The sequence below is a fragment of the Allohoeflea poritis genome, from assembly GCF_027889715.1.
Classification (GTDB): Bacteria; Pseudomonadota; Alphaproteobacteria; order Rhizobiales; family Rhizobiaceae; genus Hoeflea_A; species Hoeflea_A poritis.
In genome coordinates this window covers 226,312-277,445 of the sequence record NZ_JAPJZH010000007.1, presented here as the reverse complement: position 1 = coordinate 277,445, position 51,134 = coordinate 226,312, and the positions used below count along the sequence as shown (strand labels likewise).

45 protein-coding genes and 1 tRNA gene (1 of these 46 running past the window's edge) are annotated in these 51,134 nt (G+C 61.9%); 23 read left to right on the top strand and 23 right to left on the bottom strand.

What is annotated here, in order from left to right; translation table 11 throughout:
• Positions 1-648: 648 nt before the first annotated feature.
• Entirely contained in the window at positions 649-2,205 is a 1,557-nt protein-coding gene (locus OOZ53_RS13635; RefSeq protein ID WP_271090145.1) for a vWA domain-containing protein, read from the bottom strand.
• A 172-nt stretch (positions 2,206-2,377) separates the two neighbouring features.
• Between OOZ53_RS13635 and rtcR the strand changes: the two genes are divergently transcribed.
• Together rtcR and OOZ53_RS13625 are read left to right on the top strand one after the other, a co-directional pair.
• Positions 2,378-3,958, top strand: a complete 1,581-nt coding sequence (rtcR, locus tag OOZ53_RS13630; protein ID WP_271090144.1) for an RNA repair transcriptional activator RtcR — start codon at positions 2,378-2,380, stop codon at positions 3,956-3,958.
• A 236-nt stretch (positions 3,959-4,194) separates the two neighbouring features.
• Positions 4,195-4,506 (top strand): hypothetical protein, encoded by a 312-nt coding sequence (locus tag OOZ53_RS13625; RefSeq protein ID WP_271090143.1) that lies wholly within the window; start codon positions 4,195-4,197, stop codon positions 4,504-4,506.
• A 123-nt stretch (positions 4,507-4,629) separates the two neighbouring features.
• Here OOZ53_RS13625 and OOZ53_RS13620 read toward each other — a convergent pair.
• Together OOZ53_RS13620 and OOZ53_RS13615 are read right to left on the bottom strand one after the other, a co-directional pair.
• A tRNA-Ala gene (locus tag OOZ53_RS13620) sits at positions 4,630-4,705 on the bottom strand.
• A gap of 121 nt (positions 4,706-4,826) precedes the next feature.
• Positions 4,827-5,225, bottom strand: a complete 399-nt coding sequence (locus OOZ53_RS13615; protein WP_271090142.1) for a TIGR02300 family protein — start codon at positions 5,223-5,225, stop codon at positions 4,827-4,829.
• Positions 5,226-5,579: 354 nt separating this feature from the next.
• On the opposite strand from OOZ53_RS13615, the gene aroA reads away from it, so the two are divergent.
• From aroA to rpsA, 3 genes are all read left to right on the top strand, one after another.
• Positions 5,580-6,947 (top strand): 3-phosphoshikimate 1-carboxyvinyltransferase, encoded by a 1,368-nt coding sequence (aroA, locus tag OOZ53_RS13610; RefSeq protein WP_271090154.1) that lies wholly within the window; start codon positions 5,580-5,582, stop codon positions 6,945-6,947.
• Entirely contained in the window at positions 6,947-7,594 is a 648-nt protein-coding gene (cmk, locus tag OOZ53_RS13605; RefSeq protein ID WP_271090141.1) for a (d)CMP kinase, read from the top strand. The genes aroA and cmk overlap by 1 nt, the downstream gene beginning before the upstream one ends.
• A gap of 141 nt (positions 7,595-7,735) precedes the next feature.
• Positions 7,736-9,442 carry a 30S ribosomal protein S1 gene (gene rpsA / locus OOZ53_RS13600; RefSeq protein WP_271090140.1) on the top strand — a complete coding sequence of 569 codons (1,707 nt, stop codon included), beginning with the start codon at positions 7,736-7,738 and terminating at the stop codon, positions 9,440-9,442.
• Between the two features lie 375 nt (positions 9,443-9,817).
• On the opposite strand, the gene OOZ53_RS13595 is transcribed toward rpsA, so the two are convergent.
• Positions 9,818-10,660: a LysR family transcriptional regulator gene (locus tag OOZ53_RS13595; RefSeq protein WP_271090139.1), complete on the bottom strand. Its 843-nt coding sequence runs from the start codon at positions 10,658-10,660 to the stop codon at positions 9,818-9,820.
• A gap of 92 nt (positions 10,661-10,752) precedes the next feature.
• Between OOZ53_RS13595 and OOZ53_RS13590 the strand changes: the two genes are divergently transcribed.
• The 3 genes from OOZ53_RS13590 to OOZ53_RS13580 all read left to right on the top strand — a co-directional run bounded on the left by OOZ53_RS13590 (position 10,753) and on the right by OOZ53_RS13580 (position 13,955).
• Entirely contained in the window at positions 10,753-11,772 is a 1,020-nt protein-coding gene (locus tag OOZ53_RS13590; protein ID WP_271090138.1) for a permease, read from the top strand.
• Positions 11,773-11,863: 91 nt separating this feature from the next.
• A complete protein-coding gene (locus OOZ53_RS13585; protein ID WP_271090137.1) occupies positions 11,864-12,196 on the top strand; it encodes a DUF6665 family protein in 333 nt (110 codons plus the stop codon).
• Between the two features lie 121 nt (positions 12,197-12,317).
• Positions 12,318-13,955, top strand: coding sequence for a tetratricopeptide repeat protein (locus OOZ53_RS13580; RefSeq protein ID WP_271090136.1), 1,638 nt, complete (start codon positions 12,318-12,320; stop codon positions 13,953-13,955).
• Between the two features lie 3 nt (positions 13,956-13,958).
• Here OOZ53_RS13580 and OOZ53_RS13575 read toward each other — a convergent pair whose 3' ends face one another.
• Both OOZ53_RS13575 and aspT read right to left on the bottom strand, forming a co-directional pair.
• A complete protein-coding gene (locus OOZ53_RS13575; protein WP_271090135.1) occupies positions 13,959-15,554 on the bottom strand; it encodes a bifunctional aspartate transaminase/aspartate 4-decarboxylase in 1,596 nt (531 codons plus the stop codon).
• Between the two features lie 17 nt (positions 15,555-15,571).
• Positions 15,572-17,284 (bottom strand): aspartate-alanine antiporter, encoded by a 1,713-nt coding sequence (gene aspT / locus OOZ53_RS13570; RefSeq protein WP_271090134.1) that lies wholly within the window; start codon positions 17,282-17,284, stop codon positions 15,572-15,574.
• Positions 17,285-17,565: 281 nt separating this feature from the next.
• On the opposite strand from aspT, the gene OOZ53_RS13565 reads away from it, so the two are divergent.
• The 4 genes from OOZ53_RS13565 (at position 17,566) to OOZ53_RS13550 (ending at position 21,579) form a co-directional block, all read left to right on the top strand.
• Positions 17,566-18,804 (top strand): YcaO-like family protein, encoded by a 1,239-nt coding sequence (locus tag OOZ53_RS13565; RefSeq protein ID WP_271090133.1) that lies wholly within the window; start codon positions 17,566-17,568, stop codon positions 18,802-18,804.
• Positions 18,801-19,604 (top strand): TfuA-like protein, encoded by an 804-nt coding sequence (locus OOZ53_RS13560; RefSeq protein ID WP_271090132.1) that lies wholly within the window; start codon positions 18,801-18,803, stop codon positions 19,602-19,604. Before OOZ53_RS13565 ends, OOZ53_RS13560 begins: the two co-directional genes overlap by 4 nt.
• Before the next feature lie 31 nt (positions 19,605-19,635).
• Positions 19,636-20,901, top strand: coding sequence for a gluzincin family metallopeptidase (locus OOZ53_RS13555; RefSeq protein WP_271090131.1), 1,266 nt, complete (start codon positions 19,636-19,638; stop codon positions 20,899-20,901).
• A gap of 96 nt (positions 20,902-20,997) precedes the next feature.
• Positions 20,998-21,579, top strand: coding sequence for a hypothetical protein (locus OOZ53_RS13550; protein WP_271090130.1), 582 nt, complete (start codon positions 20,998-21,000; stop codon positions 21,577-21,579).
• Positions 21,580-21,590: 11 nt separating this feature from the next.
• Here the strand turns inward: OOZ53_RS13550 and OOZ53_RS13545 are convergent, their stop codons facing one another.
• Both OOZ53_RS13545 and OOZ53_RS13540 read right to left on the bottom strand, forming a co-directional pair.
• Positions 21,591-23,366 (bottom strand): adenylate/guanylate cyclase domain-containing protein, encoded by a 1,776-nt coding sequence (locus tag OOZ53_RS13545; protein ID WP_271090129.1) that lies wholly within the window; start codon positions 23,364-23,366, stop codon positions 21,591-21,593.
• A gap of 13 nt (positions 23,367-23,379) precedes the next feature.
• Positions 23,380-23,994 carry a GNAT family N-acetyltransferase gene (locus OOZ53_RS13540; protein WP_271090128.1) on the bottom strand — a complete coding sequence of 205 codons (615 nt, stop codon included), beginning with the start codon at positions 23,992-23,994 and terminating at the stop codon, positions 23,380-23,382.
• A gap of 241 nt (positions 23,995-24,235) precedes the next feature.
• Here OOZ53_RS13540 and OOZ53_RS13535 point away from each other — a divergent pair, with 241 nt between their 5' ends.
• On the top strand, positions 24,236-25,567 hold the full coding sequence (locus tag OOZ53_RS13535) for an adenylate/guanylate cyclase domain-containing protein (protein WP_271090127.1): 1,332 nt from the start codon (positions 24,236-24,238) through the stop codon (positions 25,565-25,567).
• 48 nt (positions 25,568-25,615) lie between these two features.
• On the opposite strand, the gene OOZ53_RS13530 is transcribed toward OOZ53_RS13535, so the two are convergent.
• The 5 genes from OOZ53_RS13530 to OOZ53_RS13510 are packed head-to-tail and all read right to left on the bottom strand — an operon-like array spanning position 25,616 to position 31,171.
• Positions 25,616-27,502 (bottom strand): alpha/beta fold hydrolase, encoded by a 1,887-nt coding sequence (locus OOZ53_RS13530; protein ID WP_271090126.1) that lies wholly within the window; start codon positions 27,500-27,502, stop codon positions 25,616-25,618.
• Between the two features lie 4 nt (positions 27,503-27,506).
• Positions 27,507-28,394: a branched-chain amino acid ABC transporter permease gene (locus OOZ53_RS13525; protein ID WP_271090125.1), complete on the bottom strand. Its 888-nt coding sequence runs from the start codon at positions 28,392-28,394 to the stop codon at positions 27,507-27,509.
• Positions 28,394-29,179: an ABC transporter ATP-binding protein gene (locus OOZ53_RS13520; RefSeq protein ID WP_271090124.1), complete on the bottom strand. Its 786-nt coding sequence runs from the start codon at positions 29,177-29,179 to the stop codon at positions 28,394-28,396. Before OOZ53_RS13520 ends, OOZ53_RS13525 begins: the two co-directional genes overlap by 1 nt.
• Positions 29,176-29,904 (bottom strand): ABC transporter ATP-binding protein, encoded by a 729-nt coding sequence (locus tag OOZ53_RS13515; protein ID WP_271090123.1) that lies wholly within the window; start codon positions 29,902-29,904, stop codon positions 29,176-29,178. Before OOZ53_RS13515 ends, OOZ53_RS13520 begins: the two co-directional genes overlap by 4 nt.
• A 34-nt stretch (positions 29,905-29,938) precedes the next feature.
• On the bottom strand, positions 29,939-31,171 hold the full coding sequence (locus OOZ53_RS13510; RefSeq protein ID WP_271090122.1) for an ABC transporter substrate-binding protein: 1,233 nt from the start codon (positions 31,169-31,171) through the stop codon (positions 29,939-29,941).
• A 202-nt stretch (positions 31,172-31,373) separates the two neighbouring features.
• Here OOZ53_RS13510 and OOZ53_RS13505 point away from each other — a divergent pair, with 202 nt between their 5' ends.
• Positions 31,374-32,093, top strand: coding sequence for a helix-turn-helix transcriptional regulator (locus OOZ53_RS13505; protein WP_271090121.1), 720 nt, complete (start codon positions 31,374-31,376; stop codon positions 32,091-32,093).
• 129 nt (positions 32,094-32,222) lie between these two features.
• Positions 32,223-33,053: a class I SAM-dependent methyltransferase gene (locus OOZ53_RS13500; protein WP_271090120.1), complete on the top strand. Its 831-nt coding sequence runs from the start codon at positions 32,223-32,225 to the stop codon at positions 33,051-33,053.
• Positions 33,054-33,062: 9 nt separating this feature from the next.
• Here the strand turns inward: OOZ53_RS13500 and OOZ53_RS13495 are convergent, their stop codons facing one another.
• Both OOZ53_RS13495 and OOZ53_RS13490 read right to left on the bottom strand, forming a co-directional pair.
• Positions 33,063-34,238: an adenylate/guanylate cyclase domain-containing protein gene (locus OOZ53_RS13495; RefSeq protein WP_271090119.1), complete on the bottom strand. Its 1,176-nt coding sequence runs from the start codon at positions 34,236-34,238 to the stop codon at positions 33,063-33,065.
• Positions 34,239-34,334: 96 nt separating this feature from the next.
• Positions 34,335-34,955, bottom strand: a complete 621-nt coding sequence (locus tag OOZ53_RS13490) for a ribonuclease D (protein ID WP_271090118.1) — start codon at positions 34,953-34,955, stop codon at positions 34,335-34,337.
• Between the two features lie 222 nt (positions 34,956-35,177).
• Here OOZ53_RS13490 and OOZ53_RS13485 point away from each other — a divergent pair, with 222 nt between their 5' ends.
• Entirely contained in the window at positions 35,178-36,710 is a 1,533-nt protein-coding gene (locus OOZ53_RS13485) for a YifB family Mg chelatase-like AAA ATPase (protein ID WP_271090117.1), read from the top strand.
• 281 nt (positions 36,711-36,991) lie between these two features.
• Positions 36,992-38,041, top strand: coding sequence for an MFS transporter (locus OOZ53_RS13480; RefSeq protein WP_271090116.1), 1,050 nt, complete (start codon positions 36,992-36,994; stop codon positions 38,039-38,041).
• A 50-nt stretch (positions 38,042-38,091) separates the two neighbouring features.
• Here the strand turns inward: OOZ53_RS13480 and OOZ53_RS13475 are convergent, their stop codons facing one another.
• The 3 genes from OOZ53_RS13475 to dut all read right to left on the bottom strand — a co-directional run bounded on the left by OOZ53_RS13475 (position 38,092) and on the right by dut (position 40,219).
• Positions 38,092-38,349 carry a YjhX family toxin gene (locus OOZ53_RS13475; RefSeq protein WP_271090115.1) on the bottom strand — a complete coding sequence of 86 codons (258 nt, stop codon included), beginning with the start codon at positions 38,347-38,349 and terminating at the stop codon, positions 38,092-38,094.
• A 217-nt stretch (positions 38,350-38,566) separates the two neighbouring features.
• A complete protein-coding gene (gene cysK / locus OOZ53_RS13470) occupies positions 38,567-39,541 on the bottom strand; it encodes a cysteine synthase A (protein ID WP_271090114.1) in 975 nt (324 codons plus the stop codon).
• Positions 39,542-39,739: 198 nt separating this feature from the next.
• Positions 39,740-40,219: a dUTP diphosphatase gene (gene dut / locus OOZ53_RS13465; protein ID WP_271090113.1), complete on the bottom strand. Its 480-nt coding sequence runs from the start codon at positions 40,217-40,219 to the stop codon at positions 39,740-39,742.
• Positions 40,220-40,312: 93 nt separating this feature from the next.
• On the opposite strand from dut, the gene OOZ53_RS13460 reads away from it, so the two are divergent.
• Together OOZ53_RS13460 and OOZ53_RS13455 are read left to right on the top strand one after the other, a co-directional pair.
• Entirely contained in the window at positions 40,313-41,902 is a 1,590-nt protein-coding gene (locus tag OOZ53_RS13460; RefSeq protein WP_271090112.1) for a peptide chain release factor 3, read from the top strand.
• 19 nt (positions 41,903-41,921) lie between these two features.
• Positions 41,922-43,010, top strand: coding sequence for a DUF2855 family protein (locus OOZ53_RS13455; RefSeq protein ID WP_271090111.1), 1,089 nt, complete (start codon positions 41,922-41,924; stop codon positions 43,008-43,010).
• On the opposite strand, the gene OOZ53_RS13450 is transcribed toward OOZ53_RS13455, so the two are convergent.
• Complete coding sequence (locus OOZ53_RS13450; protein ID WP_271090110.1) at positions 43,000-43,905, bottom strand: pirin family protein; 906 nt, start codon at positions 43,903-43,905, stop codon at positions 43,000-43,002. The genes OOZ53_RS13455 and OOZ53_RS13450 overlap by 11 nt on opposite strands.
• A 108-nt stretch (positions 43,906-44,013) precedes the next feature.
• The gene (locus OOZ53_RS13445) at positions 44,014-44,484 is read right to left on the bottom strand and encodes an Lrp/AsnC family transcriptional regulator (RefSeq protein ID WP_271090109.1); all 471 of its coding nucleotides are present in this window, start codon (positions 44,482-44,484) and stop codon (positions 44,014-44,016) included.
• A gap of 114 nt (positions 44,485-44,598) precedes the next feature.
• On the opposite strand from OOZ53_RS13445, the gene OOZ53_RS13440 reads away from it, so the two are divergent.
• Positions 44,599-44,814: a DUF6356 family protein gene (locus tag OOZ53_RS13440; protein ID WP_271090108.1), complete on the top strand. Its 216-nt coding sequence runs from the start codon at positions 44,599-44,601 to the stop codon at positions 44,812-44,814.
• A 34-nt stretch (positions 44,815-44,848) separates the two neighbouring features.
• Positions 44,849-45,655: a class II glutamine amidotransferase gene (locus OOZ53_RS13435; RefSeq protein WP_271090107.1), complete on the top strand. Its 807-nt coding sequence runs from the start codon at positions 44,849-44,851 to the stop codon at positions 45,653-45,655.
• Here OOZ53_RS13435 and coaBC read toward each other — a convergent pair.
• Genes coaBC through ubiE form a run of 3 tightly spaced genes read right to left on the bottom strand, consistent with a single transcriptional unit; the run spans position 45,637 to position 49,454 of the window.
• A complete protein-coding gene (coaBC, locus tag OOZ53_RS13430; RefSeq protein ID WP_271090106.1) occupies positions 45,637-47,031 on the bottom strand; it encodes a bifunctional phosphopantothenoylcysteine decarboxylase/phosphopantothenate--cysteine ligase CoaBC in 1,395 nt (464 codons plus the stop codon). The two genes, OOZ53_RS13435 and coaBC, sit on opposite strands and share 19 nt — an antisense overlap.
• A 50-nt stretch (positions 47,032-47,081) precedes the next feature.
• On the bottom strand, positions 47,082-48,653 hold the full coding sequence (gene ubiB, locus OOZ53_RS13425; RefSeq protein ID WP_271090105.1) for a 2-polyprenylphenol 6-hydroxylase: 1,572 nt from the start codon (positions 48,651-48,653) through the stop codon (positions 47,082-47,084).
• A 24-nt stretch (positions 48,654-48,677) separates the two neighbouring features.
• The gene (gene ubiE, locus OOZ53_RS13420) at positions 48,678-49,454 is read right to left on the bottom strand and encodes a bifunctional demethylmenaquinone methyltransferase/2-methoxy-6-polyprenyl-1,4-benzoquinol methylase UbiE (RefSeq protein WP_271090103.1); all 777 of its coding nucleotides are present in this window, start codon (positions 49,452-49,454) and stop codon (positions 48,678-48,680) included.
• A 142-nt stretch (positions 49,455-49,596) separates the two neighbouring features.
• On the opposite strand from ubiE, the gene mutM reads away from it, so the two are divergent.
• Positions 49,597-50,487: a bifunctional DNA-formamidopyrimidine glycosylase/DNA-(apurinic or apyrimidinic site) lyase gene (mutM, locus tag OOZ53_RS13415; RefSeq protein WP_271090102.1), complete on the top strand. Its 891-nt coding sequence runs from the start codon at positions 49,597-49,599 to the stop codon at positions 50,485-50,487.
• 38 nt (positions 50,488-50,525) lie between these two features.
• Positions 50,526-51,134, top strand: partial view of an enoyl-CoA hydratase gene (locus OOZ53_RS13410; RefSeq protein WP_271090100.1) — the 5' portion only. 165 nt of this gene lie beyond the right edge of the window; 609 of the gene's 774 nt are visible here — the first part of the coding sequence; its start codon is at positions 50,526-50,528; its stop codon lies off the right edge, out of view.

Genomic DNA, 51,134 nt, shown 5'->3' with positions numbered 1-51,134 from the left:
AATCGACAACCCGTTCGGCACGAGGTTGTAACCCATGTCTCCGGTACAAACCGTTACCTATGTCTCCGGGTCGGACATGCATCAATGTGGTTGCAGCGACGGGACTCGAACCCGCGACCTGGCGATTAGAAGTCGATGTAGTTCTGCCGGCATTCGCCCTGAATTCCTTCATTTCAGTCCCGGCGACAAGGTGTGGATGAAACAAATAGGCCGGTGCTCTGGGCTGTTTGAGCTACACGGTGACTTCACCGCGATGTGGTGCCACCCACATAACCTCCGGCGTTGGATGTAGTTCCGTCCGCATTCGCCAGGTAATTATTCCCCTCAATCCGGCGACAAGGGGTGAAGAAACAACCGGGAGTCCCGCCTCAGGGATGAAGAACATCCCCGCCTGAAGGCGCCTGCAAGGAGGGGAGTCGAACCCTCTCGGAGCATCCCTGGTCTGGTGCAATGTAGTTCCTTCTGCATTCGCCGGGTTTCATTCCTCTCAGTTTTGGTCTGGTTACAAGGACAGATGAAACCTCTCCTCGAACCCCGGTCTGTTCCGTCAACGCCAGGAGCGGGTCGAGAGCTGTTGCTCCATCGGCATTCACCAGTTCAATTCCGGTTCGGTTGGAAGCGGGGTGCTGCCCGCTTCCATTCTTTGCTTTACAGTTCGATCCCTTCGATCTCTCCGACCCACTGATCCGGACCAAGCCGGTCTTCAGCGAAGGCGGCGATCTGATCGAAGACCGCATCGGAAAACCCGCCGATGTTCAGAACATTCTCACGGGACTTCACTTGGGTCGTGCCGTAGGGCGCGATGTCGATACAGACCAGTTTTGCCTTCGGGTTGCGGACCGTCAGCTTTTCCCAGTTCCGCATCATTGGCGTTCCGGCGGACCTGCGGTCCGTATCGGCCCAGGACTGGTTATCCGAAACGAAGACGATCAGATCCGGTGCCTGGTTGCGGGCGATCAGCCATTCCAGCGGAGCCAAACAGTTGGTTCCGCCACCGGCCAGATCGGCCAGCCGCCGCGCATTGGTCAGGATCGTGTCGCGCGCTTCGAGCGTCACGTCTCGAACCCCGAACTCGAACGGCAGGACCAGGGTTCCGCGGTTGCGCCGCAGGAACGCTGCCGACACAAGTGCCGCAACATCCACGAACCTCGTCGCTGTCGTGGCACCCGGGCGGTAGCCGGTGACCGGCGAGGTCATGGAGCCGGAAACGTCCGGGCACACGACAACCTGTCCGCTGATCTTCGGCACGTTGGTGACGGCGACTTCCATCGCGTCGTGCAACGCATTCCGAATTTCCACCGGCATATCCCCTGAGAGGGACTGGTATGTCGTCATCAGCTGGTACGGGAATACCCGTGCCTTCCTGATGCGTTCCCGGTCGCCCAGGGTCGCCGCAACCTCTTCCGTCACGCCTTTGACCCCAAAGGCGCCACGGCGCAGAAAGGTGTTGAGGTTCATGCGGACCATCTGCCAGCTTCCGCTGCGGGCGATCTGCGCCCAGTGCTCCGCGGTCAGCGGCAAATGCGTCAGCATCTGGAACGGCACGTCCGGCAGGGGTCCATCGCCCCTGTCCTGATACGCGACATAGTCCTGAACCGCCTCCGGCAGCTTGTCGAGATCGCACGGCTTGCCGATCATCCAGGCGAACAGGGCTTCTCGCCTCGCGTCGCCGGGCTTCGGATGAACCATCTTGATCACATCCGCCAGAGACGGATTGCTGCCGATGGACGCCTGCAGCAACTGTCTGTCGGAGGCGCTGTTCAGCCAGCCTGCGACCAGAGCCTTGGGGCGCGAGCCGAGCGACTTGCGTCCCGTCTGCCCGGACCGCATGATCTGAACGAAATTGCGCAGCATCTTGCCGTTCGTCACAACCCGCGGAAAGGCAACCGACAGGATCTGCGGATCCCGCGATGCCAGGACCGCCAGCAACAGGGCCGGCATATCCTTCATGTGGCCTCTTTGCCGGGCGTGGATCGCAGCCTTTGCCAGATACTCCGGCTCGACCTTGTTCGCGACGTCCAGGACCGCGTCCAGCTCGACCTCGGCATCCTGATAAAACAGGTCGCCGATCGTGCCGGTCATGGCCAGTTGTGCAAGTTTCTGCCGGTCCTCATAAGCGTAGGCCGGAGCCCCTTCCTTGTTGACTGCGTCGGTCTTCGGGAGCATCCGGCCTCGCATGGACGCAAACACGGATTTGTTCGCCATTTCTCTCTTCCTTCTTCGATACAGCTGCATTGTGAGAGAAAGGCGCTTCCGCTTAAATCAAAAAAGGAAAATAAGTTAAGTATCTGTAATTATGAGATTATTTCAATTTTCAATTTTTGCGGGAGAAAATAAACTATTCAAAATTATAGGAAAATATACTAACAGATAGGACATGAAGAAAAATGTAGTCCTCGGTTTTCTCGGCACCCAGCTTGACGCGGGAAAAAGGAGACGTTGGCGACCGACGGTCGCGCTCACCAGGCATGAGGATTTTCCGGTCGAGCGTCTTGAACTGATCTTTGACCGGAAGTTCTCGCGGCTCGCTCACGCGATCAAGCGTGAGATCGAAGACAGCCGGTCGACAACGGAAGTTCTGTTGCAGCAGATCGATCTCAGCGATCCGTGGGATTTCCAGGAAGTCTACGGGGCACTTTTTGATTTTGCCCGCGCTTATGGCTTTGACGAGGAGCGTGAGGAGTATCATGTTCATCTGACCACTGGCACGCATGTGGGGCAGATCTGCTGGTTCCTGCTTACAGAAAGCAGGCATATTCCGGCGCGACTGCTGCAGACGTCGCCGCCAAGGACCGAAGAGGACGGGATCGATGGTCAGATCAACATCGTTGATCTCGATCTTTCGAAATACAACGCCCTGCAGCAGCGCTTCGACCTGGTGGCGGATGAATACAATGCGCTTCTGAAATCGGGAATAGAAACCCGCAATGAGGCGTTCAACACCTTGATCGAACGGATAGAACTTGTCGCCACCTCAAGCGATGCGCCGCTCCTGTTGCTCGGTGCGACCGGGACCGGAAAATCGGAGCTGGCCGAGCGCATTTATGAGCTGAAGCTTCAGCGTCGCCGGGTGAAGGGCCGGTTCGTCCATGTCAACTGCTCCACACTCAAGGGTGAACGGGCCATGTCGACACTGTTCGGTCACCGGCGCGGTGGTATTTCCGGCATATCCAGCGATCGGCGCGGCCTGCTGAGGGAAGCAGATGGCGGAATCCTGTTTCTTGATGAGATTGATGAACTCGGACTGGACGAACAGGCGATGATCCTGCATGCGATCGAAACGGGCAAGTTCTTTCCGCTCGGATCGGATCACGAGATAACAAGCAGGTTCCAGTTGATTGCCGGTGCAAATCGAAATTTGGGATTGCTCGTCTCCGAGGGACAGTTTCGCGCGGACCTGTTTGCGCGGCTCAATCTCTGGACGTTTGAGTTGCCGTCATTGCGCGAACGCCGCGAGGATATCGAGCCGAACATCGAATTCGAACTTCGGCGCGCCGAGAAAACACTCGGTGACCGTGTCGGATTCAATGTCGATGCGCTGCAGCGCTACATCCGCTTTGCGACTGATCCCGCAACACTATGGCCCGGAAATTTTCGTGATTTGGGCGCATCATTGCAAAGATTGTGCACTCTTGCGCCACGCGCCCGCATAACGTTGCCCATGGTTGATCAGGAGATCGATTTCCTCAAACGTCAATGGGCAAGTGCGACGCGTGATGAGGACGATCGGCTTGTGCGCCGGTTCCTTGGTGAAAAGGCGGACGAGATCGACCCGTTCGATGCGGTGCAACTGGCCTTCGTGATCAGGACCTGTCAGACCAGCAGGACGCTGAGCGAAGCGGGACGAACACTCTATTCCGCATCCCGTGCCGCCAAATCCAGCCGCAACGACGCTGACAGGCTGCGCAAGTATCTCGAGAAATTCGGCCTGTCCTGGAGCGTCCTGTCGGAGGCTTGAGTGTTGGACCAGGATTGATTTTGCGGGTGGTCTTCGAAACTCGAACGGTCCTCCCGGTCCTTGGACGGAGGGGCCGCACTCTCTTTTTGGGCCCGTCATTCCTATTTTGAAAGCACCTGTGTCGCCCGATGTCTGGTTCCGTTCCTGCAACGCGCCGGAAACAATGGAAACACCGTCGGCTCCTGACAGACAATGAACTGAAACAAGCCGTCGCCACTTTGACGAGGCAACTGAAAATGGCGGCATTCATGGCCGTCACGTCGATCAAAGGAGCGACTGTTATGAAAACGCATTGTCTCAAACTTGCTTTGTCCGCGGCGATTGCCGCGTCCGTGTTTGCCGGCAGCGCCGGGTACGCACATGCCTCCTATTGTGAGTATCGTGCTTCTGACACGAAGCGGATCGTGGCAAGGGGCGGGGCCAACGCCCGCAAGATGAGCACGGCATGCAAGCGTGCCCGCCGCGAGTGCAACAGGCGGCTTGACCGTGAAACGCGCAAGGGCAAGGTCGGCCGCGGAGCCGTGTGCCGCAGAGTCCAGTTCGGCTGACAAAGCCGCCAACAAGGGATATTGACTGGCGTGCCTGGCGGGGCATGGGACATGCTCCGCCGCCCGCACACTTCGCGTTCTAGAGCGAGTCTGGCCAGTCCATCCATGAGATATATGGGAATTTGGTGGAGCCAAGGGGAGTCGAACCCCTGACCTCTTGCATGCCATGCAAGCGCTCTCCCAACTGAGCTATGGCCCCAACAGGTGCGGCTTTCTAATGCCGCTGGTCGCGGAGATCAAGATGAAAATGTATCCGCGCGCCTGAAATTTCGCTGATGCTTGAAACCCGGCCGCTCCGGCCGGGCGGAAACAGTGAGCGGTCAGCTTTCCTCTTCGTCGTCGGAAACCGCGATAATGCCGCTGACGTCGTCGTCGTCCTCGTCGTCGGTTTCGAGGAAAGTGTTGTCGTCATCGTCGCCGAGATCGACGTCGTCGTCGTCCGAATCGATATCCGGAATGGCTTCGCCGGTATCGGATGCCTCCTCGTCGGCATCTTCCAGGGAAACAATCTCGACGTCTGCGCTTTCCTTTTCCACTTCGGTGTTCTCGGCCTGAACATCCGCTTTCTCCGTTTCCGGTTCCGGTTCGCCACCCTCGAAGTATGTCAGCGGATAAGTTTGTCCGGTATAGGGCGAAGTGATCGGATCGCGATTAAGATCGTAGAATTTGCGGCCCGTTTCGGGACAGACGCGTTTGGTTCCGAGTTCAGGCTTTGACACTTTGCTGGCCTCTTGGTCTTTCAGGTCGCCGCTCCGGGATTGTCGCCGGAGCCGATTCATCGTCCGCCATGCTGCAACGTTCAGATCGGCGGTGTTCCGCGTTCAGCCCATCAAATCCGCCGGCCGCCGATAGCAGGTCGCCCTGGCGCCGTTGCGCAGCGTCGCCGGTTTTTGATGTGCCGGACCCCATACCCATCTTGGCAGCGTCTGTCAAAGCCTAACTTGCGAAAATCGGCATGCCGGCGGGCGCCGGAGGATGACGGCGATTTTTCCTTGTGCTAGACGGTGCGCGAAACACTGGAAAAGCCCGCCGGCGGTCCGTTTCGGACGCAGGCTCTCAAGGACAGCAAATCGATGACCCATGGCGCTTCGCTGACACCCGCGGTCGCGCACAAATCCGAAAATCTGACCGGCACCGTGCGCATACCCGGTGACAAGTCGATCTCGCACCGTTCCTTCATGCTCGGCGGTCTGGCCAGCGGACGCACCCGCATCAGGGGCCTGCTTGAGGGCGAGGACGTGCTGGCCACCGGCCGTGCCATGCAGGCCATGGGCGCGCACATCGTCAAGGAGGACGACACCTGGATCATCGACGGGCTGGGCAACGGCCTTTTGCTGGAGCCGGAGGCGCCGCTCGATTTCGGCAATGCCGGCACGGGCGTGCGCCTGACGATGGGCCTTGTCGGCACCTATGCGTTCGAAGCAACCTTCATCGGCGATGCATCGCTGTCGCGGCGGCCGATGGGCCGGGTGCTCGATCCGCTGCGCCTGATGGGCGTGCAGGTCAAGGCCGAGGCCGGAGACCGCCTGCCGGTCACCCTGCGTGGCCCCGACCTTGCCATTCCAATCAGCTACCGCGTGCCGATGGCTTCGGCGCAGGTCAAGTCCGCCGTGCTTCTGGCCGGGCTCAACACGCCGGGCACGACAACGGTGATCGAGCCGGTCATGACCCGCGACCACACGGAAAAAATGCTTGCCGGCTTCGGCGCCGAACTTTCCGTCGAGACGGACGCAGGCGGCGTGCGCACGATCATGCTTTCAGGCCAGGGCAAGCTGGCCGGTCAGGATATCGACGTGCCGGGCGATCCGTCCTCCACGGCCTTTCCTCTGGTCGCCGCACTGCTGGTGCCGGGATCGCGGGTGACCATCGAGAATGTGCTGATGAACCCGACGCGCACCGGTCTCATCACCACGCTGCTCGAAATGGGCGCCGACATCAAGATCGTCAATCAGCGGGGCGCCGGCGGAGAGGATGTCGCCGATCTCGTCGTCAGCGCCTCCGAGCTCAAGGGTATGACGGTGCCGCCGGAGCGCGCGCCGTCGATGATCGATGAATATCCGGTTCTCGCCATCGCCGCATCCTTTGCCGAGGGCGAGACCGTCATGGAGGGCCTTGAGGAACTGCGCGTCAAGGAGTCCGACCGCCTTGCCGCCGTGGCGGAAGGATTGCGCCGCAACGGCGTCGATTGCGATGAGGGCAAGACCTCTCTGCGGGTGCGCGGTGTCCCGGGCGGCCGCGGCCTCGGCGCCGTCGCCGAAGACGCTGTCGTCGAGACCCATCTCGATCACCGTATCGCCATGGCGTTTCTGGTTATGGGGCTGGCGGCGGAGAAACCCGTCACGGTCGACGATAGTACCATCATCGCAACGAGTTTTCCGGAGTTCATGGACATGATGACCGGTCTCGGTGCGATCATCGAGCGCGGCCGGAAGGCCGCCTGATGGCCGGCTTTACCGTCGCCATTGACGGGCCGGCCGCGTCCGGCAAGGGCACGCTGGCGCGCCATATCGCCGAAAGCTACGGCTTTCACCATCTCGATACGGGCCTGACCTACCGAGCGGTCGCCAGGGCGTTGCTCGATGCCGGTGTGCCGCTGGATGACGAGAGGCAGGCCGCCGCGATTGCATCACAACTCGATTTCGGCGGGCTCGACCGCGCCACACTGTCGGCGCATGGTATCGGCGAGGCGGCATCGCGTGTCGCGGTCATGCCGCAAGTGCGTGCCGCGCTGGTCAAGGCGCAACAGCGCTTTGCGGCCCGCCCGCCCGGTACCGTGCTGGATGGTCGCGACATCGGCACGGTCGTGTGCCCGCAGGCGCCGGTGAAGCTCTTTGTCACCGCCACGCCGGAAGTGCGCGCGCGCCGTCGGTACGATGAGATCAGCGCCGCCGGAAACGGGCTTTCCTACGACGCGGTTCTGGCGGATCTGAAGAAGCGCGACGCCCGCGACAGCGCCCGCACCGACTCGCCCCTGCGCCCGGCTGAAGATGCCCACTTGCTAGATACGAGCGAAATGGATATAGAAGCGGCGTTCCGCGCCGCCAAACGGTTGATCGATGCCGCCTATGCGCCCGGAGCAAGCAGCTAACCACCGCTTTTGATGCGGCCTCGCGCCGAACGGGCAGTCGAAAGGATTGCCGGCCAGCATCACAAGTGATTGCAACACCAACCGTCGGCGCATCCAGTCCGGCCGTCGAGGCACTCCGGTCCGGACCGTTCAGGAGTATATATGTCTGCACAAACGTCTACGGAGGACTTTGCGTCCCTCCTCGAGGAATCTTTTGCCACCCAGGATCTCGCCGAAGGCTATGTCGCCAAGGGCATCATCACGGCCATTGAAAAGGACGTCGCCATTGTCGATGTCGGCCTGAAGGTCGAAGGCCGCGTGCCGCTGAAGGAATTCGGCGCCAAGTCGAAGGACGGCTCGCTGAAGCCGGGCGACGAGGTCGAGGTCTATGTCGAGCGCATCGAGAACGCTCTCGGCGAAGCGGTCCTTTCGCGCGAAAAAGCGCGCCGCGAGGAAAGCTGGGTCCGCCTCGAAGCCAAGTTCGAGGCCAATGAGCGCGTCGAAGGCATCATCTTCAACCAGGTCAAGGGCGGCTTCACCGTCGATCTCGACGGTGCAGTGGCCTTCCTGCCGCGCTCGCAGGTCGATATCCGCCCGATCCGCGATGTCACCCCGCTGATGCACAATCCGCAGCCCTTCGAAATCCTCAAGATGGACAAGCGCCGCGGCAATATTGTCGTCTCGCGCCGCACCGTGCTTGAGGAAAGCCGCGCCGAACAGCGTTCCGAGATCGTCCAGAACCTCGAAGAAGGTCAGGTGGTCGAGGGCGTCGTCAAGAACATCACCGACTACGGTGCGTTCGTCGACCTCGGCGGCATCGACGGCCTTTTGCACGTCACCGACATGGCATGGCGCCGCGTCAACCACCCGACCGAGATCCTGTCGATCGGCCAGACCGTCAAGGTCCAGATCATCCGCATCAACCAGGAAACCCACCGCATCTCGCTCGGCATGAAGCAGCTCGAAGCCGATCCGTGGGACGGCATCGGCGTGAAATATCCGGAAGGCAAGAAGATCAAGGGCACGGTCACGAACATCACCGACTACGGTGCGTTCGTCGAGCTGGAGCCGGGCATCGAAGGCCTGATCCACATCTCGGAAATGTCCTGGACCAAGAAGAACGTTCATCCGGGCAAGATCCTGTCGACCAGCCAGGAAGTCGAAGTCGTCGTCCTGGAAGTCGATCCGAGCAAGCGCCGAATCTCGCTTGGCCTCAAGCAGACGCTCGACAATCCGTGGGAAGTCTTCGCACAGAGCCACGCTGTCGGCACCGAGGTCGAAGGCGAAGTCAAGAACAAGACCGAGTTCGGCCTGTTCATTGGCCTGGAAGGCGATGTCGACGGCATGGTCCACCTGTCGGATCTCGACTGGAACCGTCCCGGCGAGCAGGTCATCGAGGAGTTCAACAAGGGCGATATGGTCAAAGCCGTCGTTCTGGATGTTGATGTCGAAAAGGAGCGTATCTCGCTCGGCATCAAGCAGCTTGGCAAGGACGCGCTCGGCGAAGCCGCCGCTTCGGGCGAGCTGCGCAAGAACGCCGTCGTTTCCGCCGAAGTCACCGGCATCACCGATGGCGGCATCGAGGTCAAGCTGGTGGACCACCCCGATGTCTCTGCCTTCATCCGCCGCTCCGACCTGTCGCGCGACCGCGACGAGCAGCGCCCCGAGCGATTCTCGGTCGGCCAGACCATCGATGCGCGGGTCACCAACTTCTCCAAGAAGGACCGCAAGATCAGCCTGTCGATCAAGGCGCTGGAAATTGCCGAAGAAAAGGAAGCCGTTGCGCAGTTCGGATCGTCCGACAGCGGTGCATCGCTCGGCGACATCCTGGGCGCGGCCCTGAAAAAGCAGAACGGCGACGAAAAGTAAGCCGGTCTGTCTTACAGATAATGGCCCGCGGCGGAAACGCCGCGGGTTTTCTTGTCACTGGAATTAGAGCGTGTCTGGCTTAGATTGAAACATTTGACCGCGGCGATTTTGGTCTCTGGCTAGGCGGATTGCGCGCCGTGGTGCAAACCCACCACAAGCGCGGGCCAACGACGCCAGGGGTCAAAATCGCCCGGCCCGATCATCTCTGAATTTCAACACGATAGGCCTTGCCAGGGTGGGGAAAATCGGTCCATCGGACGTCGTTGCGCCGCTTGCCCGATGCGTTGCATCGCGCTGCGCGACGCGCCTAGCCGACTGGACCGATTTTCCACCATCAAATGCTTCAATCTAAGCCAGGCACGCTCTAGCCCGCCGTCAGGCGGCAAAGGCGTTCTGGATGACTGCCGTCATGGCGCGGCAGATGTCCATGTCGGCGACGCGGCCATATTCGATCACCAGATTCGAGGGCGGAATGACGCCGAGGCCCGTGACGGGCTCCAGCCGTGCGCCCATTGCCGATGCGCCGACGACGCCGGCTGCAATGCCGGCCTCCAGGGCGGCCACGATGCCCGTCGTGCTTTCGCTTGAATAGACAATTCTGTATGCGCGGCCGGCGATTTCGAGCGACCGCAGCGCGGCATCCCGCCACCAGCAGTCTCGGTCGTAGAGCGCGATGGGCAGTGGATCGCCCGGATCGGGCTGGAGCGCGCTTGAGGCCGCCCATTGAAGCTTCTCTTCTCGCAGGAGCGTCATTTCCGGAAGAACCGTTGCGACCTCATGCACCGCGATGTCGAGGGCCCCTGTCGCCAGGGACTTCGAAAAGCCGGCTGAAAGCGCGCAATGAACCGATAATTCCACATTTGGATGGCGCTGGGAAAAGTCCGCGATGATCCGGGACAGCACATCCCGGCTGTGATCGTCCGGGATACCGATCCGCAAGCTGCCCTTCAGGCCGTCGTCCCGCAATTGGGCAAGAGTCCCGTCAAGCAGCCGCACGGCCTGCCGTGCCGCCGGCTCAAGCGTCTCGCCGACGGGCGTCAGGCGGATGCCGCGCCCGTGCCGTTCGAAAACCGGCGCGCCGATCAGGTCCTCGAGTTTGCGGATCTGTATGCTGGCGGCGGATTGCGAGCGATAGATGCGCGCCGCGCCGCCGACAAAACTGCCGGCGTCGGCGATCGCCAGGAATGTGCGCAGAAGGTCGGTGTCGAGTGCTTGCATCTATCAAAATCTTCAATAGCTGATGTTCAATATATTCGTTTTTCAAAACCCTGACCAGTCGCCATAATCGAACCGGACAATCGGAGATCGAAATGTCGGACTTGGCCACTGGACACAGACCCAATGTCTCCCGGAACGTGTTCCTGGCACTGGCCGCCGTGGCGCTTGCCGCGGCGGCGCTTTTCTGGCCGGTTGCCGCCCTGAATACCGGTCGGTTCGTTGCCGAAAGCCTGATCGACGTGGCCCCGCTCATCGTGCCGGGCATTGTGATTGCGGCCTGGGTTACGGCGAGCGGTGCCGGGGACCGGGTTGCCGGCCTCTTCGGCCGGCGCATGCTGCCGGCCATCTTCGCCGCCTCGGCGATCGGAGCGGTAACACCGGTCTGTGGCGTTACGGTGCTGCCGCTGATGGCGGGCCTGCTTGCCGCCGGTGTGCCGCTGGCACCGGTCATGGCGTTCTGGCTGTCATCGCCGGTGACGGATCCCGCCATGCTGGCAGCGACCGCTGCAACGCTGGGCGTGAGCTTTGCGATCGGCAAGACCGTGGCAGCCTTCGGACTGGGCATCCTCGGCGGATCCGCGACATGGCTCCTCGCGCGGCGCCCATGGATCATGCACCCGTTGCGCAACAATGCCTTCGTCGGTCAGCTCGGCGCGGGATGCAGCAATGATGATGGCTTTGACTGGGCGGTCTGGGCCGATGCGGCGCGGCGTCGGCGCTTCGGGCGGGAGTGCCTGTCGATCACAAGGCTGGTTCTGATCTGTCTCATACCGGCATTTGCCGCGGAATATGGTCTCAACGGGCTTTTGCAACCCGAGGCATTGTCCGCCTATGTCGGCGAGCAGAACTGGTGGGCGGTTCCGCTGGCGGTCTTTGTCGGCGCGCCGGCCTATGTGGACGGCTATGCGGCTTTGCCCCTGACACGCGCCCTCATCGAACACGGGATGGCGCCGGGCGCCGCGATGGCCTTCCTCGTATCCGGCAGCGCCGTCAGCATCTGGGGCGCCATGGCGATTTTCCCGGTCCTGAAAGTAAAACCCTTCCTGCTGTTTTTGGGCCTCGCGGTCATTGGCGCGCTCCTGTCCGGCTGGCTGTTTCAGATCGCGGTTTGACAACCGGCCGCTCCAGCGACACATAATTCTCCAAACTGCCTGCTGGCTACCGGCCGAAGCGGCGGGTGTTCGGCGTTCGGGATGACGATGCATGGCCGTCAAGGCACCGATATTCTACCGTAAACGACGCGGGCCGGAGACCGGCGCCGGCATTCTGGATGGCGAAATCCTTTCCGAGATGGCGTCTGCCATCGGCCGGGCCGGCCGGGGCATGGAAAAGGCGCTTGCCGATCTGAAGGAACATGATGCGCAACAGTCTGACGCTGATACCGACCAGCGCCGGCTGGAGCTGGTCCAGAAAGCGGCCGACCGGGCCTGGGCACTGTTTGTGCAATATGACATGGCCGGCCTGTCCTCCCAGGCTCAGCTTGTAAAACGCTACGCCATACCTGCGGAAGTACTTGTGCGCGTCGGTATTCGCTAGAGCGAGTTGCGATTAGATTGATGCATTTGATGGCATTGCCTTAAAGTAATTTGAAATTACACATTGCCGCGCCCGTGTTACTCTTGCCCCGATGCGGTGTAGCGAATTTTCCGGAGGGGTCATGGATTACTTCGATCTTGGAACCTATCGCCGCGGTATCACGACCGCGTCGAAGGATGCGCAGCGCTGGTTCAACCGCGGTCTCATATGGACTTATGCCTATAACCACGAAGAGGCCATCGCCTGTTTTAAAAGGGCGCTGGAACATGATCCGGGCTGTGCCATGGCCCATTGGGGCATCGCCTATGCCATCGGCCCGAATTACAACAAACCCTGGGAGGCGTTCGAGCCGGAGGAAAAACCGGAAGCGATCGCCACCGCGCAATCGGCGCTGGCCGCGGCCGCCGAGTTCGCGCCGCAGGCGCAGCCGGCGGAACGGGCCCTGATCAAGGCCTTGAGCGCCCGTTATCCCGAAACCGGCGACGTCGAGGATTTTTCGCCCTTCAACGATGCCTATGCCCATGAGATGCGCCTGGTTCACGGCTCGTTTCCCGGCGATCTCGACCTGTCGGCCCTGTTCGCCGAGGCGATCATGAACCGCACGCCCTGGCAGCTCTGGGACCTTGCGACCGGTGCGCCGGCCAAGGGTGCCGACACGACGGAGGCGATACGCGTTCTGGAAAATGCGTTCGACACGATCGAGGGCGCCTGGGACCATCCCGGCCTGCTTCACATGTACATCCACCTTATGGAGATGTCGCCGCATCCGGAAAGGGCGCTGCGCCAGGGCGACCGACTGGCGACGCTGGTACCCGATGCCGGCCATCTCATTCACATGCCGACGCATATCGATGTTCTGTGCGGCGACTATGAGAATGTCGTGGCGCGCAATTCAAAGGCCATCGAGGCCGACCACATGTATGTGCAGGAGGCGGGGCCGGAGAACTTCTACACGCTCTATCGCTGCCACAATCTTCATTTCAAGATTTACGGGGCGATGTTCCTCGGCCAGGCGAACACGGCGCTCGCGACAGCCGACGAGCTGATTGAGAACCTGCCGGAGCCGGTGGTCCGTCCGCTTGCCGACTGGTTCGAGGGTTTCGTTCCCATGAAGCAGCACGTTCTGGTGCGCTTCGGGCTGTGGGACGCGATCCTGGCGCAGCCGATGCCCGAAGACGGCGAACTCTACAGCGTGACGACGGCAATGCTGCGCTATGCGCGCACGGTCGCGCTGTCCAACACCGACCAGCTCAGCGCCGCGGATTCCGAGCGCGACCTGTTCTTCGAGGCGCGCGACCGGGTGCCGGAAAGCCGCATGGTGTTCAACAACACCTGTGTCGATATCCTGAAAGTCGGCGAGCAGATGATGCTCGGCGAGTTGGAATACAGGAAAGGCAACATCGATACGGCCTTCGATCACCTGCGCAAATCCGTCGAACTGGACGATACGCTGCCCTATGACGAGCCATGGGGCTGGATGCAGCCGACGCGTCACGCGCTCGGCGCGCTGCTTCTGGAACAGGAGCGGTTCGAGGAGGCGGAGGCGGTCTACCGCGCTGATCTCGGGCTCGATTCGACGCTTGCCCGCGCCTGTCAGCACCCCGGCAATGTCTGGAGCCTGCACGGCCTGCATGAATGCCTGGCGCGCCGCGGCGAGGAGGTCGAGCGGTTGCATGTCAAGCTGCAGCTCGACAAAGCGCAGGCCCGTGCCGAGGTTCCGGTGCGTGCCTCCTGTTTCTGCCGGCGCAATGCGGCCTGAGGTCTATTTTTTGCCCGACTTGAACTCCTGGTAAAGCTCGTCGAGCACACGCCGGGTGAAGGCGCCGATATCGGCATATTCGGCCTCGGTCAGGTTGGCGAGCGAGACGCGCGCCGATGAATCGACGACCTCGAAACCTTTGCCGGGCAGAAGAACCACCCCGGTCTCGCGCGCCAGGCGGAACAGGAAGTCGGTGCCGCGGTCGCCGCTGGCGAACCATTTCGCGAACGGCTTGCCGTAGAGTTCCTCGCCGAGCTGCTGCAGGTCGATCAGCGTGTAATAGTTGACGCCGTTGGGCCCGATGCGCGGCTCGATGCCCATCTCCTGGCACAGCGTGCGGTAGCGGTGGCGGATCAGGTGTTTCGCCGCCGCCTTGTAGGTACCGTCGAGATCCATCAGCCCGTTGAGTGCCAGCAGCGTCATCTGCAACTGCTGGGGCGTTGAAAGCCCCGCCGTGTGATTGAGCGCAACCGCGCGGCTGTCGGCGACGAGCCGGTCGATGAAGCGCAGGCCCGCCACGTCGGTGGTCAGCGACGAATAGCGCTGGTCGAGGCCCGCCTTGACCGGTTTCGGCAGGTCCGCAAGCGCCTGGTCGAGCACATTGTCCTCATGCAGGGCAATGACACCGAGGCGCCAGCCGGTGGCGCCGAAATATTTCGAGAAGGAATAGACGCACAGCGTGTTGTAGGGGCAGGTGGCGAACAGCGACACGAAATCATCCGCGAAAGTGCCATAGACATCGTCGGTCACGACGATCAGGTCGCGGCGCTTCGTGTTGATGAGATCCGAAAGCTGTTTGAGGCAGGCGTCGGACAGTTTGTAGGACGGCGGGTTGCTCGGATTGACGAGGCAAAACACCTTGATCGCCGGGTCTTCGAGCTTGGCGATTTCTTCCTGCGGAAACTGCCAGTCATTGTCCTCGTCCATGCGGATATCGACGACATCCATCGCATATTCCGGAAGCGGCGGGATTTCCAGATAGGGCGAGAAGATCGGCGTTCCGAGTGCCACCTTGTCGCCCGGCGCAATCAGGCCGTTATTCTTCAGCGTCTGGAAGATGTAGGTCATGGCGGCGGTGCCGCCCTCGGTGGCGAAAAGCTTGTAGGGGCCGGATTTCGGGGCTTTGCCGAACATCTCCTGCGCGATGTATGCGCTGACGATTTCTTCGGCATGCTCCAGCATGCGCGGCGGCACCGGATAAACGCAGCCGAGAAAGGCCTGCACCATCTCTAAGATGAAATCCTCGCGCTCCAGCTCCAGCTGGTCGCGCACGAAAGAGATCGCGGCGCGCAGGAAGGTGATTCCGGGATCGTCCGGGAAACGGCCGGCATAGGCCTCGAACCGCTCGATCATGCCGTCCTTCTCGGGCAGGCCGCCGAAACCGCTGTTGAGATAGGAATAGGAGCGCTCCGCCTCCAGGACGGCGAACTCGCCGAGCCTGAGGAAGGCACGGCGCGGCTGGGTCGCCAGGAAATTCGGATTGCCGCGCCCGGCATTGAGCATGACCTTCTGGGATTCGGTCCTGGCGACGGCAATCAGCTTGTCCTTCAGTTCGAAAGGGCTGAGATCGGCGAATTCGCTGAAATCTTCGTCCTGCATTTTGACCTCGTCTGGTGTTAGGGCGATGCGTTCTTGGTGATGATACCGACAATCAGGGGTCCCCAGATCGTCAGGAAGACATTGGCGACCGCATAGGTGACCGTGAAGGTGACCACCGGCGTGGCGTTCCCGGCCTTGGCGAGCAGCGCCGCAAAGCCCGGATTGGCGCTGCGGCCGCCGACGACACAGGCCAGCGCCTCGATCGGGTTGCGGATCCGCAGCACATAATAGGAAAAGAAGAAGACGACGATCTGCGGGATGATCGTCACGCCGACGCCGAGGAAGAACAGCGTCAGGCCGTATTGCTGCATCGTCGTCACCGCCTGCGGACCGGCCGAGATGCCGACAATGGCGACAAAGACGGCGAGCCCGAAATCGCGCAGGAAATTGGACGCGCCCGTCGGCAGCGCCGCGAATTGCGGATGGGTGCTGCGCAGCCATCCGAAGAGCAGGCCGGACAGGAGGCAGCCGCCGCCGGTGCCGATGGTCACCGGTATGCCGGCAATCCGGAACTCGATCATGCCGACCAGGATGCCGAGCGCCATGCCGATGCCGAAAAACACGAAATCGGTCACCGCGGCAGCGGTGATCTTGTAGCCGATCAGGTTCTGGACCCGGTCGAGATCCTTGGGCGCGCCGGTAAAGAGCAGCTCGTCGCCCTTGTGCAGTTCCAGCCCGTGCAGGTTCGGAAGGTTCCGGCCCATGCGCTGCGCGGAGACGAGATAAACGCCATGGCGCGTCTGCACGCTGAGCTCTTCGTGCAGCTCGCCTATGGTCTTGCCGATGAACTGCGGTTTGGTGACGATGATTTCCCGCTGTTCTTCGACAAGCTGGAACTGGTCCGGTGCGTCGGCCTCCGGCCCGAAATAGCCTGAAACGTCCTTCATCACCGCTACCATGCCGGTTACGGCGATCTTGTCGCCGGCCTGTACAACCGTGCCGTCGGTGACCGACAGTTCCTCGCCATTGCGCAACACGGATTCGACGGCGGCGTCGGACAGGTCCTGGTCGATTGCGAGCGCTGTCTTGCCGGCCGCCTTGCTGCCTGTTGCGACCTCGTAGAGCCGCGTGTTGACCTTGCGGATGGCGTTGAACTGTCCCGGTTCAAGCTGGGCCTTGCCGCCGGACATTTCGCGGGCAAGCTTGACCGCTTCCTGGCGCACATCCCATTTCATGAGCATCGGCAGGAACCATGTCACGATGATGATCGGCCCGAGATTGCCGAATATGTAGCAGACCGCATAGCCGACGGCGACATTGGTCTGCATGATCTTGATCTGCTCCGCCGAGACGCCCAGCTTGGCAATCGCATCGCCTGCCGTTCCGATGATCGCCGATTGGGTGAGGCCACCGGCAGCCAGCCCGGCGGCCGTGCCCCGGTCGAGGTCGAATGTCCAGGCGCTGACAAGCACGCAGATCAGCCCGACCAGGCACATGACGAAGGCCGAAACAAGCTGGTTGAGCGAGCGCCGGTTGAGCGAGCGGAAGAATTGCGGGCCGCCCTGATAGCCGACCGCGTAGATGAACAGGGCGAAGAATACCGATTTCATCGCCGTATCGATGTGAATGCCCAACTGGCCGATGATGACGCCGACGATCAGCGATCCGGCGATGCCACCGAGGACGAACTGGCCGATGGTCAATTTGCCTACGACATAACCGAGAGAAATGGTGATGAACAGCGCCAGAAGCGGCGCCGCGTCGAACAGCCGGTCAAGCATTTCAATCATGGACAGCTCCCCTGTGGCCGGATGCGATAACGCAAGCGCAATGTGCACCACCCGCGCCGGTTGTTACAAGATGTCAAACCGCCGCTTCGTGCAACCACGTTGACGGCGGCTTTACGGCACATCCGGGATTGATTGCAGATCAGATGAAATTCAGACCGGCTATCCGGCCAGTATGCGCCGTTCTCGTTAAGTCTGTTGGCAGTAAAAAACTGGATAAGATTGTCCGGGGGAAGTAACAATAGGCAAGACTGTTTTGAGTTTTAGGGGGAAGCGTAGCGCCGGTGGACATATTGTCGCCTGATCCCGGACTGAAAGACCGCGTGGGCGGCCGCCAGCGCGTGTGCCCGGCCGAGGATACGCTGGCCCGCATTCTTCCGCTCAAGGATCTGTTCGGAATTACACGCATTGCCAATGTCACCGGGCTCGATCGTGTCGGCCTGCCGGTGTTTCTGGCAACACGGCCGAATGCCAGGTCCGTCGCGGTCTCGCAGGGCAAGGGAATCCGCGAGGCGGATGCCCGCGCCTCGGCTCTCATGGAGGCGGTCGAGATCTGGCATGCCGAGCACTATGACAGGCCGATGCGCTTCTCCAGCGTCCGGGAGCTTTCCAATGCGCATGCGCTGATCGATATCGGGCGTTTGCCTGAGGTCGCCGGCAGCCGTTTTGATGTTTCCTTGCGCATGTTGTGGGCCGAAGCGGTCGATCTGATGGGCGGCGATGATTTGCTGGTGCCGTTTGAGATGGTCCATGCCGACTACACCCACCCCGTCCAGCCGGGTCATGGCTGTTTTCCGGCAAGCACCAACGGCCTGTCCTCAGGAAACCACCCGCTGGAGGCCATCTGCCACGGCATATGCGAGGTGGTGGAGCGCGACGCGTTGGCCATCTGGCATTACGCGCCGGCCGAACAGCAGGCACGGCGCGGCGTCGATCCGGCAAGCGTCGACGATGCCGACTGCCTGGCGGCGATGGCCAGGATCGAGGCGGCGGGCCTTCGCCTCGGTATCTGGGACCTGACCAGCGATATCGGCGTGGCGACATTCCTGTGCGCCGTCCTGGAAGACGGCGCCGCTGCTGGCCATGTCGGCATCGGATCGGGAACCCATCTGGAGCGCGGGGTCGCTTTGCGCCGGGCGCTGACCGAGGCGGCGCAGACCCGGCTGAATTACATCAGCGGTGCGCGCGACGACCTGATGCCGGCGGAGTTCACCGCCGGTGGGCGAGACGAAAAGGCCGTTGCGGTTCGCCGGATGCTGGAGAACAATCCTTGCGCCCGGCCTTTTTCCACCGTTCCGACGCAACGCAATGAAACGCTGAAGGAAGATCTCGCCTGTCTTCTGGACGCGCTGCGCGGTGCCGGGGTCGATCAGGTGGCCGCCGTGGATCTGGCGCGTTCCGAGGTGGATATCCCGGTGGTGCGTATCATCATTCCCGGGCTCGAGGCGCCGCATGACGATGTCACCTATGTGCCCGGACAGCGCGCCTTTCAGGGCTTCGAATGCGGAAAGGTGCCGGCATGATTGTGGTGTTTGCCGGCCCGTCGCTCGCCGGCGAGCGGCTTGACCGCTTTGGCGGCATGGATTTCCTTCCACCGGTGAAGCAGGGCGATCTTTATCTTGCGGCTCAGGATGGACCGGAAGCCATCGGTGTGATCGACGGCATGTTCGATGGCGTGCCGTCCGTCTGGCACAAGGAAATCCTGTGGGCGATGTCGCGCGAAATTCCGGTTTTCGGCGGCGCCAGCATGGGTGCGTTGCGCGCCGCTGAACTCGACAGTTTCGGAATGACCGGCATCGGCCGCATCTATGAAGCCTATCGCGACGGCATTCTGGAAGATGACGACGAGGTCGCTTTGCAGCACGGTCCGGCCGAAGCGGGCTATGCGCCGCTCAGCCTCGCCATGATCAATATCCGCGCCACGCTCGATGAGGCGCTGCGCGTCGGGCGGCTGACGCAAGACCAGCGTGGGGCGATCGCCGGTCAGGCAAAGGCAATTCACTTCAAGGAGCGGACGTGGGAAGCCGTGCTGGCCGCGTTGGAACGCGTTCCGGGTGTCGATGCGCGCGATGTCTGTGCCTGGTTGCAGGAAAACTACATCGACTTGAAGAAAGCCGACGCGCTGGAACTGCTGGCACGGCTTCAGGACGCGGGAAACTGGTTGGACCGACCGGTCGGATTCCACTTCGAACACACAGAATTGTGGCGCCAGGGCGTTGTCGAATGGCGGCAACGGCCCGATCCCGTCAATACGGTTGACGACACCGCATTTCGCCTGGTTCCGCGGGAACGGTTGTTCCGGTCCGCGGGCGGTGAAGATTAATCGCATCGGTCCTGAAGGGGGACGGCACGACATGGAAGGCACGCGCTTCAGACTATATCCGCAGCCGCGGTTTCTGGACGATTTCGAAGAACCCGAAACCGTCTATGTCTCCTCGCCCGCCGGCTCGCTTTCTCCCGGACCATCGGATGAGCGCATGTACACGATCTTCCCGATCGGCAAGCCGGCTCCCTATGGCATCAGCCCGGATCCTGACCGCAGCAGCGATGCCCTGATGCCGCCCTGGACGGGCGAATGCCATGAAGCGGCCCAACCGGATGCCGAAGGCCATTTCGATTATCTCGAACCCGGCACGCCGCAATTCGAGGCGGCACATCTGTTCGGAACCGTCCGCTTTGTCATGGATGTGTGGGAAGGCTATTTCGACCGGCCAATACCCTGGCACAGCGCGAAACACTATGACCGGCTGGAACTCACCATCCTGCCGTCGCTGGAAAACGCCTATTCAGGCTACGGCTTCCTGGAGATGGGCGGCGATCGCAAGCACGGGCGCTACAAGCCCTTCAGCCTGAATTTCGATGTCATCGCGCACGAGGTCGGTCACGCGATCATCTATTCGGAAGTCGGCGTTCCCGATCCGAGTGGCGCAACGGGCGAATATTTCGGCTTTCACGAAAGCGCCGCCGATCTCGTCGCCCTGATCTCGTCATTGCATTTCAACTCGCTGGTCGACCGGCTTCTTACCAAGACAAGCGGCAATCTTTACAGGCTCAATTCCATCACCCGCATGGCGGAACTGTCGGAAAACGCGCAGATCCGGATCGCCGCCAACGATGTGCGGCTTTCGGAATTCGAGCGCGGCTGGATCAAGGAGCACAAGCTCTCGCAGCCATTGACGGGCGCGTTCTTCGACATTCTGGTCGACCTCTTTCACGAATGCCTGCTCGACTATGGAGCCATCAGTCCGCAAATGGAGGACTTGTCCGACCAGCTGCTCGCGACACCCGATTACGAGCCGGTCATGCAGGCGCTGTTCGACGAGGCCTTTGCGGCCAACGCAGACGCCTTCAAGATGGCCCTGATCGACGCCCGCGACATCCTCGGCACCTATCTTGCTGACACCTGGCAGCGGCTCGACCGCAACGATCTCAACTTTGTCGACGTCGCACGGGCTATTGAGGCCGTGGACAAGAATCATACGGGCGGGCGCTTCCACAAGCTGATCAGGGGCAATTTCGAGATGCGTGACATCGGCAGGGTCCGGGTCGGCCCGCAACTGGCGCCGCTGCAGAAGGATAGCCACGCAAACTCCGTCCGCACACTCCGGCCTATAGACTGACAACCGCTTGTGGTTTAATAATATTTACCTGAAAGAAGAAGCGACAAATATAACAATAGAACATGCCGCGGACGCGGCAAGAATTGGGGGGAGTCAATGCCGGAAACACTCTTGAGTGCATCGAATATTGTCTTGTTCGGACGCGTGGTCGAAGACCTGAATATTGTCGCGCCGAAGGGAAATAAGGCACACAGCCCGTCAATGGCGACCTCCAAGGGCGAATCTTCCGGCCTGCAGCAGCAATTGACACGCCGGGAATGGGGCAACTACACCGCCGGCTCCGGCGACGGACTGGCACGCTTCGCGCGGATCTACGGCTTCAGCTATGAGGGCGCCTATTTCGAAGTCGGCGTCCCGGCGCTGTTCCTGGTCCATGGCGAAGGCGCGCCGCTGTCCCAAATAAAAGTTCCGGGTCCCGACAAGGACGACAAGAACTTCTACGATGATCTGCGTGCCTGGGCCTATGACCGCAGCGACGATACCATCCGTCTCGACATCGATTCCGGCTCTTTCGAAGAGGTGCTGCTGTCGACGATCGGCGAGGGCGGTCCCGGCGTTTCGGGTGCCCGCGTGTCGGGCGCGCGCGTTTCCGGTGCGCGCGTTTCAGGCGCCCGTGTGTCCGGCGCTCGCGTCTCGGGCGCACGGATCAGCGGCGCGCGCGGCGACGCCGGCGACTGATTGAACAGGCGCTAAAGACCCGCCAGCTTCAGTCCTTCGACGAAACGGGCGACGTCTTCTTCATATTTGTCCGGCTGGACCGCGGCCCAGTTTTCGACGCTGAAATTCGGGTGCGCATCGAGCACCTTCCTTGCCTCCGCCTGCGCCTCCGCCTTGCGGCCCAGATGCCCGTAGCTTGCCGCGAGCAGGCGCCGACCCTCGGTCGGGTTCTGCATGGTCTGGATGGTGCGGATCGCTTCCTCGTAGCGCTCAAGATTGAAATAGGCGCCGCCCAGGTGCCAGATATACTGATCCGGATAAAACGGATTGAGCCGCATCGCCTTGTGCAGCATGTCGATCGCCTCTTCCGAGCGGCCGCAATGGGCAAGCGCGTCGGCCATGTCCGACATCAGATCCGCGTCGTTGGGATTGAGCCTCAGGGCGCGCTCATAGGCGTTGATCGCCGCTTCGTGTTCCTTGCGGTAAAGATGGGCGAAACCGAGTTCGCCGAATCCGCGGGCATCGGTACTGTCGAATTCCACGGCCTTGCGGGCAAGGCTCAGCGCATCGTCCAGCGCGACCTCCGGCCGCTCCGCCCAGTCATAGCGCCAGTCTATGTTCAGGGTCCGGGATTTTGCCGCCAGCGCCCTTGCATAGCTCGGATCGATCGCCAGAGCGCTGTCATAGAGTTCCCGCGCCCGCCGGACGTCGTCCTTCGTGTAACGGAATATGTGGCCCTGGCCCTGCAGCACGTAACCATAGGCGGCAAGGCTGGTCGGCGGCTGCTGGCGCAGCCGCTCAAGCTCCGATGCCTCGATCTGGACCGCCGTGGCCGAGACGATGACCTGGGTGATTTCGTCCTGCAGCTCGAAGATATCGTCGATTTCGCGGTTGTACTGCTCGCCCCAGATCGTGCGATCCCGCCGCGCGTCGAGCAGTTGCAGCGCCACGCGGATCCTCGGGCCCGCCTTGCGCACGGAACCGTCGACCACATAGCGCACGCCGAGCTCACGGGCGACATCCCGCGGCGCAATGGTCCGGTCGTTGTAGACATAGGCCGAACCGCGCGCGATGACGAAGAAATCATGGAACCGCGAGAGGTTCGTCGTCACGTCCTCGGCAAGCCCGTCGGCGAACCAGCTCTCGCTCGGATCGTTCCCCTGGAATCCGAAGGGCAGGACGACGATCGACTGTTCCTTCGACTGGCCGTCCCGGCCATACTCGGAGGCTCTTGCCGGCCGCCGCATGCCGGTCGTCAATGTCGCTGCCGCCGGGTCTTCATGGACCTGGAAGACATCGATCAGTTCGCGGATATTCTTGAACTCCTGGGCGCCGAGATACTCGTATCCATAGGCAAGCTTGTTGCTGACCTGATCGTGGACCGCCCCGGAAATGCAGATCCGTCCGGGTTGCGCGAAAGCCTCGATCCGAGATGCGATATTGATGCTGTCGCCATGCAGGTCGACATCGTCGATGATCACCTCGCCGAGATTGATCCCGATGCGGAACAGGGTCTGCTTGTCCTCGCTGATGCCCTCGTTCAGCGTCTTGATGCGCTTCTGGATTTCCACCGCGAAGGAAACGGCGTCGACCGAGCTGTCGAAGATGAGGAAGACCCCGTCGCCATTGGTTCCGATCACCTGGCCGGAGAAATCGCCGGCAAGCGCGGTGAACATCTCCACGCAGGATTTGACGGCCATCGTGGTGGCCACTTCATCCATGGCCATCATCCGGCTGTAGCCGACCATGTCGGCAAATAGAATGGCCGATAATCGCCGCCGCAAACGGCTGGAGGTCTGTTCCATCATGTCACGTCCGCCGTCACGCCTGGTTTCCCTCCAGCCTCAGTTCAATTCCCGAATTTGCCGTCAGTTCCACCCGCAATTCCTCGCATCCCTCGAGCCATTCGCTGCGCAGCAGCCCGACCTGGACCACATCGTGATGCCTGCCGTCGGCGAACCAGCCCTGGCGGACCCTGCCTTCCTCGCGGAAGCCGATCTTGCCGATGACATTGGCCGTCACCTCGTGATCGGCGCGGAAAAATGTCGAAACGCGGTGCAGGCGAAGCTGCCCGAAGGCGAGATCGAGCAGGGTGATTGTCATGCTTGTGGCCAGGCCGTTGGTGCGTGCCGGCCGGTCCACGAACATCGGCAGAACCGCATCGCCATGGATATAGTTGATCGACTGCAGGCCGCCGACACCCGACGGTTTGCCGTCCGCATCTTCGACCACGAACCAGAGCGAACGCGGCGGATCGGAATATTCCAGTGCCGGCTTCCAGCTTTCAAGCACCGCTTCCGGGCCGACCGGAACCGGCAAGTTCCGGTCGAAAAGGGCGATATCGTGGAAGTTTCCGAACCAGCGCGCGATTGTCGGAATGTCCTCCAGCCCCATGGGCCTCATGAAATACGCGACCTGCGCGGCTTTATTCTTCATTTGCCGTTCCAGTATAGTACGCCAACAACAAAATATATCATGCAATTAGACGCCGCGTAACAGTCTACAGGAAAGTGGAAGAACTTGTAGCCACTCAAAACTTTAGCGTGTGTCGGCCGTATTGCCGGTTCCGCGTCCTTCTGCGCTCTTTTTCAGGGATATTGGCGCCTGGCACTTGAAATTGCCGCTGACAGTTCATTTCTGTGAAGCAAAGGTCATACCTTGAATCGGGCGACACAGAATGGATAAATCCGGCCCCGCTGGGGTCTCTTCCATAGCCGACATGTCCTTGGCGGCCGAGGAACTGGCAGCGCAACGTACGGCGTTGTGGGGCCGGGTGCTGGCGCTTTTGATGATCGCGGTACTGATCACAATTGTGACGCCATGGCCGGGTCCGCTGTTCTACTATCCCCTGCTGGTCGTTTTCGTGCTGCTCGGCTTCGGCGCCCTTCTGGCGGAACGGGCGCGCATACCCTGGCTCCGCTATGTCTTCGTTACGGCGGATTTTGCGCTTCTGACCTTCACGTTGCTCTACCCGAACCCGTTGATTCCATATGATTTTCCACCGCAGTTTACATTGAGGTTCGGCTCTTTCATCTATTTCTTCGTACTGCTTGCGGGTCTTGCCTATGTTTACCGGCCCATGCTCGTCCTATGGGGCGGCGTTTCCGCTGCATTGAGCTGGACAATCGGCATTGCATGGCTCGTAAACCTGCCCGGAGCCGTGGTTCAGGCGCCGACCGGTCAAAATCGGGAAGAGCTGATGGAAGCCATCTCTTCGCCGTACTTCGTGGATCTCGGCGTCCGGCTGCAGGAGGCCATTGTGCTGCTCATCACAGCCGGGCTTCTGGCTCTGGCGGTCAGCCGCGCCCGCGCCATCGCACTGCGGCAGGCCAGCCTCGCGAGTGAAAAGACCAACCTGTCGCGCTACTTCCCGCGCAAGACGGTCGAGCTGTTGGCGACGAAGACAAATCCGCTTTCGGAACCACGCGAACACATGGCCGCGGTGCTGTTCGCCGATCTGGTCTCTTTCACCGGTTGGGCCGAAAACCGCCCGGCCAGGGAAACCATCGGTGTGCTGCGCGAGGTCCATGCGCTCCTGGCTGAGACGGTCTTCCGCCACGACGGAACGCTGGACAAATTCATCGGCGATGGCCTCATGGCGACTTTCGGAACCCCCGAAGCATCGGATCGCGATGCAGTGAACGCGCTCGCTGCGGCCGTGGAGATGGCGGATGTCTTCAGAAACTGGAAACAATCGCGCGCCGGAAGCGATGCCGGCCAGCTGGAGTTGGCGATCGGCGTTCACTATGGCCCGATCGTGCTCGGCGATATCGGCAGCGACCGCCGCATGGAATTCGCTGTCCTCGGCGATACGGTCAACGTTGCAAGCCGGCTCGAACAGGCCAATCGCGAGATCGGCTGTCGATTGATCGTCAGCGTTGCGCTTGTCGAGGCCGCGATGGCCGAGAACCCGGACGACACAAAGGCGGCGCTGGCCCGGCTGAAAAAACACGGACCGCTCAGCCTGCGCGGCCGCTCCGCGACGACGGATGTGTTGATGCTGCAATAGGCCGGCTGTCGAAACGAGCCCGGCGAACAAGGTGGAGCCTGTTTCCGTTCAGTCCGGGGTTGCCAATTCGGATTGAGTAGCCGGCTTCAATGTCTCGAACTCGGCCAGGAATTCGGCAAACGCTGCGTTGAAGGCGGCGGCCGCGGCAAGGAAGGGCGCGTGCCCGCCGCCGGCGATGTTCTGCGTCTTGCCGCGCCAGATATTCCCGTAAGGAAAGCCGGCGCAATAATCGTGGTTGATGAAGGGATCTTCCGGCCCGTTGATCATGGCGAAGGGAACCGTTCCTTCCTTCATGAGCCGGATCTGGCGCGGCCAGTCGACCGTCTTCATTCGGGCGACAACCTGTTCGCGGGCGCGCCCGTCCGTCCGCCATACGGCATGGCGTACCAGTTGCGCCTGCGCATCCTCGGCGGGAACGGTCTTGGCGGCGTAGATGCGCTTTTCGTACCAGGAAAAGAACCGCTTGCCGGCAAGCTCCATATGGGGGCTCGCAATATAGCCGAGCGGCATATCGTCGGGAAATGTGCCGAGGGGTGAGGTGCCGCAGATCGCCAGCGCCCTGGTCGGGTTGCCGGCGGCGGCATATTCCAGCGCCACATAGCCGCCGAGGGACCAGCCGAAGACGATCGGCGTTCCGAGCGACAGCTTTTCGACGATCTCGGCAGCCACCCGCGCATAGGCCTCGTAATTGTAGTCGGTGCGCGGATTGCCGTTCTCCGAGACGCCATGGCCGGGAAGATCGAAGGCGACGATGCGGTAGCGGTCGCCGAAGGCGGCGACCTGGCGGAAGAAGGCTTCCTTGCAAGCCGAGTTGCCGTGGATGAACAGCAATGCCTGCCCGGAATTGCCGTTGTCGAACACGGCGATACGGCCATGGCTGGTCTCCACCATCCGGTCCGGCCCGCCCATGAGTTCACTGCGGCGTCCCGCCTGGAACCGGCGCCGCCAAAGCGCGATCAGCGCCGCCTTGCGGCTGTCCAGCGCGTCCCACAGTTCCTGGATGCCCGCGAAAAGACCGCCCGGATAGATGACCACGACGCCGATGATGACACAGGCGACGATGATATCGCGCCAGGCGCCATATTCGCCGAGAAGCTCGGCAAAGACGGTAATGGCAAAGGCGGCGATGATCGGGCCCCAGATCGTCGAGACGCCGCCGACCAGAAGAATGGACAGCGTGATGGTCAGAAAGGACAGTCCGAACACATCCGGCGACGCGACCCGCACGTAAGAGCCGTAGAACGCGCCGGCAAGACCCGGAAGGACGGCCGAGGCGCACAGCGTGTAGAGCCGTGTGGCGCCCTCCGAGACGCCGCGCGAGATGGCGTAATATTTGTTGTCCCTCAACGCCTTTATAGCGCGCCCGACCGAGGACCGCTCCAGCTTGTAAAGAAAGACGGTGGACGCCGCGAGCAGGAGGAGCGCCACGTAGTAATATCCGATGCGACCGTCGCTGGTGAGCCGGTAATCGCCGATGGTAAGGCGCGGCAACAGGACCATGCCGCTGGTGCCGCCCGTGATGTCGGACTGGCTGACCACGATCTTCAGAAGCAGTTGCGACGCGGCGATGGTGACGAGAATGACATAGATGCCCTCGAGGCGCAGGATCGGCGCTGCGAGCAGCGCGGCAAAGGCCATCGAGGCCAGCGGCGCGAGCAGGATCGTCAGCCAGGGATCGATGCCGATGATCTTGGCCCCGATGCCATAGGCGTAGAGCCCGATCGCGAAGAACGCCATATGGGCGAAGTTGAAGACGCCGCCATAGCCGAGGCTGAGATCCCAGTTGGAGGCGAGGATGGCGTAGATGAACACCAGGATCAGGATGTGCCGCACATAGGTATCGGTGAAAATCAGCGGCAGGACGATGAGCGTCGCCAGTGCGATGATCACCGGGACGAGACCGTTGGTGCGGTGGAAGGGCGGCGCGTATTTCATTTGGTCAAAGTGTCTTCTGCCGGTTGCCGAACAGACCTTCGGGCTTGATCATCAGGACAGCGATCATCAGCGCGAAAAGGACGGCCGGCGCCCAGTAAAGTCCGAGGAAATAGATCGAAAACGCCTCGACGATGCCGATGATGAAGGCGGCATAGATGGGGCTGGTGAATTGGGCGACGCCGCCGAAGATGACGACGATCAGCGATTTCATCAGCGGGTCGGCGCCGAAGGACGGATTGATGAAGCGCAGCGAGCCGATGAAGACGCCGGCAAGCGCGGCCGTCGCCGCCGCGATGCCGAATGCGATTGCGAACAGGAAAGCCACGTTGAATCCCATCAGTTCCGCGGCTTCCCTGTTCTGCGCCGCGGCCCGCATGGCGCGGCCCGTGGCGCTGCGTCTCAGAAAGACGGCAAGCCCCGCCAGCGCCAGCAGCGCGACGGCGAGCGACAAGAGGTCGATGCCGGCAATCGCCACGCCGCCGAAATCGACCCGCATGTCGATGTTCGGATCGATCTGCTTCTCGCGCGGACCCCAGACGAGCTGGATGCCGTTTTCGATGATCGACGATGCAGCCAGGGTCGTGATCACCGCCAGAAGCACAATGTTGGGACTTCGCTCGAAAGGTTTGATGATGCCAAAATGCAGGCAGAAGCCGAAGGCGAACATGAAGGCGACGGAAAGCGCCGCCGCCAGCGCGAATCCGGCCGGACCCGGCGCCGACTGGCTGATCTGCCAGGCGACATAGGCGCCGAGCGCGACGAAGGCCCCGTGCGCGAAGTTGAAGACATCCAGCGTTGTCCAGACGACGGAAAGCCCGACCGCCATCAGCGCGTAAAGCCCGCCGAGGACAATGCCGGAGATGAGAACGAAGATGAACGTGTCTATGGCCATCAGGGTGCGCTCCCGAAGAGCATCGTCATGATTTCGTCATGGCTCGGCATATGCGCCTTGTCGATCTCGGAGGTGATGGAGCCATGGTCGAAGAGGTAGAGCCGGTCGACGAGGCTGGTCAGGAACTCGACATTCTGGTCGACGACGAGCAGGGGCACCTGCGCATCGCGGATCCTCGCAATGGCTTCCGACAGTTCGAGGCGCAGCTTGGGCGAAAGGCCGAGCGTCGGCTCGTCGAGAATGAGCAGGCGCGGCAGCGCCAGAAGGCCGACCGCGATCGATACCATCTGACGTTCGCCGCCCGAAAGGTAGCGGATCTTGGAATGTCTGCGTTCGCGAAGCCGGGGGAAGAGATCGCGCACCAGGCTTTGCATCTCGGAGACGCCGCTTCGGCCGCGCGATGCCGATGGCGCGATGTGGAGCACCTCGTCCACCGTCATCTCAGGGAACAGAAGATTGCCCTGCATGACATAGATCAGACCGGCGCGAACCACATCGCGCGCTTGGATGCGGCGGCGGCGGAAGAGGTCGTAATTGAGATGCTTTGAGATACGCGCCGCCATGACGCCCTCTGCATTCAGCCGCCGCCCGTCGAAGCGGATCTCGCCGTCCCACGGATCGATCAGGCCGGCGACGGTCTTCAGGAGCGTCGTCTTGCCGTGGCCGTTCGGTCCGAACAGGCCCACGGCTTCGCCCTTGCCGATGGTGAGGTCGACATTGCGGAACACGCTCACCGGCGGGTAGCCGCCCGAAAGGCTGGAAAGCTGCAGCAGTTCGCCGGTCATTGCGGTTTCCCCAGGAAGGCTTCGACCACCGCCGGATCGCGGATGACATCCTTGACGGCGCCGAGCGCGATCGGCGTTCCCTGTTCAAGCACGAGCAGGCGCGAGGAAACTCCGGTCAGCAGCGGCAGGATGTGTTCGATGAGCAGGATGGTCATGCCCATGGCGTTGAGGCGCTTGATGGTCTCGTGAACCCAGTCGACCTCGTCGTCGACCAGCGAGGATGCCGGCTCGTCCATCAGCAGGATCGTCGGCTGCTGGGCGACCGCCGTCGTGATCATCAGCTGCTTCTGGTAGAACACCGGCAATTGCGCGGCCGGGATATTGTGGAAATTTCTCGGAAACCCGACGATATCGGACGCTTCGTCTGCCCGTTTCTCGGCCTCCGCGCCGCGCAGGCCCCCGGTCTGCTCGACCGCGACGAGAATATTGTCGACGCAGGAAAGCGAGGCGAAGACCGCCTCGCGCTGGAAGGTGCGCACGATCCCCATGCGTGCGATCGTCTTGTCGGCGCGGTTCTCGATGGCCTCGCCGCGAAAGACGACGCTACCGCTGTCCGGTCCGAATGGGATCTTCGTGATCAGGTTGAAGAGGGTGGATTTCCCGGAACCGTTCGGACCGGCAATGCCCATGATCTCTCCCTCCTCGACCGTGAGGGAAAGATCATTGACCGCTTTCAGCCCGCCGAAGGATTTCGACAGATTCCGGATTTCGAAGAACGGCGTCAAAATCCGGCCACTCCCGCATTCGCCATTGCCTGCTCTATTTGGACATCCAGGCCGGCGTCTTGAACGTGCCGTTCTTGAATTTTTCCGGAGCGATCATGACGGGTTTTCCGTCCTGAAGCTGGAAGAAGGTGACCGGGATGTGGTCATTGCTCTGCTTGGCGACGTGCGTTGCCGGATCGAATTCCAGAAAGCCCGAGGTGACCGGCCGTTTTGTCTCGCCGATCGCCTTGCCGATGGCGTCGTGATCCGTCGGATCGCCCACTTTGCGCAGCGCGTCGAAATAGACATTGGTCATTTCGTAAAGGCCTGCGCCATAGGGCCCGGAAGTGGAGCCGTACTCCTTGCGGTAGCCGTCGCTGACCTCCCTGCCGCGCGGCCAGGCTTCGACGTCCAGCGTCGCGCCGATCGCGTTGTAGAGCACACCGTCGGAATTCTCGCCGGTCAGTTCGACGAATTCCGGCACCAGCGGCGCATATTGCAGGAATACGATCGAGTCCGTCGGGTTTTCCCGGAACTGGTTCATGAACAGTGCGGCATTGGCCGGGATATAGTCGGTATTGATGACCACCTCCGGCGGATTTTCCCGAACCTTGGCAAGCATCGAGCGCCAGTCGCTGACCGGCCCGAACGGCACCAGTTCGTCAACCGTGATCGTCCAGCCCGCATCCTTGAACGCTGTTTTCATGCCTTCCGATATGGTCTTCGAATAGGGATTGTCCGAAGAGATGATCGCGACGGTCTTGTCCTTGAGGTCGAAATGTCCGGCTGCCGACAGCGCCTCGATCGTCGGCGTCACGTCGGTCTCGTAGCCCTTGAAATCGGCGGTGAACGACCAGCAGCAATTATAGGCGTCCGGGTCCTGCGACACGATGGCGGCGAATTGCGGCGACGGGCCCGCCGGAATATAGGGCATGTTCGCGTCGGCCATCAGGTCGACCTCGAACATCGAAAGGCTCGCATAGCCGGTCAGAATGACCTGCACGCCGTCGGTCGACAAAAGCCGTTCGACGGCCGATGAGACATTTGCCGCCGAGTGATCCTTCACATCGGCGCTGACCACTTCGAATGTGTGGCCGGCGACGCCGCCTGCGGCGTTGGCTTCCTTGACGGCCCATTCGACGCCGCGCACGAATTCCTCGCCGTCCGATGCGGTCGGTCCTGTGAGCGGGGCGAGAACGCCGATCTTGACCACATCCGCAAGCGCGGCTCCCGACAGAAGCAGCGACAGGGCAGTGGCGGCGGACAGGGCGCGAATTTTGCTTTTCATTGGACAGTCTCCGGTCATCTTGGCCGCTGGCGCACGGCAATCCTGCAAAACATTAGCGACTGGCCGGTCAGCGACAATTGCAAAGGTTTGGCATTTTCTGCACCGATTGCTGGATTTTTGGCCGGATATTGACCACTATCGGCCCTGTGGCGTTGCGATGGGGCCGGGCAAGCGCCCGGCTTCAGTCCCGGAAGGAGAGTTCATGCAGTCCTGGTTCGACCAGAGCTACTACCGTCAGGACGACGGCTGCATTGATATCCGCCGGCGCATGAGCCGGCTTCTGGACGACCTTTCGCTGGACTATTTTTCCTACCTTGTCCTGAAACCGCCGCGCGAGCGCAAGTTCAACGCTCTGGCGACCCTGCACACCAACTATCCGGACGAGTGGATCGGCCGTTACATGAGCCACCGCTACTACAATCTCGATCCGGTCGCCGAGCTGACGGCCAAATCGACGCGGCCGTTTTTCTGGGGGCATGGCCGTTTCCTGCGCGCCTTCCGCAGCCGCCAGCGGCTGGTGTTCGACGAGGCGCGCGAGTACCGGATCATCAACGGTCTTTCGATACCCATACGGGGCGCCGAGGGCGAGCTGGCCGTTTTCAGCGTCGTCTCACGTGGCGGCAAGCACCTTGCCGACGTCACGCGCGGCGAGCATGCCCGCCTCTTCGAGGCCGCCTACGATACCCATGAGATCGTCATGACGGATCAGTGCGAGCCGGGCGACGACGAGCCGGAACTGTCCCTGCGCGAGCGCGAGTGCCTGCTATGGACGCTTGAAGGCAAGACCGCCGGCGAGATTGCCACGATCCTCGGCCTTTCGGTCTCGACCGTCAATCACCACGCGATGACGGCGACCCGCAAGATGCGCTGCCTGAACAAGCATCATGCGGCGGTTCAGGCCCTGCGCGCCGGCATCATCTGAACGGTCTGCGGTCGCATCTTCGTGGACACCGGAACCCGTAACAATTGAAACAATTCCGGCGCCGGTCCGCCGTCCGATTGAAACATGCGTCCGCGACACTTCAGCTCATCAAGGCTGAAAGGACGTGTCATGAACATTGCACTCAGAAAGGGCATTGCGCCTGATTACGCGAACTGGAACCGGCGGCTCAACGGCTCGTGGTCCTGCGCCGACTATGCGCGCATTGGCGTGACGCTGCAGAAGACCGGCGAGGATCTTGCCGAGGCGGCTGACTTCACGCCGGGATCGCATATTCTGGATGTCGCCGCGGGCAATGGAAACGCGACGCTTGCCGTTGCGCGGCGCTTTTGCAGGGTCACCTCGACGGATTTCGTGCAGCCCCTGCTCGACAAGGGCCGCAAGCGTGCCGAGGCGGAGGATCTCGACGTCGCATTCGAGATCGCCGACGCCCAGAACCTCCAATATCCCGATGCCTCCTTCGATGGCGTGATCTCGACATTCGGCGTCATGTTCGCGCCCGATCAGCAGGCCGCCGCTCGCGAGATCGTCAGGGTCTGCAAGCCGGGCGGCAAGATCGCCCTTGCCAGCTGGTCGCCGCCCGGTTTCATCGGCCGGCTGTGCCCGATTATCGGCAGCCACATGTCGGCCGCGCCGGGCTTCAAGGCCCCGGCCAATTGGGGCCGCGAGGAGTGGATCCGGGATCATTTCGAACATGCGGCGGCGTCGCTGACCATCAATGTAAGGACATTTTATTTCCGCTACCGTTCGCCGCAGCATTATCTCGAATACAACAGGGCCTATTACGGCCTGCTGCGCAAGGCATTCGACAAGGTTGGCCCGGAGGGCGAGGACGCGCTGGCCGGAGATATCCTGAACCTCATCGACGATATCAACACGGCCGATGACGGCTCCATGCGCGCCCCGTCGCAATATGCCGAGGTGGTGATGGTAAAGGCCTAGCGTTGGCTGCTAGAACCGCCAGATCGTCTGCTCGCCGGAAAAACCCTTGAGGTCGGCCGTGCCGGCCTTCGCGCAGCGGCCCGGCACACGGGAGGCGATATCGGAGGAAGCGACCATGTCGCATCCGAGCCCTGTGGCCGCTGACAGCAGCCGCGCGGTGTAGTTGACGGGCGGCCCGATGGCGGTGAAGTCGAGCCGGTCGGCGCCGCCGATATTGCCATAATGGAAGGTGCCGCAATGGATCGCGGCGCGGAAGGAAACCGTGTCGCCGAGCGCGTCTTTCAACAGCGCCTCGGCGCCCTCGCTGGCCGCGTCCATGGCGGCGGCGGCCATGTCGGCAAGGCCTGCCTCGTCGGCATAGGGAAAGATGGCGAAAAACCCGTCGCCCATGAATTTCAGCACCTCGCCGCCGCGGCGCGTCACCGACGGAACAAGGTGGTCGAACGTGTCGTTCAGCAGACCCACCAGTTCCGGGCCGGCGATCTCGTTGGAAAGCCGCGTGAAGTTCTTCAGGTCGACAAACAGGATGACGGCGGTGATTTCCTCGCCGTCGCCGCGATGCACCTTGCCGTCGCGGATCAGCGTGCCGCTGTTGCGCCCGACATAGGTGGACAGAAGCACCGCCGCGTTGAGGCGCAGCATATAGGTCTCGGTGAGCCTTGCGAGCGGCGCGTTGATGGTCTTGAGGATTTCGATTTCCCGCTCGCTGAAGCCGCCCGCCTGCGCCGACGACCAGGTGCAGGCATGGGTTTCGCCGGTGGTGAAGATCAGCGGCAGGGCGATATAGTCCGTAAAGCCCTGCTCGCGCAGTTCGCCGACGATGATGTAATCCTCCGGGCAGTCTGCCCGTTCCAGGTGCCGGCGGATGGTGACCTGGTCCTCGACCACATGCGGCAGCGGATTGGCTGTGTATTCTTCCTGCGAAAACTGGCCGATTTTGGCATGGCCGACATCGACGGCTTCTCCCCTGATCCAGCGGAAGCGCGTTCCCAGAAGGTTCGGATGCAGCGTGTAGATGAACAGCATGAAGCGGTCGATCGCGACATCGAGGCCGACCAGTCCCTCGCAGATGCCGCTGACGATCTCGCGCGCATCGGCGCTCGGCCGGGCGCCGTCGATCATCCAGTTTGTGAGCTCTTCGACGGACGAAAAACGCGGCTTCTTGGCTTCCCTGCTGTCAGCCATCATCCCCTCGGCGCATCCGCATCATTCAATGCAGGCAATATACGGCCCCGCCCGCCGGGACGGCCAGTCAAAATTGCGTGCGGTCGATGACGATTGCTAGCTGTGTGCGAAGATGTCGGTATCGTCCCAGCCGATGAGGTCGAGCTTCGCCCGCGTCGGCAGGAAGCGGAAACAGGCTTCTGCGTGTTTTTCCCGCCCGTCGCGCACAAGACGCTCCTGCAGCTTTTCGCGCAGCGCATGCAGGTAAAGCACGTCTGTCGCCGCATATTCGAGCTGTGCCTGGCTGAGGTCTTCCGCCGCCCAGTCCGAGGACTGCTGCTGCTTGGAGATGTCGATGTCGAGCAATTCGCGCAGATTGTCCTTCAGCCCGTGCCGGTCCGTATAGGTGCGTGTCAGCCGCGAGGCGATCTTGGTGCAGAAGACCGGCTCGCACGTGATGCCGAAATTGTGGAACAGGACGGCGATGTCGAAACGGCCGAAATGGAAGATCTTGGTTCGCTTGCGGTCCTTGAGCAGCCGCGTCAGGTTGGGTGCCTTCTTCTGGTCCTTGGCGATCTGGATGACGTCCGCCGTGCCGTCGCCGGGCGAAAGCTGCACCACGCAAAGCCGGTCGCGATGCGGCTTGAGACCGAGCGTCTCGGTATCGATGGCAATATCGCCGGTGTAGCGTTCGGCATCCGCCTCGCTGATATCGCCCTTGTGAAACCGGATCGTCATAAATCGCACCTGCCCGTATGAAATTGGAATTCTGCCGCCCGCATGCGGGCGTTCACTGCACATACTCCGTAGCGTCCCGTCCGTCCAGCCGCGCGCACAGTCTTCAACATAGGAATGAAATCGCCATGTTCTATTTTTGTTCTTGTTGCGTGCGTGCCGATGGTGTATGGATGCATGTCGGGAATTTTGCAGCCGCTGCGTGCAGGCGGATGAAGGTGGCAGATGGTTTCGCGCGTCAGCACGGTTTCGTTTCAGGGTATTCACGCCGTTCCGGTCGACGTGCAGGTCATGGTCGCGCCGGGCAAGATCGGCATGAACATTGTCGGCCTGCCGGACAAGGCGGTGGCCGAAAGCCGCGAGCGGGTGCAGGCGGCGCTGCATGCGTCCGGCCTTTCGTTGCCAGCCAAGAAAGTGACGGTCAACCTTGCGCCGGCCGATCTTCCCAAGGAAGGCAGCCATTTCGACCTGCCGATCGCGCTCTGCCTGATGTCGGCGCTGGGCGCGATCCCCGCCGATGCGCTGTCCGGCTATGTGGTGCTCGGCGAATTGTCCCTGGACGGCACCATCGCTGCCGTGACCGGCGTGCTGCCGGCGGCGATCGGCGCCAATGAACAGGACAAGGGCCTGATCTGTCCCGCCGCCTGCGGCCCCGAAGCGGCCTGGGCAAGCGCCGATCTCGACATCCTCGCGCCGCGAAGCCTCATAGCCATGGCCAACCATTTCAAGGGAACGCAGGTTCTGTCTCGCCCGCAGGCGGCGATCCGCGGCGCCACGGAAGGCCTGCCCGACCTTGCCGACATCAAGGGCCAGGAGACCGCCAAGCGGGCGCTGGAGGTCGCAGCCGCCGGCGGTCACAATCTGCTCATGTCCGGTCCGCCGGGCTCCGGCAAATCGATGCTGGCCGCCAGGCTGCCCTCCATCCTGCCGTCGCTGTCGCCGGCCGAGCTTCTCGAAGTCTCAATGATCCATTCGATTGCCGGCCTGCTGTCCGGCGGCGAATTGTCCGATCGGCGGCCCTATCGCGCGCCGCACCATTCGGCCTCCATGGCGGCCATGGTCGGCGGCGGCATGCGGGCCCGGCCGGGCGAAGTCTCGCTCGCCCATAACGGTGTCCTCTTCCTGGACGAATTCCCGGAGTTCTCGCCGCAGGTGCTCGATTCCCTGCGTCAGCCGCTGGAGAGCGGCGAGTGCATCATCGCCCGTGCCAATCATCATGTCAGCTATCCGGCGCGCATCCAGCTTATTGCGGCGATGAATCCCTGCCGCTGCGGCATGGCCGGCGAGCCGGGGCATAGCTGCGCCCGCGGACCGCGCTGCCAGGCCGACTACCAGGCGCGCATCTCCGGCCCGCTGCTTGACCGGATTGATCTGAGGATCACGGTTCCGGCGGTGACGGCAGCCGATCTCATCAAGCCGGGCACCAGCGAAAGCAGCGCCGACGTGGCTCAGCGGGTGGCAATGGCGCGTGAGCGCCAGAAGGAGCGTTTCGCCGATCTTGATGTGCCGTTCGTGACCGCCAATGCGCTGTGCCCCACATCGCTCATCGAGACGGTGGCCGGCCCCGATGCGGCCGGGGCCGCACTGCTGCACGAGGCGGCCGAGCGCATGAAATTCTCGGCGCGCGCCTATCACCGGGTGCTCAAGGTCGCCCGCACCCTCGCCGATCTCGACGGCACCGCCAAAGTCGGCCGCATGCACATCGCCGAGGCAATTTCCTACCGCCTGCCGGGCGACGGGATGGCGGCTGCGGCGTAGCGGTTCGCATTTCGGGGCTTGAATTTCCCGGAGAATGCCGGATATCGGCTTACCGCGAGTCGATATTCTATCTATAAGAGAAGAATTTAAGAAAACCACAAAAGATTGAAAAACCTATTTCTTTGCGCTTTAATACAACCAGTGGGATTATTGAGCGCGTAACGAGTTGACCGGACGTTGTGCTGCGAGCGTACTTCCAAAAACAAGAGTCAGTGCACTCGGATACGGAAAAAATAATAATAACAATAATATAGAGTGGAAGCTCACTTCGGGAGGCAGCAATGTCTGACACTACATCATCCGAACAAGCGCGAGGCAGTGCTTTGTGGGGGCTGCCTGGCCTGATTGCAGCCTGCGTTATATTCGCATTTGGGTTGGTCATGTTGCTGATCTTTGAGCAGCCGCCCGCAATAGATACGCATCGGTATATTCTGCCGGTTCTGATCGGGTTGGTCGCGTTTCCGGCAATAATATTGTCGATCATTTTTTGCGCTTGGGTCATGTCGAAACTGTCATTGACCAACAGCTCCTACGCATTCGGTCTGCCTCAAGGCACGATACGTGCGGTTCTCGCGTTGGGTTTCATCGTTCTGGTCCTGATATTCGGTGTATTCGTACTGACCGAAGCTGATAAGACCAGTCGAATTCTGGTTGATTCTCAGGAGGTTGTAGCGACAAAGAAGGGAACAACAATAGAGGTGGCGATCGCCGAAAGATTTACCGAGCTCAGGGAGCAGTACAGAGAAGGATATACATTTGAAGTAGACAAGGACGAAGCCGGCGGCCGCGCTGCCATCAGCGTTTGGGCACCGGTCGACAACAGTGCCGTCTTACAGTTATCCCAGCAGGTTCTTACAATGTTGGCCACAGCATTGACCGCAATCGTCGGCTTCTACTTTGGCAGCCGGTCGAGCAGTACGACCCAAGCAACAAATGAGCAGGCTGCCTTGGTGCAGGAGGCGGCCGAGAAGAAACTCGAAATCCAGGCAGCCGTGGACAAGGCCAATAACCTGGCGAGAACGCTTCCAGCTCTGCTGAAGCATCTCAAAAACAACATACCAAGCAAACTTTCGAATGCAGCACAGATGCCGGATAAACTCGACACAATTTCGAATTACGTTGACACCGAAATCAAGAACGTATCGAGCAAAGTGCCGGCGCTGACGCTGAACCACGAGGCCATCGGAGAGATTCGCAAGGCACACAAAGCGGCGACATCCAGCCTCGCAAATATTGAGCGTGTCGAGACAGCGGTGAATTCTGTGGTGGTCACCGATCTTGGTACCTGGAAAGCGGTGACGGATCTCGAAATTCCGATGAGGCCTGGCTAAGTGGTCGGACCGGTCGGAGGCGGCGGGAAACCGCCACCTCCTTTTATCGCCTACCGGTTATTCGCCTGAGAGCGGACCCGTTTCAGGCCCAACTGGGTAATCCGGTAAGGGCCGCCGCCTGTCGATGCGATGAGGCGCCGGCGCTTCAGCTTTCTGAACAGCTCCTGCGAACAGCCGTTCCAGTACCAGCCGTCCCTTGTCACGCAGGAATTGTCGACGATATGACCGCGCTCGTCTTTTTCAACGAGGATATGGCCGCCCTGGGCAAGCAGGTGCAGCACCCGTTGCTCGTGCCTAGATATGTCCATGGATTGTCCGGAATTTGATGCGTGTAACACAAAGCCTGCCGCGGCGGCGTTGCCGGCGGCAGCGTTACAATTGTCGCCCGGTCTTCCTTGACCGGGCTTTACCGGGACTCTTTACGTCCGCGCATCAAAACTCCATTGGCTGACGGCGCTTAGTTAGGCGAGGCCGCGACCGATTGCAAGGCCGCGGATCAGCAAATCCGCGGCCCGCGGCGAACCGTCAGGCGGCCAGCCCGTCGAACAGCGCCGTCGAAAGATACCGCTCCGCGAAGGAGGGAATGATCACGACGATGGTCTTGCCTTCATTCTCCGGGCGTTGACCGACCTTGATCGCGGCGGCCAGCGCGGCGCCCGAGGAAATGCCGACCGGCACGCCCTCGGTCCGGGCCGTCTGCCGGGCCGTTTCGAATGCTTCCTCGTTAGAGACGGTCACCACCTCGTCATACACACCGGTGTCCAGGATCGCCGGTGCGAAACCTGCGCCGATGCCCTGGATCTTGTGCGGTCCGGGTTCGCCGCCCGACAGGATCGGCGAATCCGCCGGCTCGACGGCGACGATTTTCAGTTCGGGCTTGCGCTCTTTAAGCACCTGCCCGGCGCCGGTGATCGTACCGCCGGTGCCGATGCCGGAGACGAAAATGTCGACGCCGCCATCGGTGTCGTTCCAGATTTCCTCGGCCGTGGTCTCGCGGTGGATTTGCGGATTGGCGGGGTTCTCGAACTGCTGCGGGATGACGGCATCCGGGATTCCGGCGGCCAGTTCCTCGGCCTTGGCGATCGCGCCCTTCATGCCCTTGGGACCTTCGGTCAGCACCAGCTCGGCGCCGAGAAGGGCCAGCATCTTGCGCCGTTCGACAGACATGGTCTCGGGCATCGTCAGGATCAGGCGGTAGCCCTTGGCCGCGGCGGCGAAGGCAAGCGCGATGCCGGTATTGCCCGAGGTCGGCTCGACCAGAACGGATTTGCCCGGCGCGATCCTGCCGTCCCGCTCCATGGCCTCGATCATGGCGACGCCGATGCGGTCCTTGACGCTGGCGATCGGGTTGAAGAATTCCAGTTTGCCCAGGAGATGCGCCTTCACGCCCGCTGCGGCGGCAAGCTTGTCCAGCCGCACGACCGGCGTATCGCCGATGGTCTCGGTGATGGAATTGAAGACCCGCCCGCGTCCGGGTTTTCGGTCGGCTGCTTGTGACATGATAAGGCTCCGTTTGAATGCCCGCCGGATGACGGATGATCATCAGAAAGGATAGCCGTACCGTCGGCATGTCGCCAGCGGTGCGGCATTGAATTCGAGATACAATTTAGAAACGTGTTTCGTATTTGCAAGAAGAGTAGGAAAAATCTCTAATCTCAGATACAGAATGCAAATGATTTAGAAAATACGTCCAGCCGATCAATGGCCGGTGGAGCCGAAGCCGCCGCTGCCCCGTGCCGTTTCATTGGCGAGCGTCCGTTCCTCGATCCGTGCCTGGCAAACCGGTGCGACGACCATTTGCGCGATCCGCATGCCGCGCTCGATCGTGAAGGCCTCGCTGCCGTGGTTGATCAGCAGAACCTGCACCTCGCCGCGATAGTCGCTGTCGATCGTGCCGGGTGTGTTGAGACATGTCAGCCCGTGTTTGAAGGCAAGGCCCGAACGCGGCCGAATCTGCGCTTCGAAGCCGGCGGGAATCTCGAAAACGAAACCCGTCGGCACCAGCGCCCGTTCGCCGGGAGCAATGACAATGGGCGCGTCGACAGCGTTGGCGGCGCGCAGGTCCATGCCGGCGGCGCCCTCGGTCTCATAGGCCGGCAGGTCGAGGCCGGCGCCATGCGGCAGGCGCACGAGCCCGACAACGGGCGTCTGCTGAATTTCGGATCGGTAGCCGGACATGCCGCACTCTTGCCGCCTGTGTCGGTTTTCGTCAATTGCAACGGCGCGGAACAGGCGCTAGAAGACCTCCAATTCAACAGGATTTTCTCTTCGATGACCGACCACCTGGCCAAGGCCGTCGCCCGCCGGCGCACATTTGCCATCATTTCGCACCCGGACGCCGGCAAGACGACGCTGACCGAAAAGCTGCTTCTGTTCGGCGGTGCCATCCAGCTTGCCGGCGAGGTCAAGGCCAAGAAGGACCGCATGCAGACGCGTTCGGACTGGATGAAGATCGAACGCGACCGCGGCATTTCCGTCGTCACCTCGGTCATGACGTTTGAGTATGGCGATCACGTCTTCAACCTGCTCGACACGCCCGGCCACGAAGATTTTGCCGACGACACCTACCGCACGCTGACCGCCGTCGATGCGGCGATCATGGTCATCGACGCGGCCAAGGGCATCGAGCCGCGCACGCTCAAGCTGTTCGAGGTCTGCCGCCTGCGCGACATTCCGATCGTCACCTTCGTCAACAAGCTGGACAGGGAAAGCCGCGATCCCTTCGAGATCCTCGACGAGGTGGAGGAAAAGCTGGCGCTCGATACCGCGCCGATGACCTGGCCGATCGGCCGGGGCCGCACCTTTGCCGGCACCTATCATCTGGCCGATAACGCCGTGCGCCGCATGGACAGCGAGGAAGAGGTGACGAAGGTCAACGGCCCGGAGGCCGACAGCGCCGCCGGCCTGCTTCCGGAAAACGATCGCGAGGCCTTCATCGAGGAAACCAGCCTGGCGATGGAGGCGTGCCGCCCCTTCGATCTGGAAGCCTTTCGTGAAGGGCATTTGACGCCCGTCTATTTCGGCTCGGCGCTGCGCAACTATGGCGTACGCGACCTAATCAACGCGCTCGGCAAATACGCCCCGCAGCCGCGCGCACAGAAGGCCGGCGCCCGCATGGTCAAGGCGACGGACCCGAAGATGACGGCCTTCGTCTTCAAGATTCAGGCCAATATGGACCCCAATCATCGCGACCGCATCGCCTTCGTGCGCGTCTGCTCGGGCCGCCTGCAACGCGGCATGAAGGCGCGGCTGTCGCGCACCGGCAAGATGCTCGGCCTGTCGGCGCCGCAATTCTTTTTCGCCCACCAGCGCCAGCTCGCCGACGATGCCTATGCCGGCGACGTTGTCGGTATTCCGAACCACGGCACGCTGCGCATCGGCGACACGCTGACCGAAGGCGAGGATATCGTCTTCGAGGGCGTGCCCAACTTCGCGCCGGAAATCCTGCGCCGCGTGCGCCTGGAAGACGCGATGAAGGCCAAGAAGCTGAAGGAGGCGCTGCAGCAGATGGCGGAGGAGGGGGTCGTGCAGCTCTTCTCGCCCGAGGACGGTTCGCCCGCCATCGTCGGCGTCATCGGCGCGCTGCAGCTTGATGTCCTGAAGGAACGGCTGCGGGCCGAATACGGCCTGCCCGTCACTTTCGAGGCGGCGCGCTTCAATGTCTGCCGCTGGATATCGGCGGACAGCGATGCCGATGTCGAAAAATTCGTCAATGCCAAGCGCGGCGACATCGCCCGCGATCTCGACGGCGATGCGGTATTCCTTGCTTCGGACGGGTTTTCACTGAACTATGAGGCCGAGCGCTGGCCGGCGATCCGCTTCGCCCATGTGAAGGAATACCACCCGCAGAAAGCGGCCTGACGGAACAAGGGAGACAGGCATGCAGCAGTTCCAGGTTCGCAAGGACGATCTGCTTCGGCATCGGCTGGTGGACGCAACCGCCCCGCAGCTCGGGGACGGAGAGGTGCTGTTGGCGATCGACCGTTTCGCGCTGACCGCCAACAATGTCACCTATGGGGTGGTCGGCGAGAAGATCGGCTATTGGAACTTCTTCGTGCCGCTCGAAAACGACGACGGCGGCTGGGGCATCATTCCCGTCTGGGGTTTTGCCGACGTGACCGCCTCGAACCATCCGGACGTGCCGGTCGGCGACCGCCTCTACGGCTATTTTCCGATGGCAAGCCACCTGGTGATGAAACCGCAAAAGGTCAGTGAAACCAGGCTCTTCGATGGCGCCGAACACCGCGCCGCGCTGCCGCCGGTCTACAATGCCTATGGGCGCGTGCGCGGCCAGGCGGACTATGAGCCGGAGTTCGACGACGCACGCATGGTGCTTTACCCGCTCTACGCGACATCCTTCTGTCTACACGATTTCTTTTCCGACAATGGCTGGTTCGGCGCCGGGCGGGTCATCATTGTCAGCGCCTCGAGCAAGACCGCCATCGGCGTTGCCTATGCGTTGGCGGAAGATCAGAACGCCCCGGCGAGCATCGGAATGACGTCGGCGCGCAATGTCGAGGCGGTGAGGGCGCTCGGTCTTTATGACACCGTGCTCACCTATGACGAGATCGCATCCGTGGATGCGAGCCGCCCGACCGTCATTATCGACATGTCGGGCTCGGGCGCGGTTCTGTCCGAGCTGCACGCCCATCTCGGCGACAATATGCGCTACTGTTCCAATGTCGGCGTTACCCACTGGGACGACAACGAAATGGGTCCGGGCTTCATCCGCGAACGCAGCGCCATGTTCTTCGCGCCCGGCCACATCCAGAAGCGTGCTTCCGATTGGGGGCCGGGCGTCTTCGAGCAGAAGGCCTTCGATTTCTGGCGCCGCGCCGCCGAGAAAAGCAAAGCGTGGCTGACCTATACGGCCGTCGATGACCTTTCGGGCGCCGAAACCGTGTTTGACGATCTTGTCGCCGGCCGCATATCGCCGCACAATGGCCTGGTGGTGCGGCTCACGTTTTGATGAAGGTGCCGGACTGCAATTCCCGGATCGCCTGAGCCAGCTCTTCGCGTGTGTTCATGACGATCGGGCCGTGCCAGGCGACTGGCTCCTCGATTGGTTTGCCGGCTACCAGAAGGAACCGCACGCCTTCTTCGCCGGCTTGCACGGTAACTTCGTCACCGGTGTCGAAAACGACCAGCGTGCGATTGCCCGTTTGGTCGCGCAGCAGGATTTCCTCGCCGCCGATCTCTTTTTCTGTCAGAACGCCAAACGGTTTCGAGGCGCTGGAGAAGTGTCCTGAGCCGGCAAAGATATAGGCAAAGGCTGACCGGTAGGTGTCGACCGGCAACGTCTTGCGCTTGCCCGGCGGCACCGAGATATCGAGATAGAGCGGATCGGCGGAGACGCCGTCGACCGGACCGGACTTGCCCCAGAAGTCGCCGCACACGACGCGCACCACCGTGCCGTCATCGTCGATGACCTCCGGAATGTCGGCGGCCTTGATGTCCTGGTAGCGCGGATCGGTCATCTTCAGCGACGACGGCAGATTGGCCCACAGCTGGAAGCCGTGCATGCGGCCGGTCGCATCGCCTTTCGGCATTTCCTGATGCATGATGCCGCTGCCCGCGGTCATCCACTGCACATCCCCGGCGCCCAGCGTGCCCTGGTTGCCGAGACTGTCGCCATGGTCGACCGTGCCGGCCAGCACATAGGTGATGGTCTCGATGCCGCGATGCGGATGCCAGGGAAAGCCGGCAAGATAGTCTTCGGGCCGGTCGTTGCGGAAATCATCGAACAGAAGGAACGGATCCGCCAGTGTCGGATCGGTGAAGCCGAAGGCGCGGTGCAGCTTGACGCCGGCGCCTTCCATGGTGGGCACCGCGGGCGAGAGTTGCTTGACGGGGCGGATGGACATGGGTCTGTCTCCTTTGTTGACCCCGAATATAGCGATCCCATCTGCCGGATTAAGCGGCGCGCGCGAGACGGACTGTTCAATGTTATTGTGACAATCGATGCTGATTGATCACAATGTGCTGACAACCGGCAGGGCGGTCGTGTCCTTGATATCCTCCATGACAAAGGATGCGGTGACGTCCGAGAGCGGCACTCTGGCAATCAGCCGCTGATAGAGCCGGTCATAGGATTTGACGTCGGCGACACGTGCCTTGAGCACATAGTCCAACTCGCCGCTCGTGCGGTGGACCCCTGTGATTTCGGGCAGGCTGACGACGGCCGTGCGGAATTTCTCCAGCCAGTCGGGATCGTGGTTGGCCGTTCGGATGAAAATAAAGACGGACAGGCCGCAACCGATCTGCTCCGGATCGACAAGCGCCACACGGCCCCTGATCACCCCGCGTTCCTCAAGCGCCCGCAGGCGCCGCCAGCAGGCATTGCGCGACAGGTGCACCTTCTCGGCCAGCGATTCGATGGACAGACTGCCGTCCTGTTGCAATTCTTCCAGAATCCCGCGATCAAATTCATCCAAATTCTTCATAGTTGGGACGTATATCCCAATTTTAGGCGAAATAACAGAATTATTGGGAACATATCCCGGCCTATTGGCGTTACGATGGACGCAAATCAAGAAGGCCAGCGAAGGGATATGACAATGGCGACACCCGTCACGAGACTGTTCACCGAACACCCGCAGTCGGTCGACGAGACCTATTTCGAGCACATGCGCTTTGCAGCCGGATTCTCCGGGCGGCTCTTCCTCGCCTCCTGTGCCGCCTTCGTGCACGCCTTTCTGCCCTTCCTGTTCGAGAAGACGGCGAGCCGCATGATCAACGCCATGCATCACCGCATGCACAACCGGAACGGCTGAGGTTCCGCCGGCAAAAGGGGAGGGTGCTGAAACCATGTGCCGCTGGGTTGCCTATCGCGGTCGTCGCCGTTTCCTCGAGGACCTGATCACCTCTCCCGCCCATTCCCTGATCGACCAGTCGCAATGTGCCACGGAGGCAAAGACGGCGACGAATGGCGACGGCTTCGGCATCGCCTGGTATGGCGAGCGCGACGAGCCCGGACACTACCGTGACATCCTGCCGGCCTGGTCGGACGACAATCTGCGCTCGCTGGCCCGGCAGATCGGCTCCGGCCTGTTCCTCGCCCATGTGCGCGCCTCCACGGCGGGGCGAACCACCAGAGACAACTGCCATCCCTTCGTACACGGCCGCTGGTCGTTCATGCACAACGGGCAGCTTGGCGATTTCGAGCGCCTCGAACGGCGGCTCGAAGCGCGGCTGGACGATGCGCTCTATGGCGAGCGCAAAGGTTCGACGGATTCCGAGCTCCTGTTTCTGCTGGCGCTTGAATTCGGGCTGGAGAAAAACCCGAAACTGGCCTTGGAGGCAGCGCTTGGCTTCGTGTTGCGTGAAGCGATTGCGCTTGGAATCAGGCCGCTGATCCGCTTTACCGCGGCGTTGAGCGACGGGAGGGCGCTCTACTGTGTACGCTACGCCACCGACCGCCATGCGCCGACGCTCTATTCCGGCGCCATGTGTCCGCTGACCGGCGACGGGCACTGCCTGGTGTCCGAACCGTTCGATGAGGATGCCGGCCGCTGGTCTGAAATCCCGTCGGGCAGCTTCGTGACGGTCAGCGATCGCGGAGTTGCGGTCGAGCCGTTCGACCCGTCGGGCGCGGTTCAGGCGATCGCGGTCTGAAGCCGGCGAGCGATCTCCCCTGCCAGCCGCGCTGCGACCGACTGTTTGTCCATCTCCGGCCAGTCATCGACGCCCTTGGCCGATACGATGCGCACCCGGTTCCGGTCGCCGCCCATGACGCCGGTTTCCGGTGAGACGTCATTGGCGACGATGAAATCGGCGCCCTTGCGTTCCAGTTTGGCCTTCGCATTGTCGATGAGGTTCTGGGTCTCGGCGGCAAAGCCGACGACAAGTGTCGGGCGCTTGCCGTGATGGCCGACCGTCCTGAGGATGTCCGGATTCTCAGTCAGCTTCAGTGGCGGCGGTGCCTTGCCCGGCTTCTTCTTGATCTTTTCGCCCGCCTCGCCGGCCGCGCGCCAGTCGGCGACGGCCGCTACCATGACCGCGATGTCGGCAGGCAACAATTGCTCGACGGCATCGAGCATCTCTCGGGCGCTTTCGACATGCACCGTCGCCACTCCCTGCGGGTCGGCTATGGTGACCGGGCCGGAAACCAGCGTCACCCGCGCGCCGAGCGCCGCCAATTCCGCCGCAATGGCGTGGCCCTGCTTGCCGGATGAGCGGTTGGCGATGTAGCGGACCGGATCGATCGGTTCATGGGTCGGCCCCGATGTGACGATGGCGGTTTTTCCGGCAAGCGGTCGCGGGCGGTCGTCGAGCAAGTGCGTGGCAGCGGCCACGATATCGAGCGGCTCGGCCATGCGTCCGAGACCTGCTTCGCCGCTTTCGGCCATCTCGCCGCGCATTGGTCCGATGACGTGAACGCCGTCCTCGCGCACCTGCCGCATATTGCGCTGTAGCGCGGGCGCTTGCCACATGACCGGGTTCATTGCCGGCGCAATCAGGATCGGCCGGTCGCTGGCCAGCACGATCGTGGAGGCAAGGTCGTCGGCCATCCCCTGCGCCATTTTGGCGATGAAATCGGCGGTCGCCGGGGCGACCAGCACGAGATCGGCGCCGCGCGCCAGCCGGATATGGCCCACATCCTGCTCGTCCTCGCGCGAGAAGAGTTCGGTAAAGACCCGGTCGGCGGCAAGCGCGCCGACCGCAAGCGGCGTAACGAACTCCATGGCGCCTCTTGTCATGACGGGACGCACCGCGGCGCCGCGTTCGCGCAGCCGGCGGATGAGGTCGAGCGACTTGTAGGCGGCGATGCCGCCGGTGATGATCAGCAGAATCTGCCTGCCGGCAAGTGCCGCATTGCCGCTCGCAGGTTCAGGCCTGGCCGTTTCATCCGCAGACATGGATGCCGGTGTGGCCGTATGGCGCAGGAGGTGCCGCACCTCCTCTTCCATCGAGCGGCCGTTGCGGGCGGCGCGCTCGCGCAGCGCCTGTTTCGTGGCCTCGTCGAGATTGCGTATGGTGATGCTGGCCATGGCGGTCTCCTTGCCATGCAGCCTAGCAGATTGATAGCAATGAAATCAAATTACAACTGAAACGCAATGTAGATTGCAGTCAATGCAATCACCCAAAGAGCAATCCGGCCGGACCGTGAATGGCGTGCCTCGGCCTTGCCGATGGCCTCGGCAGTGCCCGGATCGAAGCGCAGACCTTCGCGCGCCATTTCATCGAGTTCCTGCGACAGGCGTTCCGCCCGCACCGCCAGCACCGGCGCCTGCTCGGCCAGCCGCACTGCGGCGCCCAGCCCGTCCTTGATATCCGTGACGACGCGGGCAGGACCGAGATTGCGGGCGATCCAGTCGCCGACAACCGGTTCCGACGCCTTCCACATATTGAAGTGCGGATTGAGCAGCCGCGCCACGCCTTCCACGACGACCATGGTCTTTTGCAGCATGATCAGCTCCGGTCGCGTCTGCATGTCGAAGAGCTCGGTCACTTCGAAGAGCAGCGTCAGGAGCTTCGCCATCGAGATGGTTTCCGCCGACTGGCCGTGGATCGGCTCGCCGATCGCACGGATTGCCTGGGCGAAACTGGCGACATCGTGATGGGCCGGAACATAGCCGGCTTCGAAATGCACCTCGGCAACGCGGCGATAGTCACGCCGGATGAAGCCGTAGAGAATCTCCGCCAGGAAGCGACGCTCCTTCTTTCCGAGCCGTCCGACGATACCCATGTCGACCGCGACGATGGTGCCGGAAGCATCGACGAACAGATTGCCCTGATGCATGTCGGCGTGGAAGAAGCCGTCTCGCAGCGTATGCCGCAGGAACGACTGGATCAGGATCTCCGCGAGATGGTCGAGATCGTGCCCGGCGGCCTTGAGCGCTTCGAGATCGGCGATCTTGATGCCGTCGATCCACTCCATGGTGACGATGTCGCGCCCGGTGCGCTCCCAGTCCACTGCCGGCACGCGGAAACCGGGATCGTCGCGCGTGTTTTCCGCAAGCTCCGAAAGCGCCGCCGCCTCGAGACGGAAATCCATCTCGATCTTGGTAGTCTGTTCCAGCGTGCGTGCGACATCGACAGGTCTTAGCCGCCGCGAGGCCGGCGAAAGTCGCTCGGCCATGTGGGCCACGAGATAGAAGGAGTCGAGATCGCGATAGAACCGCTTGCGGATGCCGGGACGCACGACCTTGACCGCGACCTTACGTGTTCCGGCATCGTCGCTGACCTCGGCCGGGTGAACCTGGGCGATCGAGGCGGCCGCAATCGGTGCATCGAACGTGCTGTAGAGCTCTTCCACCGGGCGGCCGACGGATTCGACGATGCGCGCCCTGGCGGCATCCATGGAGAAGGTGTCCATGCGGTCCTGCAGCAGGGAAAGATCCCGCGCCAGTGAGCGGCCGACGACATCCGGACGCGTTGCGAGGAACTGGCCGAGCTTGACATAGGACGGGCCGAGCCGCTCGACGGCGCGTGCCAGCCGTTCCGCCCGGTCGGCCTGCTGCGACTTGCGCCGCGCCAGCGCGGTTGCCAGCCTGTGGGCCGCCAGTGCCGGCCCTTGCAGCCCGTCGGCCGGAAGCGAGGCAATGACGCCCTCGCGGGCCATCACCCAGCCGGCACGCATCAGTCGAAGATAGGCGAAGAAACTGTTCATGATCGGCCCGCCGCCCGTCTTGCTCTAGAGTTTCCAGGCGGAATGAAGCGCGGCGACGCCGCCGGTATAGTTGGTCCATTTGACCCGCGACAGGTCGGCCGCTTCGATCATGGCGGCAAAATCCTGCTGGTTGGGGAACTTGCGGATCGATTCGACCAGATAGCGGTAGGGTTCGCTGTCGCCGGTAATCGCCCGGCCGAATTGCGGGATCGCTTTGAACGACCAGGCGTCGTAGATTTTTTCCAAAAGTGGAAGGTCCACGTCGGAAAACTCCAGGCACAGGAAACGCCCGCCGCGCCTGAGCACCCGTGCCGCTTCCCTGAGCGCCAGATCGATGCGCGGCACGTTGCGGATGCCAAAGGCGATCGTATAGGCGTCGAAACTGTCGTCGTCGAACGGCAGATCCTCGGCATTGGCTTCGACAAAGGTCAGATTGTCCTCGAGCCTGCGCTTTTGAGCCCGCTGGCGGCCGACCTCGAGCATCGAGCCGTTGATGTCGAGAATGGTCGCATGGGCCAGCCGCCGCGATTCCTCGATGATGCGGAACGCGATGTCGCCGGTGCCGCCGGCGACGTCGAGTACCCGGTATGCGCTGCTCTTGCCCGGATTGAGGGCGCTGACCATGGCGTCCTTCCAGGCCCGGTGCATGCCCAGCGACATCACGTCGTTCATGATGTCGTAGCGGCGCGCGACGCCATGGAAAACGTCGTTGACCATGCCCTGCTTTTCGCCTTCGTCGACTTGCCTGAAACCGTAGGAGGTTTCCATGCCGCCGGCTGCGGATGTGCGCGTCTGAGACATCAAGAGAACTCCGGTACTCAATTCGGCGGGAACAATAGCCTAACGCGCCAAGATGCGCTATCAGGCTCACCTGTATCGCGGTGCGGCAAAGTCGCGCCGCTTATAGGTCAAGTCGAAACAAAAGCCAACGCGCCCGAGGCCCATGCCCGAACTGCCTGAAGTCGAAACCGTTCGTCGCGGCCTGCTGCCGGCAATGGAAGGTGCCACCCTGCACCGGCTGGAGCAGCGCCGGGCCGATCTGCGTTTTCCGTTTCCCGACCGCTTCGCGGCGCGTATGGAGGGCCGCCGGATTGTGTCGCTGCGGCGCCGGGCGAAATATCTGCTCATCTGTCTTGATGATGGTGCCGTGCTGATCTCGCATCTCGGCATGTCCGGCTCCTATTATATTGACCGCGATGATCTGAAGGACCGGCCGGGACAGTTTCACCACGACCGCAGCAAGGATGAAAAGCACGATCATATCGTCTTTCATGTGGACGGGCCGAACGGCAAGGCGCGTGTCATTTATAATGATCCCCGCCGTTTCGGCTTCATGCTGCTTGCCGGCGATGGCGAGCTGGACAATCATCCGCTGATCCGCGATCTCGGTGTCGAGCCGCATGGCAACGCGCTCAACGCCGATTACCTGGCGCGCAGATTTGCAGGCAGGAAGGCGCCGCTGAAGGCAGCTCTGCTGGACCAGCGGATCATTGCCGGCCTCGGCAATATCTATGTCTGCGAGGCGCTTTGGCTGGCGCATCTTTCACCGCGGCGCACCGCCGGCTCGCTTGTGGCCCGCTCGGGCGCCCCAGTCGCTCGGCTTGAGGACCTGACAACCGCGGTTCGCAGCGTGATCGCGGCGGCCATCGAGGCAGGCGGCTCGTCCTTGCGCGATCACCGGCAGGCGGACGGCACGCTCGGCTATTTCCAGCATACGTTCAACGCGTATGATCGCGAAGGAGAAGCCTGCCGGCGGGAAGGATGCGGTGGAACGATCCGCCGCATTATGCAAAGCGGCCGTTCGACATTTCATTGCCCGGCCTGCCAGCGCTGAGTGGCTGAAAGCGAAATACCAACGGAAGGAAATCGAACATGGCATATGAGTGCATCAAGGTGGAAACCCGCGGCGGCGTCGGCCTCGTCACGCTGGACAGGCCGAAGGCGCTGAACGCGCTCAACGCGAAATTGATGGCCGAACTGCTCGAAGCGGCGCGGGCCTTCGACGCGGATGCCAAGATCGGCGCCATCGTCATCACCGGATCGGAAAAGGCGTTCGCAGCGGGCGCCGATATCAAGGAAATGCAGAGTCTCGATTTCGTCGAAGCCTATATGGGCGATTTCATTGGCGGCTGGGACAAGGTCGGCACCGTGCGCAAGCCGATGATTGCCGCCGTTGCGGGCTATGCGCTCGGCGGTGGCTGCGAACTCGCCATGATGTGCGACTTCATCATCGCGGCCGACACGGCAAAATTCGGCCAGCCGGAAATTACCCTGGGCACAATCCCGGGCATGGGCGGCACGCAGCGCCTGACCCGCGCCGTCGGAAAGGCCAAGGCCATGGATCTGTGTCTGACCGGGCGCATGATGGATGCGGACGAGGCGGAACGGTCCGGGCTTGTCGCCCGCGTCGTGCCCGCGACCGAGCTGATCGAAACGGCGATCAAGGCCGCCGAGAAGATCGCGGGTTTCTCCCAGCCATCG

Bases quoted from the DNA above. Each gene is read 5' to 3' on its own strand.
- OOZ53_RS13445 (WP_271090109.1), bottom strand. From the start codon at position 44,484: ATGAAGAATTTGGATGAATTTGATCGCGGGATTCTGGAAGAATTGCAA.
- rtcR (WP_271090144.1), top strand. From the start codon at position 2,378: ATGAAGAAAAATGTAGTCCTCGGTTTTCTCGGCACCCAGCTTGACGCG.
- OOZ53_RS13595 (WP_271090139.1), bottom strand. From the start codon at position 10,660: ATGCAAGCACTCGACACCGACCTTCTGCGCACATTCCTGGCGATCGCC.
- OOZ53_RS13525 (WP_271090125.1), bottom strand. From the start codon at position 28,394: ATGGCCATAGACACGTTCATCTTCGTTCTCATCTCCGGCATTGTCCTC.
- OOZ53_RS13540 (WP_271090128.1), bottom strand. From the start codon at position 23,994: ATGAAGAATAAAGCCGCGCAGGTCGCGTATTTCATGAGGCCCATGGGG.
- OOZ53_RS13485 (WP_271090117.1), top strand. From the start codon at position 35,178: ATGGTTTCGCGCGTCAGCACGGTTTCGTTTCAGGGTATTCACGCCGTT.
- OOZ53_RS13455 (WP_271090111.1), top strand. From the start codon at position 41,922: ATGCAGCAGTTCCAGGTTCGCAAGGACGATCTGCTTCGGCATCGGCTG.
- mutM (WP_271090102.1), top strand. From the start codon at position 49,597: ATGCCCGAACTGCCTGAAGTCGAAACCGTTCGTCGCGGCCTGCTGCCG.
- OOZ53_RS13440 (WP_271090108.1), top strand. From the start codon at position 44,599: ATGGCGACACCCGTCACGAGACTGTTCACCGAACACCCGCAGTCGGTC.
- ubiB (WP_271090105.1), bottom strand. From the start codon at position 48,653: ATGAACAGTTTCTTCGCCTATCTTCGACTGATGCGTGCCGGCTGGGTG.
- OOZ53_RS13535 (WP_271090127.1), top strand. From the start codon at position 24,236: ATGGATAAATCCGGCCCCGCTGGGGTCTCTTCCATAGCCGACATGTCC.
- OOZ53_RS13545 (WP_271090129.1), bottom strand. From the start codon at position 23,366: ATGATGGAACAGACCTCCAGCCGTTTGCGGCGGCGATTATCGGCCATT.
- OOZ53_RS13460 (WP_271090112.1), top strand. From the start codon at position 40,313: ATGACCGACCACCTGGCCAAGGCCGTCGCCCGCCGGCGCACATTTGCC.
- coaBC (WP_271090106.1), bottom strand. From the start codon at position 47,031: ATGGCCAGCATCACCATACGCAATCTCGACGAGGCCACGAAACAGGCG.
- OOZ53_RS13625 (WP_271090143.1), top strand. From the start codon at position 4,195: ATGGCGGCATTCATGGCCGTCACGTCGATCAAAGGAGCGACTGTTATG.
- OOZ53_RS13575 (WP_271090135.1), bottom strand. From the start codon at position 15,554: ATGCAGGACGAAGATTTCAGCGAATTCGCCGATCTCAGCCCTTTCGAA.
- aroA (WP_271090154.1), top strand. From the start codon at position 5,580: ATGACCCATGGCGCTTCGCTGACACCCGCGGTCGCGCACAAATCCGAA.
- aspT (WP_271090134.1), bottom strand. From the start codon at position 17,284: ATGATTGAAATGCTTGACCGGCTGTTCGACGCGGCGCCGCTTCTGGCG.
- OOZ53_RS13510 (WP_271090122.1), bottom strand. From the start codon at position 31,171: ATGAAAAGCAAAATTCGCGCCCTGTCCGCCGCCACTGCCCTGTCGCTG.
- OOZ53_RS13505 (WP_271090121.1), top strand. From the start codon at position 31,374: ATGCAGTCCTGGTTCGACCAGAGCTACTACCGTCAGGACGACGGCTGC.
- OOZ53_RS13450 (WP_271090110.1), bottom strand. From the start codon at position 43,905: ATGTCCATCCGCCCCGTCAAGCAACTCTCGCCCGCGGTGCCCACCATG.
- OOZ53_RS13475 (WP_271090115.1), bottom strand. From the start codon at position 38,349: ATGGACATATCTAGGCACGAGCAACGGGTGCTGCACCTGCTTGCCCAG.
- OOZ53_RS13590 (WP_271090138.1), top strand. From the start codon at position 10,753: ATGTCGGACTTGGCCACTGGACACAGACCCAATGTCTCCCGGAACGTG.
- OOZ53_RS13490 (WP_271090118.1), bottom strand. From the start codon at position 34,955: ATGACGATCCGGTTTCACAAGGGCGATATCAGCGAGGCGGATGCCGAA.
- OOZ53_RS13555 (WP_271090131.1), top strand. From the start codon at position 19,636: ATGGAAGGCACGCGCTTCAGACTATATCCGCAGCCGCGGTTTCTGGAC.
- OOZ53_RS13550 (WP_271090130.1), top strand. From the start codon at position 20,998: ATGCCGGAAACACTCTTGAGTGCATCGAATATTGTCTTGTTCGGACGC.
- cmk (WP_271090141.1), top strand. From the start codon at position 6,947: ATGGCCGGCTTTACCGTCGCCATTGACGGGCCGGCCGCGTCCGGCAAG.
- OOZ53_RS13520 (WP_271090124.1), bottom strand. From the start codon at position 29,179: ATGACCGGCGAACTGCTGCAGCTTTCCAGCCTTTCGGGCGGCTACCCG.
- cysK (WP_271090114.1), bottom strand. From the start codon at position 39,541: ATGTCACAAGCAGCCGACCGAAAACCCGGACGCGGGCGGGTCTTCAAT.
- OOZ53_RS13560 (WP_271090132.1), top strand. From the start codon at position 18,801: ATGATTGTGGTGTTTGCCGGCCCGTCGCTCGCCGGCGAGCGGCTTGAC.
- OOZ53_RS13580 (WP_271090136.1), top strand. From the start codon at position 12,318: ATGGATTACTTCGATCTTGGAACCTATCGCCGCGGTATCACGACCGCG.
- ubiE (WP_271090103.1), bottom strand. From the start codon at position 49,454: ATGTCTCAGACGCGCACATCCGCAGCCGGCGGCATGGAAACCTCCTAC.
- dut (WP_271090113.1), bottom strand. From the start codon at position 40,219: ATGTCCGGCTACCGATCCGAAATTCAGCAGACGCCCGTTGTCGGGCTC.
- OOZ53_RS13435 (WP_271090107.1), top strand. From the start codon at position 44,849: ATGTGCCGCTGGGTTGCCTATCGCGGTCGTCGCCGTTTCCTCGAGGAC.
- OOZ53_RS13635 (WP_271090145.1), bottom strand. From the start codon at position 2,205: ATGGCGAACAAATCCGTGTTTGCGTCCATGCGAGGCCGGATGCTCCCG.
- rpsA (WP_271090140.1), top strand. From the start codon at position 7,736: ATGTCTGCACAAACGTCTACGGAGGACTTTGCGTCCCTCCTCGAGGAA.
- OOZ53_RS13530 (WP_271090126.1), bottom strand. From the start codon at position 27,502: ATGAAATACGCGCCGCCCTTCCACCGCACCAACGGTCTCGTCCCGGTG.
- OOZ53_RS13495 (WP_271090119.1), bottom strand. From the start codon at position 34,238: ATGGCTGACAGCAGGGAAGCCAAGAAGCCGCGTTTTTCGTCCGTCGAA.
- OOZ53_RS13480 (WP_271090116.1), top strand. From the start codon at position 36,992: ATGTCTGACACTACATCATCCGAACAAGCGCGAGGCAGTGCTTTGTGG.
- OOZ53_RS13585 (WP_271090137.1), top strand. From the start codon at position 11,864: ATGGCCGTCAAGGCACCGATATTCTACCGTAAACGACGCGGGCCGGAG.
- OOZ53_RS13500 (WP_271090120.1), top strand. From the start codon at position 32,223: ATGAACATTGCACTCAGAAAGGGCATTGCGCCTGATTACGCGAACTGG.